The organism is Planococcus massiliensis, assembly GCF_000821325.1.
Taxonomy (GTDB): Bacteria; Bacillota; Bacilli; order Bacillales_A; family Planococcaceae; genus Planococcus; species Planococcus ruber.
The window spans coordinates 1,281,481-1,338,253 of sequence record NZ_CCXS01000001.1 but is presented as its reverse complement, the minus strand read 5'-3'; the positions used below and the strand labels follow the sequence as shown (position 1 = coordinate 1,338,253).

Below are 56,773 nucleotides of genomic sequence, written 5' to 3'. Positions count from 1 at the left end.
TCTTCATGCACCTCTTTTATTGTTGATCATCGTAGTAATAATCCGAAATGGCACCGTCGACTTCAACCGTGTCCGGCACACATAGGAAGATGTCAGTCCCTATACGCTGGATGTCGCCGCCTAGCGCGTAAACCGTTCCGCTAAGGAAATCGATGATGCGAAGGCCTTGGTCTTTTTCAATGCGCTGCAGATTGACCACAACGGCTCTTTTGTTTTTCAAATTCTCGGCTATGTCCTGAGCTTCGGCATAGACTCTTGGTTCTGCCAAAATCACTTTTGAGGATTTCACAGCACTTTGCAAACTGACTAGGTTAGGCGTTGCGGTTGCATTTTCCACTGCTTTTTGTCTCCGTTCTTTAGAAGGTTTTCGGACTTCCTGCTGGGCTGCAGCCGGTTTTTCATAGCGTGGAGCCGGCTGTGGCTTCGGCTCTTGCTGAATCGGCTCATCATCTTCATATTCTTCCAGATAAAAGAAGTTCTTGAATTTGTTTTTAATGCTCATCCCGTTGCCTCACTTTCAGATCCTACTAATGCGGTTCCAATACGGACAAAAGTTGCTCCTTCTTCAGCAGCGATCAAATAATCATTGGACATGCCCATTGAACATTCTGTACAGGGTGCATGCGCCCATCCTTTTGATGCAACTTCAAGCTGAAGAGATTTTAAGCCTTTGAACACATTGCGGATCACGGATTCATCTTCTGTGTTCGGTGCCATGGTCATTAGCCCCACGACTTCAATTTTCTCAAAAGACTGCAAGGATTCAATGAATGCCAAAGTTTCTTCAGGAAGCAGGCCGCTTTTCGTTTCTTCTTGCGAAACGTTCACTTGGACAAAGCATTTGACCCGTTTGCTTGCACGTTTTTCAATTTCTTTTGCAAGGCTCATTCGGTCTAATGAATGCAAGTAATCGATGCGATCGATCACATCGCGAACTTTTCGCGTCTGCAAATTTCCGATAAAATGCCAAACTGCATCTGAAGCGATTGAGTCCTGCTTAGTTTTCAAACCTTCCGGCCGGTTTTCTCCTAAATGCCGGATGCCCGCTTCAATCGCTTCAAGCGTACGCTGCACACTCACTTGCTTCGTTACTGCAACGATTTCAACGCCGGGCCGGATGCCTTCTAATTCACTTTTTATCTCTTCGAATACTGGTTTTATGGATTTCATCATTTCACAACTTTTCTATAGATGTTCAATTTATTGTACCAAGGACAGAGATATTTATCAATTAAGCCCTATTTGAAAAAAACAGCCGCCCACTAGGTAGGCGGCTGTTTAGAATTCAATGATTAACGTCTCTTTTGGCGATTGCGCAAGAACGTCGGAATATCAAGCGCATCGTCGTGCTGCTTTTCCTGGCGCTGCGGCTGAGGATCTTGCTGGTATGCCGGAGCTTGCTCCTCCCGGCGCTGCTCTTCACGGCGCTGTTCACGAAGCGATGGCGGCGGAGTCTGCTGTTGGATCGATTGGACTCTGCTAGAATTCAATCCCGATCCTCTTGGCGTTCTCGGCTGCAATTGTTCTTCGTTGAATCCTGTCGCGATAACCGTAACAACAATTTCATCTTTCAGATTATCATTGATAACAGATCCGAAAATCATATTTACATCTTCATCGGATGCAGAAGCAACGATATCTGCAGCTTCCTGCACTTCATAAAGGCTCAGATTAGAGCCGCCTGTAATATTCATTAAAACGCCTTTAGCGCCATCAACTGAAACTTCAAGCAATGGGCTGGAAACCGCTTTTTTCGCTGCTTCAGAAGCACGGTTCTCGCCTGATGAAACACCGATACCCATTAAAGCGGAGCCTTTGTTTGACATGATCGTTTTAACATCCGCAAAGTCGAGGTTGATCAGACCAGGGACTGCGATCAAATCTGAAATCCCTTGCACACCTTGGCGTAGGACATTATCCGCTTCGCGGAAAGCTTCAAGCATCGGTGTGCTCTTATCTACGATTTCAAGCAAACGGTCGTTTGGAATAACGATTAGCGTATCTACTGATTCTTTCATCGTACTGATTCCGCTGATTGCCTGAGTAGAACGTTTACGGCCTTCAAACGTAAATGGACGCGTTACGACCCCTACAGTCAAAGCGCCAAGTTCTTTAGCGATTCCGGCAATGACCGGAGCTGCTCCAGTTCCTGTACCGCCGCCCATTCCCGCTGTGACGAAAACCATATCCGCTCCGCGCAGTGCTTCTTCGATCTGTTCCTTGCTTTCTTCAGCCGCTTTTTTCCCGACTTCAGGATTAGCTCCGGCCCCTAGCCCACGAGTTAACTTTCCGCCAATTTGAAGGCGAACTTCCGCCTGGGAAAGATTCAATGCCTGCGCATCCGTATTTACGGCGATGAAATCCACGCCTTGAACACCGTGTTCGATCATGCGGTTAACGGCGTTGTTTCCGCCGCCGCCGACGCCGATTACTTTAATAACTGCCAATGCATCAACTGATGTATCAAATTCCAACATTCTTTTTCCTCCTAAAATTGCTCTGCCTCACCATCAGAAGCATGGAACAATATTCATTTTATTCAAAAAATCGATCGAATATCTTTTTGGCTTTTGTGACTACGCCTTCACTTTCCGGTTTAGCCGGTTTTTGCTTTTTAGGCTGATGCTGCTGCTCTTGCTCGATTTTAACTGACTCGGACAACGCGGCTCCGCTGCCAACACGCCCATAGAACATATCTTCCATATATGCGTATTGGATCAATCCGACAGCCGTCGTATACTGCGGCTCGCGCACACCGATGAATTCTGGTACGAACAGACGCACACGCGTTTGAAGAATGTGGCGCGCGAGTTCAGACAACCCTTCTAACTTCGCCATTCCGCCGGTTAGGACGATGCCTCCTGGAAGGTCCTGGACCCCAAGCCGGTAAAGCTCATCTAAAATCAGTTCGAAAAGTTCTTCCAGGCGAACTCCGATTATTTCAGATATGTATTTTTGGCTGTATTGCTCTTTCGTATCCGATCCGATCACAGGAACCTCAAAAAGTTCGTCTTCCGATGCATCATCATAGAACGCATGGCCGTATTCCAATTTGATTTTTTCTGCTTGCTCAGTCGGCGTTTTCAACACGATTGAAAGGTCTTTTGTAACATGGTCGCCTCCGACCGGGATGACAGATGAAGCTGTCAAATGGCCGTCTTGGAAGATCGCGATTGAAGTGGAGCCTCCGCCGATATCAATGCAAGCGGTGCCGTGGTTTTTTTCATCCTCAGTCAAAGCATAGTATCCGGCCACTAAAGGCTGGACATAGATGTCTCTGATTTGCAGGCCTGCACGTTCAACGCATCTCAATACATTGTGTAAAATCGTCTTGGAAGTTGTTACCATTGTACCATCCATTTCAAGACGGATCCCGATCATGCCTCTTGGATCTTTAATTTCATCCAAATGGTCAACGATGTATTGTTTTGGAATGATGTTGACAAGCTCGCGCTCAGGCGGAATTGAAATCACTTGTGCAGCATCCAACACCCGGTCCAGATCATCGTCTGAAATTTCGCGGTTCTCGCTGTTGACTGCTACCACGCCTTTTACGGGCTGAAGCATTGCCTTATTGGCAGGAATCCCCAACACCACTTCATGGATGGATTTGCCGATCATGCGCTCCGCTTGGTCTACTGCTTTTTTTATCGATTGGACTGTAGCATCTATATCAACAATCGCACCTTTTTTTATTCCACTGGATTTTACATTTCCTACGCCGATGACATGCAACGACTTATTGGCCATTTCTCCGATTAAAACTTTCACGGATGACGAACCGATATCTAAGCTTACATATAATTCTGATTGACTCAATTCGTGGCACCTCCTTAATAAACTGCTGTTACATACATTCTATTGTAAATTGTACGCCTTGTCTAAGTAAAATAGAGCAACTTTGTAAATTTTCCTTCAATTTAACTGGGTGTTTCGCTCACATGCTTTTTTTCAGCCCATTTTGCCAAAATGATTCGGCGAATGACCGCGATATTTTGGAATAATCGAACCCCAAAAGCGAAGATGGCTGCCAAATACAGATCGACGCCTAAGTGGACGCCCAGGAAAGCCAGTCCGGCCGCAAGAATGATATTGAAGAAAAAGCCGGAAACAAATACTTTATCATCGTAGACTTGCTGCAAATGCGCCCGGATTCCTCCGAACAAAGTGTCCAATGACGCCAAGACGGCTATCGACAAATAGTTCGCATACTCCGGAGGAATTTGGATATCCGTCAGCAAGCCAAGCGAAATGCCCAAGATCAACCCTAAAATTGATAACCACATTGCTATTCCTCCTCCGCTATTTTCAAATGCCGATAATTGAGTTCCTTCTCATAAGGCTCAATGGTTACTTGCTCTTTTGGCGCTGAAATTTCAACCGATAAATTATCGATGTAGAAATCGTCCAAGATCCTCGATGACAATAAATGATTATACAACTTTTCGGTGTCTTCCATCGAGTTGGAAGCGATCTTAATTTTAAAAGGGGGCGTTTGTATCGGAATTGCATTGACTGTCGTTAGGCCATTAATATCACGGATGGCAGTAGTATTGACTATCCGGTTTCCATCGACTGAGACATACAATCCATTATTGCGGTTTATCTCATTTACCAAACGGATCAGCAGATCGGGAGCAATATAATCGATTTCTTCTCCAAAGGCTACCGCTTCGGCAGAAGGTTCAATCGTCATTTCAATTCCCGTTGCGGTCATTTCGGTAAGCCCCGCCAGTCCCCTGAGCTCTTCAACTGTATCTTTCAGCGCCTGCTCCGGACTTTCAGAAGAGATTTCGTCGTATTTCGATAAGGTGGAATCAAGTAAGCCGACTTCTGATAATAATTCAGAGTGGAGTTGCTTTTCCCTTGAAAGCTCTTGCCTGATTTCCCAAACATCGCGTGTATCCCTGGAATCAGGTTCATTGATCGTATTATATTGAATAGCTGTCATCAATCCGATGACAAACAATATGATTGAAAACCGGGAAAAGATTTTCCTTTTCATGCAACTCCCCCCTCAATTATGATTCTGTTAACAATGCTGGCATCGTGATTTTTTGTCCCGCATCCATCGTTACGATGATATTGTCATTGACTAATTGGTCCATGACCCCGCCCGCCAATTTCATCGACGATTCCAAAGCATCCGGTTCACCGATGGCTTCAATCGTAAATGGCGCCGGATATTGAACGCCGTCGACAGTGATCACCGGGCCTGTGCAGACGATATAGGAGTTCGCATGGATGCGCTGTCCGTTAATCGCAATCGCTTCAGCACCGGATATATAAAGTTCGTTGATGACTTGGAATACATGGCTTTCATGGACAATATAATCATTGGGATTAGCCGAATCTAAATTGTATTCGCCGTCTTGAAGCGTCACTTTCAATCCGTTTCCTTCGACTGGCAATACCCCTAAATACAAGCGCAGCGCTTCCGCTTCTTTCGCATAGTCGGCAAAATGCTCTTCCCCATCTGCGAAGGACTGCTCGAATTGCTGGACGCTTTTCTGCTTTTCTTCAATTTCTGCACGAAGCTCTTTATTGCGCTCCTGCTGCTCAATCAATTCTTCCCTAACCCGCTCTTCTTCTTGGGAAAATGCGCTTCCCGTAAATTCCGAAGCCTCTTGTTTTGCCTGCGACAAACTGTAGGAGTAGGCCATAATAAACCCGAGCACAAGAAAGACGAGTGAGAAAACAATCGATTTGCTGAAACGATAGCGCTTATTCTCCGGCTTCTTCTGATTGTTCTGCTTCTTCAATATCGTCACCTTCCTTCGGCGGGCCATAGACATCATCATAGGACCGGAAAAAGATTCCGACTTCCATATCGATGACCCCTTTTTGCCCGTCTTCCAGCTGTGCAATGACCGAGGGGTAATAATTCAACTTCTCGGTAAGGCTCTGCAAAATCCCTCTTACTTCATTGCCATCAGACATGTACAAGGTAACAAAGGCTGCCTCTTTATCACTTGGGTCTAAAATCACCTGGGAGATCAAGTTAAAGACTTCCGAATCGACTTCGGCCAATTGAGAAACCAGTTCCTCTTTCGTTTCCTGCGTTTCGAAATTTGAAAAGATGGGGCCGTCGACTACAGAAATCGCCTTATCCAAGGCATAGCCATTGGAAAGCAGCATTTGATAACTATTGCCCTGATCTAGATAGCCGATTTTCTCGAATTCCTTAATTTGGATAGTAACACCGGTCAGCCATTTTTTCTGAACTTCAGCCTGCTCTATCCATTCAAGGCTATTCAATTTTTCTTCAGCTTCGCCTTCCGTAAACGACCACATCGAATCGCCTATCGAAAGTTCACTGATTTCCTGGTATTCTTCTTCACCGTAAAGTTCCGCGCCTTCGACCGAGATTGTTTGGATCTCACTATATTTCGTTTGGCTGTAAATGAGAATGGCAAGCAATAGAAGAAAAAGTAACAGCAAGGCAACGAACTTGCGATTGGTTCTTTTTTTCCGCCGCTCTCGAAGCGTCGGGATGCGTTCTTCGATATCAATCACTTTGTCCATAATTGCTGCTCCTTTCCCTTTAGTCGTTTGCTTCCGTTACTTTACGGACCGCGTCTATGAACGCATCCCCGCGAATTTCAAAACTTTCATATTGATCCCAGCTCGCACAAGCAGGAGACAGCAGGATCGTATCTCCATCTGCTGAATATTCGACCGCTTGTCCAACTGCTTCGTCCATATTCGCCACTTTTTCGATTACCGGCACTCCGCACTCTCCTGCAAACTCTGCAAAGCGGTCAGCTGTTTCGCCGAACGTGATCAATGCTTTTACCCGATCCATATAAGGCCGCAATTCTTCAAGAGAATGTTTGCGTTCCAGTCCGCCGGCCAGCAAAATCACATTGCTTGGAAACGCTTCTAAAGCACTTTTGGTCGCCAAAGCATTTGTGGCCTTGGAATCATTGTAGAATTTGCGGCCTTTCCACGAAACGATGAATTGGGAACGGTGCTTGACCCCTGTAAAGGACGATAGGACACGGACGATGGTTTCCTTCGTACCGCCCCAAAGCAAAGTAGCCGCTGTTGCCGCCAATATATTTTCAAGATTATGCTGTCCGCCCAACATGATTTTTGAGCGTTCCATTATTTTTTCGCCTTGCCAATAAATGAATTCGTCATCGGCACTGATGCTTTTTTCCGTTTTGCCTTTTAAAGTGAACGGCACGAGCTGTGCTTTGCTTTTTGCAGCATACGCAGAAAGCACGGGCTGATCGGCATTGTAAATGAAATAATCTTCCGCCGTCTGATTTTGCGTGATTTTCATTTTGGAAGCATTATAGTCTTCGATGGAGCCGTGATAATCCAAATGCGATTCGTAAAGATTGGTGATAATGGCGATGCGCGGGCGGAAGTCTACCGTCCCTTTTAGCTGGAAGGAAGAAAGTTCTGTTACGATGACGTTCTTCTCTACCGCTTTTTCAGCTACACCGCTTGCCACTGTTCCGATATTCCCAGCGATTAACGGCTTCTTCTCATCCTGGTTCAGCATGTGGAAGAGCAGCGTCGTTGTCGTCGTTTTGCCATTAGATCCTGTAATGCCGATAAATGGCGCTTCGCTGATCAAATAAGCCAGTTCAATCTCTGTCCAAACGGGGATGCCTTTTTCCAGCGCTGAACGGATCAGCACATTGGTATAAGGGATGCCCGGGTTTTTAACGACCAGCTCAAACCCTTCATCAAGCAAATCTTCCGGATGGCGGCCGCAGATGACCGTGACGCCTAAATTCAGCAAATCTTGGGCTTCAGGGTTTTCTTCGAATCGTTTGGAATCATTGACGGTTACAAAAGCGCCCAAGCCATGCAAAATCCGGGCTGCTGTAAATCCGCTTTTCGCAAGTCCAAGCACTAATACTTTTTTATGATAAAGTTCCGGAATCTGTTTCATTTACATTACCTCCAAAGCAATTGCAATAACTGCTGCGATAAGCCCTACTAGCCAAAAGACCGTTACTACTTTCCATTCTGACCATCCGCTCAATTCGAAATGATGATGAATCGGGCTCATTTTGAAAATGCGTTTCTTTCTTAATTTAAAGCTGCCGACCTGCAAAATAACAGACAGGGTTTCAATTACAAATACCAGGCCGATCAGCAATAACAGCAATTCCTGTTTCAATAAAATCGAAACCATCGCCAAAGCCCCGCCCAGTGCCAGGGATCCGGTATCGCCCATAAATACTTTTGCAGGATACTTATTAAAGACAAGGAATCCCAGTAACGCACCCGTTACGGAAAAAGTGAAAATGGCAATTCCCGTTTCGTCTTGCATAATGGCAAGGACACCATAAGCGGCAAATGCGATTGATGCTGTTCCGGCGACCAAGCCATCCAGTCCGTCTGTCAAGTTGACCGCGTTCGAGAAGCCAACCAGCCAGAAAATCATGAACAATACATATACCATCGACAGCTCAAGTGAAACGGATGTGAATGGAATCGATACAGCCGTATCAAATCCAACGCCGTTCAGCAAGAAAAAGGAGATGGCCGCAATGACGATTTGGCCAATCAATTTTTGGAGGGAGGTCAATCCCAAGTTTCTTTTCAAAACCACTTTGATGAAATCGTCCAGGAATCCGATCAAGCCGAACCCGAACAATACCAACAATAAGACAAATACTTTAGCGGTCAAAACATCGGCAATCATTCCCACAATAAGTACAGTCGCAATAATAGCAATCAAATATACGAGGCCACCCATGGTAGGTGTCCCCGTTTTCTTCATATGGGATTCAGGTCCTTCTTCGCGGATGCTTTGCCCAAACTTCATACGTTTTAATAGCGGGATAAAGATCGGCATTAACACAACAGTTAAGAGCAACGCTAATCCAAGGCCCAGCAACATGTAAATATCCATTATAGTGCTCCTTTAAATAGTAAATTATTCCCCGGTTTCTTCGGTGATTGTTTCTTCCAAGCTTTCTTCTACAATACTGCCTTCTTCGATGACCGGTTCTTCAGCCGATTCCTCGAAGCCGGCATTTTCATCTAGTTCTTCGCCCTGGCCATCTTGCCCCGTGCTTTCTTCGGAAGAACTCTCTATGTCTGCATCCGGTATTCCCTCAGGTCCATCTGCCATAAGCTGGTTAAATGATTCTTCCGGCGTCTGCAATTGAATGACAATCGGTTCTCTCGGAGCAACTTCTGCTCCCTGCGACAAGCTTTGGCTGACTGCAAACCCTTGGCCGGCGATTTCAAGAGACAATCCGCTTAATGATTGGAACGCAAGCAAATCGCGTTTTGACCAGCCGGTGAAATCAGGCAGCGGCGGCACGCCTTCGGTTTTCAGGATCACTTTTGCGCCTTCGGCCACAGTCTCGCCTTTGGCTGGATACTGGGCAATCACTTTGTCCCCTTTTCCGGCAGGCACTGCTTCAATGCCCTGTTCAGCCAACTGAGTAGTGATGTCTTTCACGGATTTCCCCGTATAATCTTCTACTTTAAACGTTTTGGCTGTTTCGGCATTTTCCGGTTCAATGTTCATGTACTTCAAACCATTCTCCATCACAGAAGTGAAAATCTTCGAAACCGGAATGGAGCCATATTCATCCAAAGGCAGCTGCGGCTGTTGAACGCCGATATAAATCAGCAACTCCGGATTTTCCGCTGGCGCCATGCCCAGGAAGGAATACAGGTAATTATTTCTTCCGACCATATAGCGTCCATCTTCACCAGGAATTTGCGCAGTTCCGGTTTTGCCGGCTACTGTATAGTCCTGCAATGCGAATGGCCGTCCCGAACCATGTTCCGAAGTGACCGTTGAAGCAAGAATTTCCCGAACTTTTTTGGCCGTTTCTGCAGAGATCGGATTCCCGGCTTTTTCCGGTTCACTTTTCACGGAAACTTCCCCCGTATCCGGGTTTTTAATTTGATCAATTACGTAAGGCTTCATCATCGTCCCATCGTTCGCAATGGCCGAAGCTGCCTGGATCATTTGGATCGGCGTGACGGTAGATCCTTGTCCAAAAGCAGTCGTCAGACGCTCTACAGGGAAATTATTCAGTATAGTGCCAGACGATTCATTCGGAAGGTCGATCCCGGTTTTTTTGCCAAAACCGAATGCATCAACGTATTTCATGAAGTTTTCCGGTCCGATGCGTTCAAGCAAATAAGCCATGGATACGTTAGAGGAGCGTTGAAAACCTTCCAAGAACGTTATGCTCCCCCACCCTCTCCTACCGTTATGGTCACCGATGGTCGTCCCAAACAGCGTATAAGATCCTGAATTGTAATATGCATTGGGATCCCATTTTCCTTCCTGGATCGCTGATGCCAAAGTAAACATCTTCATTGGCGAGCCCGGTTCAATCGTCAATTCGATGCTCTCGTTCAGCCAATTGTCTGAAAGGCCCTCACGCGTATTCGGATTGAAAGTTGGACGCTGCGTCATAGCTAAAATTTCACCGGTTTTAGGATCCGCAATAACCGCAATCATCCTTGTAGGCGAATATTCTTCCTGTACATTATTCATTGCATCTTCCAAAAAGTTCTGCAATGTTTTATCCAAAGTTAACTGCAAATTTGAACCATCTATGGCCGGGGTTACGATCGAATCGCTATTTGGCAGCAAGTACCCCCATTTATCCGTATCAAACTCCATTTTGCCGTTCTTTCCAGTTAACACCTCATCATGAATGGCTTCAAGCCCCATTTTTCCTTTTGTTACGATTTGCCCATCTTCCAATTCTTCTTTCAGCGCAAAACCGATCAAGTGAGAGGCGAAACTGCCATTGGGATAGAGCCGCTTCAAATCTCGCACAAATAAGATGCCTGGAAGGTCTTCTTCTTTTATTTCCATCATTTTCGTATGGCTGATTTCCCGTCCGGCAGAACCGAATTCAACCTGGTACCGGTCTTTTTCAATTCCGGCCTCTAAAATCTTTACTATTTCACTTTCTTCCATGTCCAAGTATTTGGAGAGAACCTGTGCAGTCATTTCAGGGTCAACGACGTGATTTGGGTCTTCCGGATTTTGCGTAGCGGACTCTTCGATCACAGCCACAAGTTTATAGGACAGTGTATCTTCCGCAATCACTTCTCCGTTGCGGTCGAGTATTTTTCCGCGTTCGGCGGAAAGTACTTCTTCCTGGCTGTACTTGGCTGCTGCTTTGGCAGCCAGCTCCTGGCCTTCAACAGATCCTGTTGCCTGAATAGTGACAATTCTCAGCGCCAAAATGAAAAAGAGCCCTGCAAAAATCAAAAATAGCAGAAAGGCTCCCCATTGAAATCGAAACTTTTTTTTCATTGCCCAGGCACTACCTTTACATTTTGCTCATTTAATTTAAGGCCAGATTCTTTTGCTTTTGACCAAATGCGCTCATATGTAGAAAGTTCACTGACTTGCACAGACAAATCTGTATTTTGTTTCACTTTTTCATCGATTGATTGTTCAATTGTTTGAATTTCTTGAGTAGATGCCTGAATTTCCGATTGATTCTGTAAAATCATCAATGCACAAAAGACAAAGGCCGCCAAGAAAGACAAATAAAGGACTTTCTCGCCTTTTGTGATTAAACTTTGTTTTTTGACCGGCTGCCGACTCGGGTTTTGAGGAACGGCCGGCTGTTGTATGTATGCTTCTTTTCTAGCACTCAACGCCATTTGAACACGCCCTTATTCTCTGATTTTTTCTGCTATCCGCAATTTCGCTGATCGCGAACGGTTATTTTGCTCTAATTCTTCCTCTGTTGGCAAGATCGGTTTTCGGGTAATGAGCTTCAGCATCGGTTCCATGCCATCCGGGATAACCGGTAAATTCGGCGGCAGTTCCGGAAGTGATGAAGCTTCCTTGAATATCGTCTTGCATAAACGGTCTTCTAACGAATGGAATGTGATGACACTGATCCGGCCGCCTACTGCAAGCAACTCTAACGCATGCTGTAAGGATACTTCGGCTGCTCCGAGTTCATCGTTTACGGCAATGCGGATTGCTTGGAATACGCGTTTTGCCGGATGGCCGCCTTTCCGCCTTGCAAAAGCCGGAATTCCGTCTTTGATGCACTCCACTAGTTGCCCTGTCGTTTCAATCGGTTCGGTTTCCCTGGCCGCTTCGATTTTTCGGGCAATTTGCTTGGAAAACTTCTCTTCGCCGTAGCGGTAGAAAATGCGGACTAAGTCTTCATACGGCCATTCATTGACCACATGGTAAGCACTTAAGTGGGCTGATTGGTCCATCCGCATATCGAGCGGTGCATCGTTATGGTAACTGAATCCCCTTTCAGGAGTATCCAATTGGGGAGAAGAAACCCCTAAGTCATAAAGAATGCCATCGACTTTTTCGATTCCGCGCATTTCCAATTCTTCTTTTATCGATTTAAAATTCGCATGGATGAAAGTGATCCGGTGCAGATAATCTGCCAGTTTTTCTTTTGCATGCTCAATCGCTGTCGCGTCTTGGTCAAAACAAAACAAATGCCCTTCATCTGATAATTGCTTTACTAAATACTCACTGTGCCCTGCTCCGCCTAGCGTGCAGTCCACATAAATGCCATCAGGACGAATGTTCAGTCCATCGACAGTCTCTTGGAGTAAAACCGTGGTGTGGTTGAACAATCCATTCCCCCCGTTCAATTTTTAAAAATCAAAGTCTGCTAAATTCTCTGCAATATCATTAAATGAATCTTCTGATGCTGTAAAGTATTCTTCCCATGCATCTTTCGCCCAAATTTCAAAGCGGTTCGACACTCCGAGTATTATGCATTCTTTGTCCAATTTTGCGTATGTTAGCAATGTTGAAGGGATATTGACGCGCCCTTGTTTATCGAGTTCAACTTCAGATGCACCCGAGAAAAAGAATCGTGTAAAAGCACGTGCGTCTTTTTTAGTGACCGGCAGCTCTTTCAGCTTTTCTTCGATCTTTTGCCATTCATCCATTGTGTAACCAAATAAGCATTGATCCAGGCCACGGGTAATTACAAAACTTTCGCCTAGCTGCTCGCGAAACTTTGCAGGCACGATTAAACGTCCCTTTGCATCAACGCTATGTTGATATTCTCCCATGAACATGCCCGTCACCCCACTTATTGATTTTAATGTACCACAATCCCCCACTTCTCACCACTTGTTTTTGAAATATTTCACGTTTGTTACAAAAATAAATCTCAATTCTACTTCTTGAGACAAAAAAAGCCTGCCGTGGCAGACTTTTTCAGCTTACATATAGATGATTTTGTGATTTTTGTCATATTTCAAATCCAGCTTTAGCATGTCCTGGACGAGCGTCTTTCCGTATTCATTCATATATGGGAAGGGACTATATACTCGTTCTTGCAAACTATTATTTGGAATTAACTCATTCTCCAGCGTTTCAAAATGGGTGAATTGCGTGCTGTTTTGAAGCATCACTTCATCTTCCAATTTGTTTTTCAAAAAATCCAATTGCTTTAAATGGATTTTCAAGTTCTTTTCCACAATAGGCGTTAACCCTTTACTTATGGATGAAAACTTTTCTTGAATAGCTTCATAGTCTGCCTGAAGCTTCGTTTTCAATTCTTCCACCATTTCTTCAGCATCTTTATCGCGAATCGAGTCCATCAACTGGATTTTCAGTTGGCTGACTTTCCGATCATTGACGATTCCCTCGAAGTCCAGTCCGTATTTCTCCATTAAACTTTGCACTTGGCGATTTACAAGCGTCATGCCAAGACGAGGCAAGATAATCGGCAATTCCATGCCCATCAGCTTGAATGCCTCTTTTAAAGCTGCCCAATAGGAAATTTCGCCGGGGCCTCCAACAAAGGCCAGTACCGGGAAGACCATTTCTTGCATCAGGGGTCTAGTCACCACATTATTGCTTAACCGTTCCGGATTGTTTGCCGCAATTTCTTTCAGCTCTTCAGCTGTAAAAGAAACCGCTCCGTTATTGCCGGTAAAGCTGCCTTCGCTTCTTTGCAAGAGAATGCGTTCACCTTGCACAGTAATAAAGAGATTGGCTGCATCCGCTTCCGCTTCAATGGCAGCCGAGTAGCCTTGTGCAACCAGCGATTGCTCCGTCCGGTGAACCGCCGCTGCAATGGCTTCCGACTTTTCGACCATTTCGAGGAAATAAGAAGATTCATAGTGGCGCAATTCCGGAAACGCAGCGTCAATGAACAGCAAACCTTCTTCCTCGAAAAAGTAATGGATAAAAGCAGAAAAGAAATCCGTAAATGAATCCGATGCCTCCAAAAAGCGGAAAGCCATTTGATGCAATTCTTTCGAGTGCGCCGTTTCGGGCATGCTGCGGAAATATTCTTCCAAAAACTCCGTGATTTTCTTTTTGTTTAATTTTGCAGCAGAAGCGGAGCTTTTTCCGTATTCCACGTGCGGAAAGTTCAATTTATCTACCCGTCCATTGACTTCGCGGTACAAATGGCTGATTTCTGCTAAATCATGGTCTTCTCCGGCAATCCAGAATACAGGGACCACCTTTTGATTGAGCCGGCCGCTTGCTTCTTTCGCCAGGACAATAACCGAAATCGCTTTATGCACGGTATAGAGCGGCCCCGTCAAAAGGCCGGCTTGCTGCCCGGTCACAACGACAGGCGCCCCATTTTCAAACGCCTGCAAATGCTCGGCTGCTTTTCCAGAAATGCCGTGGCGGCCCATATAATTCCTTAAAATCGAACTGAGCCGCAGCCTGTCTACCGGATGTTCCTTAAGGGCTTCCATGCGTTCAGCGAACTTTTCCAAGGCCGGTTCATAGGAAAAATAGTCGTAAATTCCGTTCTCGCCATTTATGTAATCATTCATTAATTTATTTGCCGGTGCGGCATATTGTTCTTCAAGCCTCATGAAAAAAAGTCCCCTTTTCCCTATACATTCAAACTTACTATATCAAAAGGCAGTAAGAAATAAAAAAAATCAGCTTCATATCCTAAAAAAATGCAAAAGCGAAAGAACAATCCCAACGGCCCAGATCGAACTATAGGCAAGAGCAAGAAGCACGAAATACATGCGCCACGTTTGCCGAATGTATCTTAAGATTTCAATTTCCTTTGTCTGCCGCCATTCGATGACAAGCAAAACGATCGCGATCAGGATCGCAATCAAATAGACGAGTGCCGTGATGTCGATCTCCCAAATCGCTTTGATCGACACAGGCACTGAAAAGAACAGCAAAAAAGTAGTTAAATCAGCAGCAAGGCCGATTGATTGGTATTTCATTTTTTTGCGGGCAATCAGCACCACCAGAAGAAAGGCAATAAATGGAGCAAAGATCAAGACTGCCCCTATCGTGTATAGAATATCCATCGCTTATACCTCAGTCGCTTTTAATAGATTATATAAGGTTTTCAATAAGGGCAGTTCAAGTTTTGAACGCCGCATTGTATACAGCAAGATCGTATCGAGTTCCATTTTCCTTTTATCCAACTTATCAGCCAGCATGGAGGACGTATTCGTCGATGTCGAAGCGCATAAAGCCGTCACTTCCTCAAAGGGAAGCAATTTTTCGATTTCAGGAAATGCAAGATACAATTCCGTGTATAGATTTTTCAGCAATTCATAGGCATGATAATTCGTCAGCAATTCGCCATTTTTAATTTCCATCAAAGCGGTCAAGGGATTGATCAAACAATTCAGCAGCACTTTACGGAATAAGAGCTGGTCGGCATTTTCCACCCATCCGCTTTGAAAACCCTGGATGCCGGCTAAAGGCTTGAATGTGGTGGCTGCTCCTCGCGCCAGCGCAAATTTCACCGTTCCGAGCCCTGTATGCTTTATTTCTGTCGGCCCCACTTTTAGCGCACCATGTTCGACGCTGCCTAAAGCGATTTGCTGATGCGGCATCTCTTCGATCAACTCCAGGTGCAGCATGCCGTTTTGAAGGAAAATAAGCGGGTTGTCCGGACATTCACGGCTGATCACCGGCACCAGTTCTAAAAGCGCATCATACTTCACGGCCAATAAAATATAAGTGTCCGGTGAAATCAGCTGAAATTCTGTTATGGCGGGTATCCGATACAGCTTATGGTCTTTCAAAATGCCTACTGTTTCAATTTCTTTTGCTTGCTTTTCAGTTTTTGGCATTAACAGAACTTCTTCTCCCGCGTCTTTTAACAGACAAGCCATGAGCATGCCGATTGCTCCAGCGCCTACCACTGCAAATTTCATCCGATTCCCTCCCCTATCCAAACCGATTATGACTCTCTCAAAAAAGAAGCCTGCCTTATAAAGGCAGACTCCAGGATATTTTCATTATACAGGATTAATCGCGTGTTTTCGATATGGCAGCGGCAAATCTTTTGTTTCATAGAAAGATAGGCGCTGTGAAAGCACATTGCGCAATTGGCTTGGCGCGATAATTTCATCGATAATCATTTCTGAAGCCAGCTTATAGATATCGATTTCTTCTTTATATTCCTGATGCTTCTCTTGAACAAACTTCAAACGTTCTTTCGGATCTTCAATTGCCTCGATTTTATTCGAGTAGACGGCATTGACGGCTGCTTCGGGTCCCATGACAGCAATTTGGGCCGTCGGAAGCGCGATGCAGACATCCGGTTCAAAAGCCGGGCCGGCCATCGCATAAAGTCCTGCGCCGTAAGCTTTCCGGACAATGACGGAAATTTTCGGCACAGTGGCAGAACTCATCGCCGCAATGAATTTGGCGCCATGGCGGATAATGCCTGCCCGCTCCACTTTCGTGCCGATCATAAATCCAGGAACGTCTGCAAGGAACAATAAGGGAATGGAAAAAGCATCGCACAGATTGATGAATTTCGCACCTTTGTCTGCTGAATCGCCGAACAAGACGCCACCTTTGACTTTCGGCTGGTTCGCTAAAATTCCGACGGCTTGCCCGTCAATGCGGGCAAGCCCTGTAATCAATTCACCGGCGAACAGCTTTTTGATATCGAAGAAACTGCCTTCATCGACTAATTGATCGATTAATTCATACATATCAAAAGGCGCATTCTGGTTTTCCGGAATGATCGCTTCTAGTGAACGGCCAGCCTTTTGGGCTTTTGATTCGATTCTTTCCGGCTTCACAGCGAAATTCGCAGGGAAGAATTGCAGGTAGCGGCGGGCTTCTGAAATCGCTTCTTCTTCCGTCGAAACCAATACATCGCCCACTCCGCTGACGGTGCAGTGCATGCGGGCACCGCCCATTTCCTCCAGCGTCACTTTTTCGCCGATTACTTTTTCCGCCATACGCGGCGACCCCAAATACATGGAAGCATTGCCTTCCACCATGATGACAATGTCACAAAATGCCGGTATGTACGCGCCGCCTGCTGCTGATGGGCCGAATAGGAGGCAAACTTGCGGCACCATGCCAGACATTCTGACCTGGTTATGGAAGATCCGCCCAGCGCCTCTGCGGTTCGGGAACATCGCGAGTTGGTCGGTAATGCGGGCGCCTGCCGAATCGACTAAATACAGCATCGGCACTTGCATCTTCTCTGCTGTCTCTTGGATGCGGATGATTTTCTCAACCGTTCTGAAACCCCATGAACCGGCTTTTACCGTCGAATCATTGGCCATGACACAAACTGTTTCGCCGTTCACTTTGCCGATTGCTGTTACAACGCCATCGGCTGGAAGGTCTCCCGCTTCCACATTGGCAAAGCGTCCGTCTTCAACATAATTTCCATCGTCAAATAGGAGTCGAAGGCGGTCGCGCACAAATAATTTATTGCTTTCCTTCATTTTTTCATGGTATTTTTGCTGCCCCCCAGCAAAAATCGTCGCCAGTTTCTGTTCTAAACGTTCGTTATACCCCGTCGTTTCGGTGGTTTTTGTCATTTCTGCATCCCCTTTGCATGGAAATCCGTTGTTATTCGCCGAATGTGATTAACGTATCTTCTTCATTGACAAAGCCGCCGACTTCAACGTGGATTTTTTCCACTTTGCCGCCCGTTTCCGCTTCGACTGGAATTTCCATTTTCATGGATTCCAACGTTAAAATTGCTTGCCCTGCCGATACGGCATCCCCTTCTGCTACCAAAATGTTTAATACAGTCCCTGCCATCGATGCTTTTACTTCTTTCATAATCCCGATTCCTCCTTTGATTTTTCCATCCAATTTGATAATGTCGATGTTGCATAGTCTCCCGAAACGAATTCCGGAGATTCAATAAATTCGTGGAACAACGGTATGTTCGTCTTCACTCCCGCTATTGTAGCATGATTGAAAAAATTCTGTGATTTGCGGAGCGCATCAATCCGGTCTTCTCCCGTTACAATGATTTTGGAAATCATCGGATCGTAGAACGGCGTTACTGCATTGCCTTGTTCGTAGCCCGATTCAATGCGGGCATCCTGCCCCCAAATGATTTTTTCAAGCGTTCCGGGCGACGGGAAGAACGTCTTCGGATCTTCTGCATAAATCCGGTATTCAATCGCATGGCCAGCCGATTCAATTTCAGTTTGTGCAGGCAGATCTTCTCCGTTAGAGACTTTCAACTGCCATTCCACCAGGTCAAGCCCGGTTACTTGTTCCGTTACCGGATGCTCGACTTGAAGCCTTGTGTTCATTTCCAGGAAATAGAACTCATTATTTTCATCCACAATAAATTCTACCGTGCCTGCATTTGTGTAAGCGACTGCTTTGGCTGCCTGTACGGCTGCTTCGCAAAGCTTTTCCCTAACATCCTGCGGCAAATTCGGCGAAGGCGACTCTTCAATCACTTTCTGGTTGCGGCGCTGAACAGAGCAATTCCGTTCAAAAAGATGGATGATATTGCCATGCTGGTCTCCAAAAATTTGAACTTCGATATGGCGGGCATTCGGCAAGAACTTCTCCAAGAAAACGATGTCATCGCCAAAATAGGCTTTCGCACGATTTTTCACCGATACAAACTGTTGACTGAGCGCTTGCTCACTATCACAGCGCACCATGCCAATGCCTCCGCCTCCGGCACTAGCCTTCAGCATAACAGGATAGCCGATGGCTTCCGCTTCTTTGATTGCCTCTTCTAAAGTGGCTACGCCGTTTTCTGTCCCAGGCACTACTGGAACATTGGCCTCAATCATCGTTCTGCGCGATTCGATTTTATCGCCCATTTTTTCGATTATATCAGCTGCCGGACCGATGAAAATCAATCCCGCTTCTTCGACTTTGCGCGCAAACTCCGCATTTTCGGACAATAGGCCGTATCCGGGATGGATAGCCGATGCGCCGTGCGCTTTTGCTGCTTCAATAATTTTGTCCCCTTGCAAATAGGATTGGACAACCGGATTCGGCCCAATCAATACATGTTCCGTTGCTTCACTCACGTAAGGCAGATCCCCATCAGCCTCGGAGTGGATGGCAACCGTTTGGATCCCCAGCTTATTGCACGTGCGAATAATTCGGCGTGCAATTTCGCCGCGGTTGGCAATCAGGATTTTATTCATATAAGAAATACCCCCTGTGTTTTTCTCCCTTCTCTAGCATATACGAAATTTGTAAGCGATTTCAACTATTCTTATAAAAATTATCATTTCGGAGTTTCACGGAAACTTTGCTAAGAATTGAAAACAACGTTAAAGCCATACTGAGATTCCAGTATGGCTTTAATGTTGTTTTATTTATTTCTTTTTATTTAAGAATCTTTCGACCGCATCGTGGTGGGCATCTGCTTCCCACAATTCTGCACACAAGCGGATTTCTTCGTTTACACGATCTTTTAAATGAGAACTTTGCCATTTGCGGATGGCAATTTCTTTATAGGCCCGGTGAACTTCCGGACGTATCTTTTTCATCGATTGGAAAAAGGCTTCTACACCGGCCTCGGATTCCACCACTTTAGTGGCCCAGCCGTTTTCAAGCAATTCCTGAGCTGTATAGACTCTCGCTTCACTCAGCATTTTCAGCGCTTCGGCATGGGGAATGGTTTCCATTGCATACGTGCCGCCGCCCCAGCCGCTTGTAATGGCGAGCGTCCCTTGGATAAAGCCGCATTTTGCATGGCTTCGGACTAGGCGGTAATCGCAGGCAGTAGCGATTTCACAGCCACCGCCGACGGCCATGCCGTTGACCAGCGCGACCACCGGGACCGGCAAGGTCTTTATTCGATAGAGAACGTCGCCCATTTTTTTCAGCATAGGATAGGCTTCATTCCGCGTACGCAAATGCTGATAAACGGACAGGTCGCCGCCGGAACAAAAAGCTTGTTCCCCTGAAGCGGTGATAATGACAAACTGCGGGTCATGGTTATGTACTTGCGCGACTAATTCTTCAAGGCCTTGGATCACTTCATCATTGATAGCGTTTCGGATATGGGGACGATCGATGGTAAAAGTCAATATGCCACCTGACAAATCTATTTTATAAGACATCAAACCACTCCTTTTAAATCCAGATAGAGAAAAAGGCTATCGAGAGCCATGGCCTCTCAATAGCCTTTTAGCAGCAAATACTGGTTTATTTGCTTGCTACAACTTCTTTCCCTTTGTATGATCCACATGCTTTGCAGACGTGGTGAGCCAATTTCGATTCGCCACAGCTAGGGCAAGTTACCATGCCCGGCACTGACAATTTGAAATGAGTACGGCGTTTTCTTTTAACGGTTTTGGACGTTCTTCTGAACGGTACAGCCATTGGTGACACCTCCTTACAATGATTCTATTCATCTGACTGATCAAAATACTTTGCTAAATCAGCAAGTCTTGGATCCGGTTTTGGTGGTGCTTCTGCTTTCTCGGCTTCCACTTGCTCATCCGTTGAATACGACCAGTCATTGCCGCCAGTTATAACGGCTTCGTCGGCGTCTTCCTTAAAGACTTGCATCGGTATCTCAAGCAAAATAAGCTCTTCCAGGATCGGCTGAAGATCGAGTGTTTCAGCGTCTACAAAGTGAACATTATCTTCCCTGCTTTCCCGGTCTTTTTCAGACCAAGAAAAAATTTCAACCGATTCTACGTCAATCGGGAATTCAACGTCTTCCCAAGTTCGTGCACAAGGCAAGATCAACTTGCCTTCGAGATGGAGCTGGCACGTTATTTGTTGCGAACCAACTGTACAATGACCGGTGACATGCATAGGAGAAACATCACGAATATCACTATTGCGATCTTTCACTGCATCTAATCGGATCGTTTCGTCGATTGGCATTCCGTCTTTGCGAAACTTTTGAAGCTGTTGAATCGCCATTTTCATAAGTATCACCTCTAAGACAACAAAGTTGATTATATAATGTACAGAAAAAGATGTCAAGATAAAATCTTGTCAGGGGTTTCTAAACATCGGTATACTGTAGATTAAGTTTACCAAAGGGGAGAGCCAAATGAAAGCTACAGGTATTATTGTTGAATACAATCCATTTCATAACGGACATCTTTACCATGCAGAACAAGCCAGAAAAAAATCCGGCGCTGATGTCGTCATCGCTGTCATGAGCGGACAATTTCTCCAGCGCGGCGAGCCGGCTTTTGCCGATAAATGGACACGTTGCGAAATGGCGCTCCAAAACGGCGTCGACGTGGTTATTGAACTTCCTTACGTCTACGCTACAGGGCAGGCTTCCGATTTTGCAAAAGGCGCCATCCATCTTTTAGAAGCCATCGGCAGCGAATCTTTCTGTTTCGGCAGCGAACAAGGCGCTATCGAACCTTTCTTAAATTCCTATGCCTTATTAACCGCTCACCGCGCTGAATATGAACGTCTGATCCATGAAGCTATCCAAACGGGCATCAGCTATCCAAAAGCTCTAAACAACGCTTATAAAGCTCTTACAGGCTCGGATGCGGGATTCGCTGATTTATCTCAGCCCAATAACATTCTTGGCTACCATTACATAGAAGCGGCGAAAAACAACCGGTTCGCGATTCGTCCGTTGACCATCCAGCGGATTGCCGCCAACTACCATGATCCGGTCAATAAAGATTTGACGATTGCCAGCGCAACAGGCATCCGAAAAGCATTTTTTGAAGAGGGGTCGCTCGAAGAGCTTTCCCGTTTTATGCCAGCTGCTTCCATCCACTCCCTTGTTTCATTTCATGAACTTCACGGCAGGTTTGGCAGCTGGGAATTATTTTATCCCAAGCTTCGCACGATTATTCTCCGGGAACGGCCGGAAAGTCTGAAACGGTTTGCTGAAGTGACGGAAGGCATAGAAAATCTCATTTTCGAAGCTGCAAAGAAAGAAGCTTATTTCGAACCTTTCATTGCGCGCATCAAGTCCAAACGCTTTACAAGAACACGCGTCCAGCGGATGCTTACCCATATTTATACGGGTTTTACTTGGGAACAACTGCGATCTTTTGAAAAACCGGCGTATCTTCGTTTGCTGGGCATGACAGAAACCGGGCGGCACTATCTCCATGCACAAAAAAAGAATATCGAACTTCCCCTTGTCAGCCGCGCCGCTGACCTCAACGACGCGATGGGAGGACTCGATATCCATGCAAGCTACATGTACTTGTCAGGCATGGGAATTTCCGATCTTCAAAAGGAATACTCTACTCCGCCTTTCTACTTGGCGTCTAAACCCGCTAAATAATCAAGCGCATCGTTAACGTTTTGAACCGGAACAATTTCCATGTCCGACTTGATTTTTTCAGCCGTTTCTACTGCTACATCGTAATTCGTTTCATCTATGCCTTCGGCTTCATCATCCGGAGCGAAGAAAATTTCGATTCCTTCATTGTCGGCAGCGATGATTTTCTGGTCGATGCCGCCAATTCTTCCTACACTTCCGTCACTGGACATCGTGCCAGTGCCTGCTACGTTATAGCCTTTCGTAATATCCTCATCCAACAATTGATTGATGATTTCCAACGTGAACATCAGACCGGCAGAAGGGCCGCCGATGGAATCGGAATCAATTTCCACTTTCGGGGTTGTCATAATATCTTTATTTTCTACAAAAGAGATGCCAAGGCCAACACGTTCGGGTTCACTCGGCAGCGGAGCCAGTTCGATTTCATTGGTGATCTTCCGGTCGTCGCGTTCATAGACAACTTCTACAGTTTCACCTTCTTTTTTGCTCGAAATGTAATCGACAAAATCCTGCTGGGCAGAAAATTCATTGCCGTCTATAGACAGCACCTGATCTCCGGCCTGCAAAGTCCCATCTGCTGCTCCGCCTTCCAGCACATTCAAAACGAATACGCCGTTATTGGTCACCTCGTAAGGCAGTTCCGCTTGTTCAAAAGCTACTTGCAAAGCGTTGATTTGGGAATCCGACATCAGCTTGAGTTGGCGGACGTTATATTCCTCGTCGCTTTCATGCGGGCTTCTGACTTCTTCCGGCTTTAAAATCTTGTAGCCGTCTTTCACTTTGGCATATAAATAGAGGGAAGGCGTCGCATTCAACATGGAAACCGTCATCAGGCTCAATGTCCCTTCGTCATCTTCATCTCCCCCTTCAACTTTCACAAGAGGGCTCAATTCGTAAGCACCGCCTGGCCGAGTGATATACAAGTCTAAGCGGTACGTTGAAACGAAAATAGCCAGTGCGGCTACAATTACTACCATAATCAATTTTTTATTTTTCATACGCTGCTCCTTCCTTTTTAGCAGCCCAATTACAAAAAGCCACGCAAAACGTGACTTAAATGAATTTCTGCTTTAATGCTTCTTCTACCGCTGCCGGCACTAATCCGCTGATATTGCCGCCGTATTTCGCTACTTCTTTGACAATGCTCGAACTTAGGAACGAGTATTGGTTATTGGAAATCATAAATAAGGTTTCGATGTTTTCATTCAAGAACCGGTTCATGGAAGTGATTTGCATTTCGTATTCGAAATCCGATACGGCTCGCAGCCCCCGGACGATGGCGTTTGCTTTCACTTCAATGGAATAATCGATCAACAGCCCCGCAAATGACTCGACTTGCACATTCGGAATCGATTGGGTAACTTCCGAAATCAACCCGATTCGTTCCTCGACATTGAAAAGCGGGTTTTTCGACGAATTGTTCATGACCACCACTTTAACTTCATCGAAAATAGTGGAAGCCCTCTTAATAATGTCTAAATGCCCCATTGTAATCGGGTCGAAACTTCCTGGCACAACTGCAATTTTACTCAATCTCTTCTCCCTCTTCCCCTTTGAAACGGTAAATTGAAATGATGGTGCTGCCATAAGGCTCATGCTTGAACCGTTCAAAATACTTAGTCTCTGCACCGAGCGCCACTTCTTTGGCGTGTTCGCAGACTACAATGGAATCTTCCGTCATAATCCCGATCTCTGCAGCTTTGTCCATTAATTCATAGGAAGCTTCCATATGATAAGGCGGATCCAAAAACAGCAATCTAGCTTGGATGCCGTTTTTCTTCATCGCCTTAATGGCTCGTTCCGCTTCCACTTTATAGACTTCTGCCCGCTCTTGCAACTTTGTCTTCGCAAGATTTGCGCGGATGGTCTCAATCGCTTTCCGGTCTTTATCGGTAAAAATAACCCGGTCAATGCCGCGGCTTAGCGCTTCAATGCCGAGGCCTCCGCTTCCGGCAAACAGATCCACTGCAATTCCGCCGTCAAAAAACGGGCCGATCATATTGAAGACGGATTCTTTCACTTTATCTGTAGTGGGCCTTGTCGAAGTCCCAGGCACCGCTTTCAATGGCAGCCCTTTTGCTGTTCCTGCTACAACACGCATACTATCGCCTCTTATTTGCTAAATTTCTTCTGGATAAGTTGTTTGGTAATGGTAAAATGGATTTTGGAAAGGACGTGATCTCATGATTCAACGTTTTATCGAACTTGGAGAAGGTTACGGAGATATATACGAGCTCCGGGAACTGATCGCCACAAATTCACACCGTTTTCTTCATGGATTCGTATTTGCCTCCAAAGACAAGGAAGGCAAAACGGTTCTCTCGATTGCGGCTGCTTTTAAACCTGCAGAAGAAGGCAATTTCATGCCTATCTACCTTTGCCGCGAAGGAATTCCAGAGGACTCCAAACGCCTGGCTATTTTTCAGGAGGCTGTAGAAAAACAAGGCCATACACCCATAAAAATGGAAGTTAAACATTCTTCCGTTTATGTGGACAAAACCATGTACTTCGGCCACTTGATTGCCATTTTGCGGTTAAACCATTATATTCCGCCGATGCAATAATCAAAGTCCGATCTTATAGTCGTATTCTTTCGCTTTATCGGGCTTGGCATTTTCATACTCAGTTTTAATGAATGGCCGATATGATTCAAGCACTTGCTTGACATAAGGAAGCTTCGATAATTTAGCTTTTGTCGCTTCAATCGCTTCCTGGTCCATATAAAGTACGACATACTTCAGCTTTCTCGAAATAAAGTGAACATGTCCGAATTTGCGCAATGATTTAGCTTGTTTCAGATGATGCACGTAGACAATGAGGCCTTGACGATCTCGCATAAATTCCCCTCTTTTCTACCGATTTAACGGCATATCAATCCCGCACCCCGAAAAGTTCGGAGGCCAATGGAACATAATTCTGGCCATTTCAGCACACGCTAAAGCAAAACATGAATATGCTCGTGTGCAGGCTCTTTGCATTTAGTTTAGGATACCATAGGAAAGAAAAATGCCGCAACCAAACAAATCCAGCAATGCCGCTTCAAATCCATCAAAAAACTGTATGCAGACCCCAACTTTTTTGAGCAGTGAGAATGAAATGGATTTTTTAGGGTATAGTGAACAAAACGCTATCGGATTAAACTAACAATAAAGTAGTTAATTCGCTATAATGTCTATAGTTATATTTTGAGGGGGTATTACATAAGATGGGGAAGAAAACGAAAATTGGCCTTGCTGCCGTAGCGGTTGGAGCAGCAGCCTGGGCAGGGACAAAAGCAATGGCTAATCCGCAAAAGCGTCCGCAAACTGAAGCTTTGGATTATGGCCAGCCTATCGTATTGGCTCACCGCGGCGGCTGTGGTATCGCCCCTGAGAGTTCGATGGCCGCATTCCAGCAATCTGCGGAATTAGGCGTACAAGGATTTGAAATTGATATCCGATTGACGAAAGATGAAGAAATTCTAGTTTTCCATGACGAATATGTGGACCGTACAACCGACGGAGCAGGCCGCGTAGCGGATATGACGTTGGAAGAACTGCGCGGGTTTGACCTGGGCTATCACTTTATCGATGCCGACGGCCGCCATTCTTATCGCGGGAAAGGCGAGAAAGTCGTATTGCTGAAGGAATTATTCGAGAAATTTCCGCATATGCTCATCAATATTGATATTAAAGATTCGCCAGAAACGTATGAAGGCAGCTTGATCCCTTCGAAGTTATGGCGTTTGATCGAGTCGATGGACGTCCAAAATCGCGTAGTCGTGACCAGTTTCTTCGACGAGCAAATTGACCGGTTTAATTTATACGCACAAAACCGCGTCGCAATTGGAGCTGGCGAAAACGAAGTCCGCAAAGCGTTCACGGCTTTCAATAGCCAGTTCGGCCATCTTTATCAGCCAAGAGCCGATGTCTTCCAAATTCCGGTTCGATCATCCATGTTCAGACTCGACTCCCAGCGATTTATCTCATTCTTGGAAAACCTGAACGTTTCCGTACATTATTGGACAATCGATGATGCGGAAGAGATGAAAGCCTTGATAGCGGCTGGAGCGAAAGGCATTATTACCCGCCGTCCTGATATTGCAGTCCCGGTTATTGAAGAACTTCAAAACAAATCATAAAAAAACTGTGCAACGAAATCGTTGCACAGTTTTTTTGAGGGCTTAACCGTCTCTTTTGCCGCAAATTAAGCGGAGCAAGAACAGCCGCCGCCAGTGCCGCAGCTTCCTCCACAAGAAGAGCCGGATGAGAAAAAGGGATTGCTTGAAGGGATTTTAACCGCTTCGGATACCGATCTTCCAATGATGAAGCTCACTTGATCCATCAAATCCTGAAGATCGTTTTCCGCAAGCCGCAATTCCGCTATCTGTTCATTCAAATCAAGCCGCCGCTTATCTACGCGGATCTGCTTCATCACCCGTTGATAATCAGGATGATATTTGCCAAAACGCTGGACTTCTTCATACTGCTCTTTCAATCTTGCAAACGCGTGGATTTCTGCTGCAAGATCTTTATCGCTATAAACGGAATTATAAGCATTTCGGTAAATCTCTGCTTGTTCCGACTGCAAAATCATTTCACTCAACTCTTCGGCAGAGTCAGTTATTTCAACCCATTCATAGGTCATAAACATATTGATTTCCTCCTCTACGCTATCATCATAGCAGAAATCCTGTCATTTTCCTATATTCAGAAACGCTTCGGCGGGAAGCAGCAATCTCTTTGCATCAATTTTTATTGTTTTTCCGCACTGGCCGGTTCCTGGTAAATAAAGTTTTGGGTATAGTATTTCCCAAATACCCCTACGCCGATCTGATTGAATTTATCGGAAAGCAAGGTTTCCCGGTGGTCAGATGAATTGATCCAGCCATGGACAGCTTCAGCTGCATCAAAGTATTGCGTCGCCGTGTTCTCTCCTGCTTCATCAAACAGAATATTCGCTGCAGTTAACCGGTCATTTAAATTTTCCAGCTCGATTTCTTGGGAAGAAAAATCTTTTTTGGCGGTATTCTCACTATGTGCTCTTGCCAATAAATTAATGGAAGGATTTTCATACAATGGTTTTCGCTGATGATGCAGCCGGTACACATTCGTCAAATCAACGATTTGTTTGGCGTTCGCATCATCAATGGATTGCTGCAAGCTGGAGGAAGGCGTAATCGACGGCAGCAAATCTCCTACAAACATCATGTCATATGGCTGATGCCTAATGAGCGTTTCCGCATCCATAAAACGCACTGCTTCCAGCTTGTCATCTTCCACATCAATATAAAGCTGTGCATAGACTTCATCAAAACTCACTAACAATCGCCTGTTGATGTCTTCTGCACCTAAATTGAAGGTGTAGATATTCGTTCCATATTTTACGGTTATTTCATTTTCAACAATCGTAAAGCGGTATAGCTCATCCAATGTTTGCCCGATTTCATACGGAGCTGCATTTGTAGCGGTTCCTGCCGTATATACTTGGACAGTCTTACTATTCTTTACACCTACCATCATATAGTTGGAGAAAGAGCTATTATAAATCCACCACTCGTAGCCGAAAGCGGAAGGTTCGATCCGGTCTGGCATGCCGTAGTCGTTCAGCCATTCATCTGTATCCTGCCCGATGTAAGTCGAGATGCCTTCTGCAGGGCGCTCTACATCCAAATCTTTTTCTACAATATCTTTTGCTGGCAATGGGTCCATTGTCGGCGGTGCTTCCAGCACTTCGTTTTCTTCTGTCGGCGAATCAAAATAAAAAAACACGATTAAAATAATCGAGAGAAAAATCATGATTTTCAATAAGTCCTTCAATCGACCAGCTCCTTAAATCCACTCGTTTCATAATTATAACAGTCGTCTGTATTCTGACACAATCTTGCCATTGCAACAAGTTCGAATATGATCTATTATTAAAGAAGCATTGAGTCAGTTTTGATTTAGAGGAGGAGATCCTATGTATTTTGAGAATACAGGACTTGAAGGCATTCGAGTAGATTTCACATTGCTTGATGACATTATGAGAAAACATGGTTTAACTAAAGAAGGTCAATGGGACTATGAACGCGTAACTTTTGACCGGAAATTCAAAGTTCATGAAGGCACATTCTACCTGCGCGTATTCGCATACGCCATTGATGGTGATATTGATGCTGGAGACGCAGTAGTACACGTGTTAAAGCCCGTTCTAGGCAAACACTACTACCCGCACGGCGTTGAATACGGTGAAGATGAACACTTCCCGGAACACTTGATCAAATCATGCACAGAAGTGTTGAAATCGATTCAAACGGATATTGAATCATTCAAAATCAAAGCGTAATAAATGGCCGCAGTTCATTGAACTGCGGTTTTTTTATTTTTCTTCGTTCGTTTTACGTGGTTATTGGTATACTAATATTAATCAATTATTAGGAGGTTCATTGTGCGGAAATGGCTAAATAAAAAAGTGCTGACCACAGCGCTTGTACTCTTAGCGTTAATTTTGATATCCATATACATATTGCCGATTTCAATCCCTTTGATCATCGGCCTATTGACTGCTATTTTTTTGGAACCGTTTGTCGGATTTGTCCAAAAACGGTTGAAATGGCGAAGAAAAAATGCAGTGTTGACGGTGTTCATCTTATTCCTGCTCATCGTCTCCGCCATTCTTTACTGGACCGTGACCCAGTTGATCGGCCGGATCATCCAATTTTCAAAAATGGTCCCAGACTACATCAATTCCATCTCAGATATGTGGAATGAAGTCCAATCGTTCTTTTTCCATTCCACAGAAGAATTGCCTGTAGAAGTAATTTCCTCTTTTGAAACCGAACTTGCCCAATTTCTTGAAGGCATTCGGGAATGGGTGCTCACCATTGTCAATTATGATACGGTTACCAACTTGCTGACAGGCATCCCTTCGTTTTTGGTCAGCTTCATCGTCTTTTTAATTGCATTGTTCTTATTTATGCTTGAATTGCTGAATTTAAGAGAAATGCTTTTCAAACGCTTGAAGGATTCCACCGCGGAAAAAGTTCGGTTTATGGCTTCCCGCTTAAACAATGTCATCTTCGGCTTTCTCAAAGCGCAGTTTTTAGTGTCGGTCATTATTTTCATCGTCTCATTGATCGCTCTACTATTTATAGCGCCAGAGTATGCAATCATTATGTCCTTGGTCATCTGGCTCATCGATTTTATTCCGATTCTTGGATCCATCATTGTGCTGACGCCTTGGTTTGTCTACCAATTCATCATCGGGGATGTTTACCAAGGTACGCAGCTTGCAATATTGGCATTGGTTCTCCTGATCATTCGCAGAACGGTTGAACCGAAAGTGATGGGGACCCATATCGGCCTGTCCCCTCTTGCAACGCTGATCGCCATGTATATCGGCCTCCAGCTTTTCGGGGTGCTCGGCTTCTTCATCGGGCCGCTTATCGTCATTCTCTTCACTTCAGCACGAGAAGCCGGAATGATTAAAATTGATTTTAAAATATAAAAATGCCGTCCCAAATTCTTGGGACGGCATTTTTTTATCCACCGAGTATCGCTTTAAAGACGGAAGTTGTATGGCCGCCTTCGTAGATGACGTATAACAACAAGTAAACGACTACCCCTGTGATGGCTGTAGCGAACCAGATAACGCTTGTAATCGGCCCCAATTTCCGGTGCTTATCCAAACGGTTTTTCCAGCCCAGCCAAATAGTGATGAGTCCCATAATTCCACCGGTTGTGGCTAAGGTGATGTGGAAAATCAAAAAGATCGTATAGATCAGTTTGTATTCATCCGGTCCGCCAAAGGCAGTATTGCCGATGAAAATCGTGCGGGACATATAAATAATAAAGAATGTCAATGCGGATACTCCAGCTGCCCACATGACTTTTTTATGCGCTTCAATTTTGCGGTTGATCACTAGGTACCAGCCAATCGCTACCAAAATTGCGCTTAATACGATAAAAAATGTACTGATGGTCGGTAATACCGGCAAATTCATCTAGATTTATCCCCTTTTGAACTCATTAAGCATTATGCCTGTGATAAGCCATTTTTTTTCTGTCTTGAATAGATTTCGCTGTAATTTCATCAGCATTATCATTCTCATTTCTTAACCATTCATAGAATACCAGCCATAGGAAAACGGTGAACACCAGCTCCTGCAAGACCTTCATGACAATGCCGCCAGTTCGCTGGTCTTCCACAGTTGACATATTGGTAAATAATTCCGGACCGGATAGGTTTAGCTGTGACAATGTTCCAGTAGGTACACATAATGCCATTGCCTGAAGCCACGCTTCTGCATCTGAATACGTAGCGTAAAACGGGCTGCTGCTGAAAATGATCAGCGCACAAGCAGGCGTCATCAAGACGCTCAAGCCAAACAAATAACCAAGCTTTTTCAAACCATGGAATTTATAAGAGCCTTCCAAATTATTCACAACCGGCCACCAATAGAAGATTGCTGAGATAAACAAGATGCCATTTACTACTGCATGGAGGGAGGTACTCGTTTTAACAAAATCAAAAACAAGTGGAATATGGTAAAAAGAAAATACCAGGCCAAACAAAATCAGGGCCAACATCGGCTTAGTGAAGAAATGGAAGAGCGGTTTAACTACCGGCAAGTTGATAAACTTTCTCCATATCCACGAAGGAACCCCCATAATAAGGAGCGGCGGAACCAGAAGCAATAGAAATGCCATCTGCACCATATGCATCGAGAAGATGATATGGCCGAGAAGATCGGTTGGAGAACCTTTAATGATATAAAGCAACACCATACCTGAAACAAAAAGAATCGCTTCTTTCGTTTTTAGAGGCTCGCTGTCTTTAAATTTGTCTTTCCATTTTATCGTAAGCATAAAATACAAAATTGTAATAAGAACGAGAACTGCTAAGTAGTACGGACTCCATAGTGCCTGAAATCCGAAAATACTGATCGGCATGCTTGCATACCTCCTTTATCATAAGTACCCTCATTATATAGTGTGGTGTGAACTATATCAATGAACGAACTATGACAATTCATTTAAGGAAACCTGCTAGAAATTCTTTTCCTCATTTAAGGGTTCATGTGCTATTCATGCTTTTAAGACACCCGTCACGTGTGCCGCTCTTTTAGAAGATACTTAAACTTTATCCTATTAAACAAAGCTAAAAAAAGCCCCCTGTCAGTCGACAGAGGGCTTTCTCATTCTTACCACCAAACAATTGTAACTAGCGCAAGAATCGTGATGAATGCTACGAACATTCCGCTGAACATAAAGAATGCAACCATGCCATGCCCTTTATTGCTCATATGCATGAAACCATAAAGTTGAAGCACGACTTGAACTGCAGCCAATAACAGAATGATTGGCGTAATCAAGTATGGAGAAAAGTCAGCAGCTACTGCTGTAAAAGCAATCAATGTCAAGAAAATCATGATTGCGAAAGAGGTTAGCTGACCGCGCATTTCTTTTGATCTTTGACGGCGGATATATTCATATTCAGTTTGTGATCTTACATGAGTATGGGTTTCGTGTGCCATATTAACCGATCACTCCCATCAAATATACTACTGTAAAGATAAATACCCAAACTACGTCGATAAAATGCCAGTATAGTGAAACCAAATAGAACTTCGGCGCATTATACATATTCAATCCACGTTTTGAGTTGCGGACCATCAAAGCGATAAACCAGCTTAAACCGAATAATACGTGGGCTCCGTGAGTACCGACTAGTGTATAGAAAGCGGCACTGAACGCACTATGCGTATAACCGAATCCTAAATGGACGTAGTGGTTGAACTCATAGATTTCCAATCCAAGGAAAGCTGCACCAAGCAATACGGTAATTCCAAGCCATGCCTGCATTGCTTTGAAATTATGGTTCTTCATGTGATACATCGCGTAAACACTTGTCAGCGATGAAGTTAAAAGAATCATTGTCATTGCAAATACAAGTGGAAGTTCAAATAAATTAGAAGCAGCAAATTCCATGCCGCTTGGACCTTTGTCTTTCAATGCAAGATAAGTTGCAAACAAAGAAGCAAATGTCACCGTTTCTGCTGCTAGAAGCAGCCAGAAACCGACGAATTTATTTTTACCTTCCATAGTCGCCGTTTCAGGATGATCCGGCCACGATTGAGGGGTATATTTTTTATTTAAGTCCATCTGATTTACCCCCTTTAACATCTCTCAACAATTCTTCTTTTGAGATATGGAATCCTAGGTCGTCTTTTAATGAACGGAATAACATTGAACCGAATGTGATCACGAGTCCGATAATGATGACTGGAATCGTCCATCCTTTGTCTCCGTCCATATTGTAAAGAGCACCAAATGAAGCGACAAATAAACCAAATGACATTACGACAGGAACAAATGAACCGTTAGGCATGTGAATTTCTTCTAATGGTTCAGCGTAAACCATTCCTTCTTTGTTGCCTTCCATTTTTTCAATCCAGAACGTATCTAGACCACGAACTAATGGAGTTTGAGCAAAGTTATAGAATGGCGGCGGTGAAGCAATTGCCCACTCAAGTGTACGGCCGTCGCCCCATGGGTCATTGCTGACACGTTCGTTTTTGATGCTTGTCATTACGATGTTCACCAATAGAATGATGACTCCAAGCGCCATGAACAAAGCACCTACAGAACTGATCGCGTTAAACAAATCCCAGCCTTGGTCTGCGCCAAACGTATAAACGCGGCGCGGCATTCCCATAAGGCCAAGGAAATGCTGGATGAAGAATGTTAAATGGAAACCGATAAAGAATAACCAGAAAGTCACTTTACCTAATTTTTCGCTAAGCATAGTACCGAACATTTTCGGCCAGTATAAATGAGTAGCCGCTAAAATCGCTAACACTACCCCACCAACGATAACATAGTGGAAATGGGCAACGATAAAGTAAGAATCGTGAAGCTGGTAATCGAGTGGTGCGATGGCTTGCATAACGCCTGTTACCCCACCTGCAACGAATGAAGGAATAAATCCAATCGCATACATCATAGGAGTCGTGAACGAAATGCTTCCTCCCCAAATGGTCAATAGCCAGTTGAAGATTTTAACACCCGTTGGAACAGCGATGATCATTGTCGCTAATGCGAATACCGCGTTAGCAGTTGGCCCTAAACCTACAGTAAACATGTGGTGAGCCCAAACCATGAATCCGTAGAAACCGATCAAGATTGTTGCGAACACTAAAGCTGTGTATCCGAATAAACGCTTGCGAGAGAAAATCGCAAAGATTTCAGAGAAGATACCGAATGCAGGCAAGATCAAGATGTAAACTTCCGGGTGGCCGAAGATCCAGAACAGGTGCTCCCAGATGATCGTATTTCCTCCCATAGTTACGTCGAAGAAATTAGCGCCGAACATACGGTCAAATACCATAAAGAATACTCCAACTGTAAGTGGAGGGAACGCTAGTAAAATTAAAGCAGAAGCTACGAAAGTCGTCCAAGTGAACAACGGCATTCTCATGTACGTCATCCCTGGAGCTCTCATATTAATAATGGTAACTAAGAAGTTGATCCCCGAGATCAACGTACCGAAACCGGAAATCGTTAACCCAAGTGCATAGAAATCAATTCCGTGCCCTTCAGATGCGATAGCGAGCGATGCATAGTTCGTCCACCCGGCATCCGGTGCGCCGCCTAAAAACCATGAAAGGTTTAGGAAAACTCCACCAAAGAAAAACAGCCAAAATCCTAATGAGTTCAGGAATGGAAATGCTACGTCGCGTGCGCCGATCTGCAAAGGCATGATGGCGTTCATAAACGCTAGCAATATTGGCATGGCAGCCAAGAAAATCATGGTCGTTCCGTGCATTGTCAATACTTCGTTATACGTTCCAGCACTAAGGAAATCGTTTCCGGCTTTCATTAACTGGATTCGGATTAACATCGCTTCTATACCGCCGATTAGGAAGAAAATCCCTCCGGAAGCAAGATATAGATGTGCGATTTTCTTATGGTCTACTGTTGTCAAGTAGTCCCACATGGCAGCACCGAAGCCCTTTTTCTGAGCAATAGAACTCACAATGTAAACCTCCCTTTTTTAAGCTCCGATTCTTTTACTCTTCAACGGATAAAGACATCAAGTAAGCAGCAAGTGCATCAAGCTCTTGCTCTGTAAATGGCTTCCCATCGTTCAAAGACTCTGGATCCGGCATCAAGTTGCCTGGTTTGTATTCTTGTGGATCAGAAATCCATTTTTTAATGTTTTCTTCATTATGTTCTAGGTAGCCCGCTACACGGTTGCGGTCTCCAAATGTTGCTACGTTCGGTCCAACGCCGCCAGCAGCTCCAGACCCTGAAACAGCGTGACAAGCGATACAGCCAGCTCCGTCAGCTCCAAAAATCTGTTCTCCTTCTTGTGCAAGTGCACCTTCAGCAGGAGTAGCTTCTTCTTGCATTGCCGCTACCCATTGGTCGAAGCTTTCACGGTCCATTGATTTCACTTTGAAATCCATCAGTGCGTGTGAAGGCCCACAAAGTTCAGCACATTTTCCGTAGAAAACGCCGTCTTCCAATTCAGCAGACTCTTGATCGAACGTTAAGTAGAAAGTGTTTACGTTTTCAGGGTTAGCATCCAATTTCCCACCAATTGATGGAATCCAGAATGAGTGCTTAACATCAGCAGAAATTAAATTGAAGTAAACTCGTTCATTGGTTGGGACAACCAATTCTTGAGCAGTTACAATACCTTGTTCAGGATATTCAAATTCCCACCAGTACAATTTCGCCGTAACGTTTACTGTCAAGTGGGTCATTGCATCACTATCTTCAGCTTGAACGTCCATTGTAGAAACGTCAGCCAAGTCGAAAGTGGAATAAACTGTTGGTACTGCAAGGATCAAAATCAGGACAATCGGAATCGCTGTCCATAAGAACTCAAGTTTCGCGCTTCCTTCCACTTGTTCCGGGATGACATCTTCCCCGATTTTTGAACGGCGGAATTTTACGATTGCCAAAACATAAATAATCGTTACGACAATGATTACGAATGCCATAACTATAGTAGACAAAATCAATAAGTTAAATTGATCTTGCGCAACTTCACCTGCCGGCAATAATGTGGAGATTTCTTCTCGTCCACATCCCGCAAGAAAGACCAGCAATGCAGTCATCAATGCGAAAAGGCGCCATTTCTTAAGCCCTTTAATCATAGCTCTTCATACCCCTCTCTCTCATTTGGTTAAAATTTTACTGAAATGCTGGAACTAGGCGAAGACGGCAAAAATGATCATCGAAACAAATAGGATGGTCATATAATTCAACGAATAGATGAACATTGTCTTCGCCCATTTCAAATCATCCGCCACTTTGAAGCCTTTAATGGCTAAAGCCAGCCACCCTACGTTCAAAAGTGTGGCTAAGATGAGGAAGCCTATTCCGAGATCCATTAACAGGAATGGCAGAGGGAACAGCAGCAAGACCCAAGCGAGCATCGACTTTTTCGTACGGTGGAAGCCTTTCACCACAGGCAGCATTGGAATTCCGGCAGCACGGTATTCTTCCGTGCGCTTCATGGCCAATGCATAAAAGTGTGGAGGCTGCCAGACGAACATGATCAAGAACAATGCCCAGGCACCCATTCCAAGTGCCGGTTCTACTGCAGCCCAACCGATTAGCGGCGGAATCGCTCCAGATATGCTTCCTACTATTGTATTGCTGACATGCCTTCTTTTAGACCACATCGAATAGAGGACGACATACGCTAGTATACCCGCAATTCCGAAAATACCAGCAGAAACTGAAGCAGAAAATAAAAATATTTCGCCTATAACGATGAAAGACAAAGCAAGTGCCAGTACAGCGGACGGCTTAAATCTTCCTGTTACAGTTGGACGCGACTTTTTGCTGGCCATTAACGGATCGATATCTGTATCGATATAGTTATTCATTGCTGCAGAACCTGCTATGATCAATGCTGATCCGACCAAGGTGTAGACGAGGATGTCCAACTCTTGCAGGAAGTGCCTGTCGGAAAATTGGAAAGCCAACCACAAACCTGTAAACACAGTGATTAAATTCGAGTTCACTATTCCGATTTTAATCAGCGCCAGAAAATCCTGGGTGAAGGTGGTCGTTTCCGGCGCCTGATGCGTTTCCGCAGACAAAGACCGGCCGTTTGACATATTACCCCCTCCTTTCAAAGTTGTAAGCATATTCCGCTAACCATAACTATATCTAAATTCCAGTTCTTTTTCTACATCTAACTGAAATTTCCTGATAAAAGCATGGTTTTCATGTAATTCGACTCAGAAATACGCTCTTCCTATCATACATGAGTCTCTTAATTATTTTAAGATAGAATAATAATTGTTTTTGAACAGTTTGTGAAGCATGCGCTAATATGTCCAAATCTTGAAAGTTTGTGCTCACTCCCATTTTCCATTGTGTTTTTCTGGAACTTTCGCTATTATCGAGTATGTATGTAACGGACGTATAAAAGTTTTATCCAAAAAAAGTAGGTGGCATAATTGCAACAAGGCAAATATATAAAATGGTTTGCAGTAGCAGCCACCATCGGGATGCTCTTGATCCTTCTCGGTGGTGCACTCGTCACGAAAACGGACAGTGGAATGGGCTGCGGCCGCAATTGGCCGGATTGCAACGGAAAATTGATTCCAGATGAGATCACTGCTGAAGTGCTGATCGAATTTTCTCATCGCCTCGTCACCGGTACAGTCGGCATTTTGATTGTCGTCCTTGCTGTTTGGGCTTGGAGAAAATACGGACATATCCGCGAAACTAAATTCCTGGCTGTCATGGCTGTCTTCTTCTTAGTTCTTCAAGCATTGATCGGAGCTGCCCAAGTTTTATGGGGCCAAGGCGATTTTATCTTAGCGCTTCATTTCGGAATCTCGCTTCTTTCATTCGCATCGGTCCTCTTGCTGGCCTTGCTGATTTTTGAAGTTGACCGGAAATTCGATGCCGACCGGTTAGTCATCGGCAAAAAATTGAAGCTCCATACGATTGGCGTGACTCTATATTCGTATATCGTAGTCTATACCGGAGCGCTTGTGCGCCATACCGAGTCGAGCCTAATTTGTGCAGATTGGCCAATGTGCCGGAACGGCGATTTCTCAATGCCGAACAATATGTACGAATGGGTTCAAATGGGCCATCGCTTCGCGGCTGGCTTGATTATCATTTGGCTTGGCTATATCGCTTGGCATGCGTATAAAAATTACAAGCAGCAGCGGGTGATCTATTGGGGTTGGATCATCGCATTCATCATCGTGCTCCTGCAAGCGACAACCGGCATGCTCGTTGTCTTGACTAAATTGAATTTAGCTGTAGCTTTGCTTCATTCCCTATTGATTTCAATGTTGTTCGGATTGCTTTGCTATATGATTTTGCTGGTATCCAGAAGCAGGCTTAAAAAATAAAAAAGTAGCCCGCGCAAAATGCGCGGGCTACTTTTTTATTTTCTTTCCATTTCAATTAGCAAATCACCTGTCGAGATGCCGTCTCCTGCCGCTACATGGATGGCTTTGATCGTACCATCGTAAGGCGCTTGGACCGTTGTCTCCATTTTCATTGCTTCCGTAACCAGCAAATGATCTCCGCGGTTTACTTTCGCTCCAGTTTCCGCAACAACTTTCAATACCGTTCCCGGCATTGTTGCCGCCAAATGAGATTCATTGGTCATATCCGCTTTTGGTTTGGCCTTGCTGTCGGTTTCCACGGAAATATCCTGGATGTTCACTTCCCGTGGCTGGCCGTTCAGCTCAAAGTAGATGGTCCGGTGGCCGTCTTTTTGAGGCTCGCCGATCGACACCAATTTGATCATCAAGGTCTTCCCTTTTTCGATCTCCACTTCGATTTCTTCGCCTAGCCGCATGCCGTAAAGGAAAGTAAGCGTATCGAGAACCGAAACATTGCCGAATTGCTTGTTCGTCGCCAAATATTCTTCGATCACTTTCGGATATAGCGCATAAGCCAACACTTCCTGCTTGCTTACTGGACGCTCCAGTTTCTCGAAAAGAATTTTCTTGATTTCATCAAAATCAGCAGGCTCCAGCAATTCCCCAGGGCGGACTGTGATCGGTTTGCGTTCTTTCAAAACGACTTTCTGCAATTCTTTCGGGAATCCTCCATGAGGCTGGCCGATATACCCTTCAAAGAATTCAATAACGGACTCTGGGAAATCGATGGTCTCTCCCCGCGATAAGACCGTTTTTTCATCGAGATCATTTTGGACCATGAACAATGCCATATCTCCAACAACTTTCGAAGAAGGCGTTACTTTCACAACGTCGCCAAACAGCATATTGACTCTGGAATACATGGACTTCACTTCTTCCCAGCGCATGCCGAGCCCGACAGCTTTTGCTTGCTGCTGCAGATTGCTGTACTGGCCGCCAGGCATTTCGTGGACATAGATCTCGGAATGCGGACTATTCATGCCGCTTTCAAAATCGCTGTAGTATTTGCGGACATCCTCCCAGTAATGGGACAGTTTTTCAATGGATTCAATATCCGTTTTCACTTCGCGTCCCGTGCCTTTCATGGCATAGTACAGGGAGTTCGCACTCGGCTGGGAAGTCAAACCGGCCATAGTGCCTAGAGCCGTATCAACGATATCCACTCCTGCTTCAATCGCTTTTGCGTACATATAGATGCCGTTGCCGCTTGTATCATGTGTGTGGAGATGGATCGGCAACGAAATGGTGTCTTTCAGTTCTGAAATCAAACGGTAAGCGGCTTCCGGCTTCAATAGGCCGGCCATATCTTTAATAGCCAGGATATGGGCACCAGCGGCTTCCAGTTCTTTTGCCATTTTCTTGTAGTAATCAACCGTATATTTGTCTCTGCTCGGATCCAATATATCGCCTGTATAGCAAATAGCCGCTTCTGCCACTTTGCCGGATAAACGGACTTCATCAATTGCCACTTCCATGCCTTTAATCCAGTTTAGGCTGTCAAAAATCCGGAAGACGTCAATGCCGGCTTCTGCCGAACTGCGGGCAAATTCCCGGATGACATTATCCGGATAATTTTTATAGCCGACGGCATTGGCGCCGCGGAAGAGCATTTGGAACAGGACATTCGGCACTTGTTTCCGCAGCTTTTCAAGGCGCACCCACGGGTTTTCTTTCAAGAAACGGTAAGAAACATCAAACGTGGCGCCTCCCCACATTTCCATAGAGAATAAATCATGCTGCAAACGTGCTGTTTCGTTGGCGATATTGAACATATCGTGAGAGCGCACGCGCGTCGCCAATAACGATTGGTGTGCATCGCGGAAAGTCGTATCGGTCAAGAGCACATCCTTTTGTTCATGAATCCACTTCGTCAGCCCTTCAGCTCCTTGCTCGTCCAAAATCTGCTTGGTGCCTGATGGCGGTGCATCCGCTAGAATGATCTGCGGCTTTCTTGGAGCTGTATGGATCGGCTTCGCCTTTTTCTCGATTCCCGGGAATCCGTTGATCGTCACATTGCCGATATAGCTTAACAATTTCGTTCCGCGGTCTAAGCGAACCGGGAATAGGAACAGTTCAGGCGTGGAATCGATGAAACTTGTATCAAACTCCCCTTTAATGAAGTTTTCGTGTTTTACCACATTTTCAAGAAACGGGATGTTTGTTTTGATCCCGCGGATCCGAAATTCCTGGAGATTTCGGTCCATTTTCGCCGCTGCTTCTTTGAATGTCACTGCCCAAGTGGACAATTTAACCAATAAAGAATCATAGAAAGGCGAAATGACAGCTCCCTGGAATCCATTTCCGGCATCCAGACGAACGCCAAAACCGCCGCCGGAACGATAAACCATCAGCTTGCCGGCATCGGGCATGAAATCGTTCAGCGGATCTTCTGTCGTCACTCGGGACTGGATGGCATAGCCGAAAAGCGGAATTTCTTTCTGCTCGGGAATGCCAATCACTTCACTGTGCAGCTCATGGCCGCGGGCGATATTGATTTGGGCATGGACGATATCGATTCCGGTAACCATTTCCGTAATCGTATGTTCCACTTGAATTCTTGGGTTTACTTCAATGAAATAGAATTCATCGTTCGCTACCAAGAATTCAACGGTTCCCGCATTTATGTAATCGATATTTTTCATCAGTTTAACAGCAGCGTCGCAAATGCGGTTGCGCAGTTCGTCGCTTAATGAATTGGAAGGAGCAATTTCCACGACTTTTTGATGTCGCCGTTGAATCGAGCAATCCCGTTCATACAAATGGACAATATTGCCGGCCGTATCCCCTAGAATTTGAACTTCAATATGTTTCGGTTTATCGACAAATTTTTCTACATACATTTCGTCGGAGCCAAACGCCGCTTTCGCTTCTGATTTCGCCCGTTCGTATGCAGATGCCAATTCTTCCTCCGTTTTGACGATGCGCATGCCACGTCCACCGCCGCCAAGAGAAGCTTTGATCATTAATGGGAATCCGGCCTTTTTGCTGAATTCAACCACTTCATCCAGCGATTCTACGGGTCCGTCTGTCCCTGGAATTACTGGAATGCCGGCTTGTATTGCCTGTTCGCGGGCTTTAACTTTATCCCCGAACATATCGAGGTGCCTAGAAGTCGGTCCGATAAAGGCAATCCCTTCCTCTTCGCAGCGCCGCGCAAAGTTCACATTTTCAGATAGGAAGCCATAGCCCGGGTGGACCGCGTCAGCTCCTGAATCTTTGGCAATACGAATGATGTCTTCAATGTCCAGATAAGCGTCAATCGGTTTTTTCCCTTTGCCGACCAAATAGGATTCGTCAGCTTTATAGCGGTGATAAGAACCACTATCTTCTTGCGAATAAATCGCAACTGTTGGAATTTTCAGTTCAGTACACGCGCGGAAAACCCGAATTGCGATTTCTCCGCGGTTTGCTACTAAGATTTTGTTGATTTCTCTCACACCGCAGCAACCCCTTTTATTTTTTCGATTTTTCAACTTTATGGAACATGGAAACATTCATCAATACTCCCATAGCTAAAGATAACAAAATTACGGACGTTCCGCCATAACTTATAAACGGAAGCGTCACCCCTGTCAGCGGAATCAGCCCAGTCAAGCCGCCTAAGTTAACAAAGGACTGGATGCCGATCATGCTGGCGATGCCTGCGGCCAGCATGCGCGCCAATGGATCTTTCGTTGTCATGGCGATGGAAAGTCCGCGCAAGATGATAAAAGCCAAACCGCCTAAAACGAATAATACTCCGAACACACCGAGCTCCTCGGCAATGATCGACATGATGAAATCCGTATGCGGCTCCGGTACATAGCCAAGTTTTTGGATCGATTGGCCAAGCCCAAGCCCTTTCAACCCGCCTGATCCGATGGCCAAGTAGCCGTTGACGATCTGCAGCCCAAAGCCCAATTCATCTGTAAACGGATTGAAGAAAGCATCCAGCCGGCCCAGCCGCTTTTCGGTGAAAATGGCGTCTGAAGCAAACACCATAATCGGAACGATAAAAATGGCTGCTGCACCAATTACGATAGAAGCAAGCTTTGCAAAAGATTTAAAGCGGATGCCGCTTGCTGCCATTACCGACAACCCGACAGCACCAATAATCATCATAGAACCCAAATCGGGCTCGAAAAACACTAAAATCAATACAAATGTCAAAATACTGACAGGCGGGATGATGGAATTGCCCAGTTCATTGATGGTGCCATTTCGGTATTTATTCGAGAATACGCCTGCCAAATAGAAGATGATGCCGACTTTTGCCACTTCTGACGGCTGGACATTCCCAAAGCCCAAGTTGATCCAACTGACGGCTCCACCGGCTGCCGAACCGATAAAGTGGACGAGAATCAAGCCGAGAAAAACAACTCCAAGCACGGTCATCATCATCCATTTTTTGTTGAAATGCTTATAAGGAAAAAACGCCGCTACGACAAAAACCGGGAAAGCGAACGCCAAGTTCTGGATCTGCTGTATGTAAAAACGGTCGGGCTCGCTGCCATACCGATTCACCGACCAGGCCATGCTCGAACTGTAGATCATGACCAGTCCGAAAAGGGTTAGCGCTATGTAGACAAAAAATAAAGGGTAGTCAAAGTTCTTTGCATATCTCTTGATGTATTGTTTCATGATTTCTATACCTCGATTTATTGGATTAGTAAAAAAACTCAAACAGGGTTCGTTTGAGTTTTAAGTCATTTATTTGTGTACGCATCATGAAGGATGGAAAGTTTCTTCTCCAGCGTATCCATTAGAATTTTGCCGGTTTCACGTTCAATAAGACCCAGCTTTACTGCAAAGTCGATTTCGCGCGAGAGGCCGAACATCTGAGTATCGAGCACTTCTTCGTATAAGGGGCATGAAGGCAAAGTCAAATGGTCCATTTGGACTTTGATCAGTTGCTCGATTTTTTCCGCATCTGCTTTGAGGAGTTCCAAAGCCTTCGCCTGATATGTTTGTTCTTCTGTATGTTCCATGAGGACTCCCCCATTAATTGATATTTATACCTAATAACCTGTTTAAAGTGTATCTTTTAATAGATGAAAATGCAAGCGTCTATCGGGCATAGAATTAATCCCTTTAGGATTTTGGCAGGAAAAGGTATACTTAATGGAGATCGATTATTTGATGGAGGGTTTTAGCATGGAAACTATCGTACCGTTTAAAGGTAAAGTGAAATTTAAGATTACATTGGATCCGACTGTTTGGATTTTTGATGACCGCAAACTTGATCTTACTACGTATTTCAGTGAAGAACGCATCATAAAAGACGAACTGGAAGAATATAAGCGCGGAATGGGTGAACATTGGTCGCGTGAAATTATGGAAGGCGCCACTGTACCGCCCACGCTGAATTCCGAAAAAAAATACAAAAGACAGGAAAAGCAGGAGATGATGACCGGAACTTTCGGCATGGTCTTAAAACCGTTCATTGAAACCGCAGAACCGGGAAAAGACGCGTCAAAAGCCGTCTTCGAAACCGCTTCCGGGGAATACAGCTTTCCTCTTGAAAGCGCCAAAGAACTGATTTTCAAGTTCAGCGAAAACGGAAAGCCGTTAAAAGAAAACGGCCCTGTCCACATTTTGCTGCCGGATGGATCGAACCAAGACGAGCCAATAACGGATGTGTTCGCCATCCGGGTTGAGTAGGAGGATGGAATATGCGAGTCCAATGTGTAATCTGCGATAAAATGGAAGAATTGGTCGATGATACGCTGGAGGCAAAACGCCTGCGCAACCGGCCCATCCATACCCATATGTGCAAGGAATGCCATGACCGGATATCCGAGAGAACGAAAGAACGGCTCGCAACGGGGGCGTTCCATTTTTACCGGAGTTCCCGCCAAATTGAGGATGACTTCTGATGAAGGCACTAAAAGGCATATGGATCGGCTTTTGGAGCGGGCTGCTTCTCGGGCTGCTCTTGAAGTGGATTCAGAAGGTCACAGGCGAACAAGTATACACGTTATTATTAAATGTTGATTTCATCCCGGTCATTGGAAAGGTCAACTGGTCGGAGCCGGTGGAATTCACTTTTCATCTGGCCATCTCCCTGTTAATCGCCATTGTCTATGTATATTTGGCGAAACGCCGTCCTTATACCTTTGGCCAATTGACCTTGCTGAGCCTGTTTTTGTGTATTCCGACTTTTATCCTCTTTTTCCCTTTGTCTTCTTTGGCCGTTCGAACCGATGTGCCGGCCCTTACCGATATGGGCGCCTACCTTTACTGGATATTGGCGCATTTGACTTATGCCCTTGCGCTTCCCATTCTTTATAAAACATTTGAACGCAAAAACGCTGCATCTCAATGAGATGCAGCGTTTTCGCGTTTTTCACGCCATAGGCGGATTTTGTAGAGAATCAAAATCAACGCAGCAATGACTAATCCTTCTACTACCGGAAGGAAGAAGGCCAAGAACGTTAAGCCTAATCCCCCGACAAAAAGGAAGATGCCGATTACCACATTTTTTCCGATAGGTAGTTTTTTTGCAAATCCTAGCTTATAAACGAAAGCCGACAGCAAGAAGATGACTGCAAAAAGTGCATATCCCGCAACTGTAAAATTCGGCAGATTTTCATATAAAACTCGGGCTACGGGATACATTCTGTCATAGACAAAAGCTTGCTCGTCCACAGATTATACATCCTTCCTATAAATCAATTATTCTTCGATCGCAACTTTCTTTTTCTTAGCCATGCGCTCGCGTTCGTTTTTATCTAGAATTTTTTTGCGCAAACGGATGTTTTGCGGCGTGATTTCGCAGTACTCGTCATCCGCCAAATATTCAAGCGCTTCTTCAAGACTCATTAAGCGAGCTTTTTTCAAAGTAGTTGTCTGGTCTTTGTTTGCTGAACGGATGTTTGTCGCAGCTTTAATTTTGACGATGTTCACTGTCAAATCGCTGTCGCGGTTATGTTCGCCGACAATCATGCCTTCATAAATTTCCGCGCCGACTTCAACAAAAGCCGTACCGCGGTCTTCAATGCCAGTTAGGCCATAAGTTGAAACTTTTCCGCGTTCCATAGAAACCAATACCCCTTGACGGCGTCCGCCGACACGTCCTGAAACCACTGGCTGGTAGCTGTCGAACGTATGGTTGATGATTCCGTATCCACGCGTTTGAGTCAAGAACTCAGTCGTGTAGCCGATCAAGCCGCGCGCTGGTACGTTGAATACCAAACGGACTTGGCCGTTTCCGTTGTTGACCATATCAAGCATTTCGCCTTTGCGTTCACCAAGCGATTCGATGATTGATCCTGTATACTCTTCCGGTACGTCGACTTGAACTCGCTCAACCGGCTCACAGCGAACGCCGTCCACCATTTTAACGATAACTTCAGGTTTTGATACTTGAAGCTCGAAGCCTTCACGGCGCATGTTTTCGATTAAGATGGATAAATGCAATTCCCCGCGTCCTGATACGATCCAAGCGTCTGGCGAATCTGTCGGGTCAACGCGCAACGATACGTCCGTTTGCAATTGAGCATCTAAACGTTCCTGGATTTTTCTTGATGTAATCCATTTACCTTCTTTACCGGCAAACGGGCTGTTGTTTACTAGGAAAGTCATTTGCAATGTCGGCTCATCAATGCGAAGGACCGGCAATGCTTCCTGATGGTCTGCCGGGCAGACTGTTTCTCCAACGTTGATATCTTCCATACCAGAGATGGCAATTAGATCGCCAGCTTCTGCTTTTTCAATTTCAACGCGTTTAAGGCCCATAAACCCGTGCATTTTCGTTACACGGAAGTTTTTGACGCTGCCGTCCAGTTTCATCAAGGCAACAGATTGGCCGACTTCGATCGTTCCGCGGAAAACGCGGCCGATTCCGATACGTCCAACATAGTCACTGTAATCAAGAAGTGCTACTTGGAATTGAAGTGGCTCATCTCTGTTATCGATTGGCGCTGGCACATGTTCCATGATTGCATCATAAATAACCTGCATATTTTCTTCTTGATCTGCAGGATCTGATGAAAGACTTGCAGTACCGTTCATACCTGAGGCGAAAACTACTGGGAATTCCAATTGTTCGTCATTAGCTTCAAGTTCGATGAACAATTCGATGACTTCGTCAACCACTTCTTCCGGACGAGCGAAATCACGGTCAATTTTGTTGACAACGACGATCGGCTTCAAATTCTGCTCAAGAGCTTTTTTCAAAACGAAGCGTGTTTGCGGCATACAGCCTTCATATGCGTCAACTACCAACAAAACACCATCAACCATTTTCATGATCCGTTCAACTTCGCCGCCGAAGTCAGCGTGTCCCGGTGTATCCAAGATGTTGATTTTAGCATCTTTATATTGAATCGCAGTGTTCTTCGCAAGAATAGTAATCCCGCGTTCTCTCTCGATATCGTTAGAGTCCATAGCACGTTCTTCAACGTGTTCGTTTGAACGGAAGATTCCGGATTGTTGTAGCAGCTGATCCACTAGAGTTGTTTTACCATGGTCAACGTGGGCAATAATAGCAATGTTTCTTAAATCGTTACGTAAGTTCGTCATACTTTCACTCCAATATTCTTTTTTCATGTCCATAACTGTGTTAGTATAGCACATGTAGGGGAAAAACCCTAAGATTTTATTTCGACTATAGGCGGCAGGAGGAAAAAAGATTGAAAAATATAAAATGGATTTTCGTATTCTATTCGTTTGCAGCTCTTGTATGCATGGCCGCAATCGGTGTTGCCGTGGGCTTCCGCAGCATTCCAGGAATTCTTTTTGCAATCATATTGCTTTGTGCAGTCATGGGAATGGGCTTTAAAAAGAAAAAAGAGATGCGGGAAGCTGGATTGCTGTAAATCCCCTCCCCTTAAATCTTCGCGCAATAAAGGAGTTGGCTCTGGAGAAAATCCAAAGCAACTCCTTTTTTTATTTCCTTTGGCCAGTGTCGGGTCTCACCGGAAGCCATTCCGCTTTACTTGAGGCGGATGTATTCCGACAATATACGATGATGGATCGATGGATTGGCTACAATAAACGTATCTTGCTTCATCAGATTGGCGGGCTCTCCCTTGAAATTGGAAGTGACAGCTCCGACTTCTTCGGCAATCACTTTTCCGCCTGCTATATCCCAAGGCGATAAGCGCATCGAAATGTAGGCGTCCATTCGGCCGCTCGCGACATAGGCAAGCTCAAGCGCAGCAGATCCGTAAGATCTTGTGCCTCTGACATGCTGGACTAAACGGATGGTGGCTTCATGGTCAATATAGCGGTTTGGCGTAATCCACGTGGCATTGATGCCGACAATCGATTCTTCGATGGAAGTATCGAACAAAGGCCGCAGCCGTTCATCATTGTAATAAGCACCGCCTCCTTGGATTCCATGGTACAAGTCATCATTTACCACATCGTATATGTATCCCAATTTGCCGATTCCATTCTCATAAATCCCTAACGAAATGGCGAAATTTCTTTTTTGATGCACAAAATTCATCGTGCCATCAATTGGGTCGAGCATCCAAACAACGCCGTCCAGATCTTCGAACGTATCTCCAAACCCTTCTTCCCCCAATATGCGGTGACCGGGAAAATCACGCCGAATGCGGCTAATGAAAAATTGTTCGATTTCTTTATCGATATTCGTTACCAGGTCATTTGCATCTGATTTCGTTTCAATGGTGATATCCACTAAAAATGAATTTCTGATGCGGTGGCCCGCTTCTTTAATTAGCGATTTAATATAAGTGTCCATGCTGTGCAAATCCAAGTTATTGCCTCCCTTTTTCCCTTCATTATAACGAAAAAGGCACTTACTGTCTTATCTCAGTAAATGCCCTTATATAATCAGTTTATTAAAGCGCATGAAGTGCCTCCAACTCTACATGTATTTCTTGAAGACGCTTTTTGCTTTTATCTTTTTGGTGTTCATCTTTTTGCTTCATAGCATCGAACAAAGAAGCAAGTTCGTAATCAAGTTCCAATTTCAAAACATGGATGTATTCTTTTTCTACTTCGGCTTTGCGAATGATTTGAATCATCTGTTTCATACTAAGCACCCCTTTCTCTCCACTTTTCGATAATTCAGTTTAATAATATGATTATTAGACCAATACCCCTTTAGCAGCTCAGGAAAACTTATTTATATTCTTTCTTCCCAAAGTTCGTTAAAATGAAACCTATGATTGCTATTTAAGGAGGAAAATAAGTGGAAACTTTTTGGACCCAACAAGACTTCGAAGTATTTGAAACGCCAGGCTTGGAACAGCGGATGGAACTGCTGGTTTCGAGGGTGCGCCCGAAATTTGAACAGCTGGGCACTGTATACTCAGCATTCTTTTCCGGAAAATCCGGCGAAGAGTTTTTCCCTCACGTCGCAAAGCATATGCGCCGTACGGTCAATCCGCCAAATGACAGCTGGGTAGCATTCGCTCCACACAAAAGAGGATACAAGGCTGTGCCCCATTTCCAAATCGGCTTATGGGAAAGCCATGTTTTTATTATCTTAGCCGTTATTTACGAAGCCCCTAACAAAAAAGCGATGGCGGAAGAATTGCTGGCATCTGACGTGCTTTCTTCACTTCCGAAAGATTTTATGCTTTCCGGCGACCACATGAAACCGGAAGCCCAGCCGCTTGCAGATTTGGAAGAGGCAGGCGTTGAAAAACTCGTGACAAGGCTTCGCGATGTGAAAAAAGGCGAACTGGTTATCGGACGCCATATTTCAAGAGACGACGCTGCGGCTATGTCGCCTGAAGATTTTCATGCTTTTGCCGAAAGAACATTTACCGAATTATTGCCGGTCTATGACACGATGCTACAAAAAATAAAAATTCCGCAGTGCTAAGCTGCGGAATTTTTTATTTCTTCATTTTAATGATGTCTTCGTCGCTTCGCACTTTCATTTCTTTGATGACCGGAAAACTGGCATAGCCGCTTTCTTCTTCGAACTCGCGGAAATACGTTTTCTCTTCCGCTATCGACGGCACGATTTCTTTGAACCGGCGGTATTTTGCCATTAGGCTTTTCCGTTTGACTCCTTTCTCGTAGGCAAGTTCGATTGCTTCGAAAAAGGCAACGACATCCACAATTTCTTCCGTAGTCCAATCAATTGAAAAAGGGTATGAATAATCCATTTTACTTCCTCACTTTCGTGTCATGATGGCCATGACCATTTTTTCCGAATTTCTGTAGCTTGCGCTACCATTCGGTCGATTAATTCCTGTACAGAAGGCACGTCCTTGATCAGTCCGGTAACTTGTCCGGCCCAGCCAAATCCTTCTTCCTGCTTTCCTTCATATATATATTTCTTGTTGGCTTCTCCACTAACATAGTCTTTGATTGCTTCATAGCTCGGCTGTTCCGCTTCAATCTCCAAAATCCTGTCGGTCCAGCCATTTCTTAGCGTCCGGGCTGGGCTGCTGATGCTTCTTTTAATGATGACCGTGTCTTGCTCAGAACTTGCGATTAATGCGTTCTTATAGACAACCGAGGCGTGGACGCATTCTTTCGTCGCGATAAAGCGCGTTCCCATTTCGATCCCTTCTGCCCCAAGCGCATGGGCGGCCATCCAGCCGCGGCCGTCTCCAATGCCTCCGGATGCAATGACGGGAATGGAGACAGCATCCACCACTTGCGGGATGAGCACCATCGTCCCGATATCGTCTCTCCCTAAATGCCCGCCGCCTTCATGTCCGACCACCATCACGGCATCGGCTCCAAGCTCTTCCGCTTTTTCCGCCTGTCTTCTGGCTGCTACCAGCACGAGCTTTTTAATCGGCGTTCCTTCCAGCTGCTTGAAGATTGGCGTCGGATTTCCGCCAGTCATCGAAACGACCGGAACGTTTTCATCAATCGCCACTTGAAGCATATGGGAAAATTCACGGCCGTGGTCACCGATTGCAAAGTTGACGCCGAAAGGCTGGTCTGTCAATTCGCGGACTTTGCAGATTTCCTCTCTTAATTGTTCTGGCGTTGCAAGGCTCATCGCCGTGATTTGCCCAAGTCCTCCTGCATTTGATACGGCTGCAGCGAGGTCTGCATAGGCAAGATAAGCAAGGCCGCCTTGAACGATCGGCAGACGGATCCCGAGTAGTTCTGTTATTCTTGTTTGAAACTGCATGAAATCATTCCCTCCTCTGTCTTTATGTTATTCGGCAGGCAAAAACAATTTCCTTTTATTTTTATAGTATAGCGTTAATCAACATGCTATAATTCTTTTTGTTTTCATTTTTATAAAGCGAGGTGGCCCTTTGTGTCTCAATTAGAAACTCCGTTATTCGATGCGCTTCTTAAGCATCGCAACCGGCACCCCATTCAATTCCATATTCCTGGCCATAAAAAAGGCCAAGGCGTCGACCCGGCTTTTCGGGAATTTGTCGGCGATAATGTTTTATCGATAGACTTGATCAATATCGCCCCTTTGGATGATTTGCATTCGCCAAAAGGTGCGATTAAAGAAGCGCAGGAATTAGCTGCTAAAGCATTCGGCGCAGACCATACATTTTTCTCTGTCCAAGGCACGAGCGGGGCGATCATGACGATGATTTTAAGTATTGTTGGACCAAACGATAAAATCCTAGTGCCGCGCAACGTCCACAAATCGATTATGTCGGCAATTGTTTTCGCCGGCGCGATTCCGATTTTCATCCACCCCGAAGTGGATCCGGAACTTGGAATTTCACATGGCATTTCGGCAGAAGCGGTTGAAAAAGCATTGAATGAATATCCGGACGCAAAAGCGGTCCTTGTCATCAACCCAACCTATTTCGGCGTCGCAGCTGATTTAAAGCGGATTGTGGATATCGCCCATGAGCGCGAGATACCGGTTTTGGTAGACGAAGCACACGGTGTCCATATCCATTTCCATAAATCGTTGCCGATTTCCGCGATGGAAGCAGGTGCTGATATGGCAGCGACTTCGGTCCATAAACTCGGCGGTTCCATGACGCAAAGTTCGGTGCTGAATGTCCGCGAAGGCCTGGTTTCTGCCAAGCGCGTTCAGTCGACGCTTTCCATGCTGACCACGACTTCGACGTCCTACCCGATTCTGGCGTCCCTGGATACTGCCCGCAGACAGCTGGCAATCCACGGTTTTGATTTGATCGACCACGCCATTCGCTTAGCGCAGGATGCACGAAAGCGAATCAATAAAATTCCACATCTCCATTGCGTAGGAAAAGAGATTTTAAACAGCTCCGCCACCTACGATATGGATCCGACGAAATTATTGATCAGCGTGAAAAATCTTGGCATCACCGGCCACCAGGCAGAAGAATGGCTGCGTGAAAATGCCAATATCGAAATCGAATTGTCGGATCTTTATAACATTCTATGCTTGGTGACTCTTGGAGACAGCCGAAAAGAATTGAACCTCCTGATCAATGCCTTGCAAAGAATGAGCGAGGCTTTCGAAAGCGACGCCGCAATCATCGAACCGGTCGTTCTCTTGCCGGACATCCCGCGCCTTGCTATGACGCCGAGAGATGCTTTTTACGCGACCACAGAAGTTATCTCGATTGAAGAAGCCGTAGGCAGAATTTCAGCTGAGTTCATCATGGTTTATCCTCCCGGCATCCCGATTTTTATTCCCGGTGAGATCATTACGCAGGAAAACATCGAGTATATCGATATGAACATCAAAGCCGGCTTGCCGGTACAAGGGCCCGAAGACGATACGCTGAAAATGCTGCGGGTCATAAAAGAACAGCAGGCGATCCGGTAATAGGAAAAGCGGAAGCAGCCGTTTAGATCCGAAAGGCATAAGACGGGCTGGCGCAGCGGCGGTTTTCAGCCGCTTAGCTAGAACGGCTTATGACCCGAGGATCTGGCTGTTGGAGTCTGGACAAAGAAAAGCGGAAGCGCCCGGTAAGCCCCGACAAGCGCTGGAGGGCTTTCAGGCTATGGCGTTCTTTGCCATTGCCTGAAAGACCGAAGCGTCTCGAGGGGCTGGGCGCTGGAGTCTGGACAGAGAAAAGCGGAAGCGCCCGGTAAGCCCCGACAAGCGCTGGAGGGCTTTCAGGCTATGGCGTTCTTTGCCATTGCCTGAAAGACCGAAGCGTCTCGAGGGGCTGGGCGCTGGAGTCTGGACAGAGAAAAGCGGAAACAGCCGTTTAGGTCTGACAGGCAAAAGAATAGAAAAAAGTCCGGAAGCTAAAAGCTCCGGACTTTTTTTACTTAAGGCTGAAGTTCGATTTCATGCGGATCGACAAACGTGTAGCCTTTAGCTTTTAGACCTTCTACAATCCCCGGAAGGGCTGCGGCCGTCCATTCCCGGTCATGCATCAGCAAGTTTGAACCATTGCGTAGAAACTCTGTATTGATCATGATATCCGTTAGAGCCGCTGGGTCCATATACTGTTTTTCCCAATCGTAGCCATAGGACCAATTCATCAACATCATACCTTCTTGTTGCACCAGGGCACGGCTGAAGTCCGTATTGGCTCCATGTGGTGCACGGAAGAATTTCGGCTTTTCGCCGATTACTTGTTCAACTGTTTCATTAACAGCTAAAATCTCTTCTTTTTGCTGTTCATCGGAAATCGTCGTTAAATTCGGATGGGTCTGGGTATGGTTGCCGATCGCAAAGCCCATGTCATGAATTTTTTTCAAATTCTCTTTTTCTTCGTCACTATCCAAAAAATGGCCGTTGACAAAGAAAATAGCCGGTACTCCTAACTCTTTCAATGTAGTCGCCATTTCCACCGCATGCTTGTCGGGTGCATCATCAATGGTCAGCAATACCGCTTCTGCCGGAGCATCTGCAATCGGCTCCACTCCCCAAGTAGCAGGATTTAAGCGATATTGAGGTTCTGGTTCTGCCTCTACTTCTTCTTTTTCAATTTCTTCTTGCTCCGCTTCTTCTGCTTGTCCACTTTCTTCTTCATTTGCATTTTCAGTTTCCGCAGGCGTTTCTTCTGCCTGTTCTTCTACTGGCGCTGTTTCTTTTTCATCGACCGTTTCAGCCTGTTCATCGCTGCACGCTGCAAGCAGCGAAATACCAACTGTCAGTATTAACCATTTCATATGTACCATATCACTATCACCCTTTCGGTGCCATTCTATCATGAATAAAGGCATAAAAAAAGAAACCCGCATGAAAATGCGGATTTCTTCTTTCATTATTTAATGATATGGATTGGAGTTCCAAGTGCCACTTCTGCAGCTTCCATTGTAATTTCAGCCAATGTTGGGTGAGCGTGAATCGTCATTGCGATGTCTTCGACTGTCATACCCGCTTCAATAGCAAGGCCTAATTCAGCGATCATATCAGACGCACCAGCACCAACGATGTGAGCACCAAGCAATAAACCATCTGATTTGCGTGAAACGAGTTTCACGAAACCTTCAGATGCATTAAGTGCAAGTGCACGGCCATTAGCTCCGAATGGGAATTTAGCAGCAGCCGCTTCAAATCCTTGTTCTTTTGCCTGCTCTTCAGTTAAGCCGACGCTTGCAAGTTCAGGATCTGTAAAGCAGACCGCAGGAATTGCCAAGTAATCCACTTCTGATTTTTCTCCAGCAATCGCTTCTGCAGCGACTTTGCCTTCATAAGATGCTTTATGAGCAAGTTGAAGGCCAGGTACAACGTCTCCGATTGCATAGAAGTTAGGGATGTTTGTACGGCATTGTTTGTCGACTTCGATCAGACCGCGTTCAGACATTTTCACGCCGACTTCTTCAAGTCCCATTTCATCTGTGTTCGGACGGCGGCCAACTGTTACCAATACGTAATCCGCTTCAACGGTTTTTTCTTCCCCGCCAGCTTCGTATTTTACAGTAACGCCGTTTTCAGTTTCTTCTACACCTTTAGCAGATGCTTTTGTGATAACTTCAACGCCTTTTTTCTTCAAGCCTTTTTTAACGATAGCCGTCATTTGCTTTTCGAATCCAGCTAAGATATCAGGGGCACCTTCAAGGATAGTTACTTCAGATCCAAGGTTTGCATAAGCAGTTCCAAGTTCAGTTCCGATATATCCCCCGCCGATAACGACAAGTTTTTTAGGAACTTCTTGAAGTGCTAGAGCACCTGTTGAGTTGATGACGCGTTTAGAGAATTTGAAAGTTGGAATTTCCACTGGGCGAGATCCTGTCGCAATGATTACATTTTTAAAAGTGTAAGTTTGCGAAGACTTTTCGTCCATCACACGTACTGAATTTTCATCTACGAAATAAGCTTCACCGCGAACGATTTCAACTTTATTTCCTTTTAGAAGCGATTCAACACCGCCAGTCAATTTTTTCACAACGCCGTTTTTGAAAGCCTGCGCTTTTTCAAAGTTAATGGATACTTCTTTTGCGACAATACCCATATCATCTGAATGCTGAGCTTCTTCAAAACGGTGACCCACTGAGATTAGAGCTTTCGAAGGGATACAGCCGACGTTCAAGCAAACGCCTCCGATATATTCTTTCTCAACGATTGTTACTTTTTGGCCAGTTTGCGCTGCGCGGATAGCTGCTACATATCCCCCAGGGCCTGAGCCGATGACGAGCGTATCTGTTTCGATTGGAAAATCTCCTACTACCATAATTTTTACGCCTCCATTAATAATAATTCAGGTTCGCTTAATAAGCGTTTGATGTGATTCAATGCGTGTTGCGCTGTTGCTCCATCAATCATGCGATGATCGAAGCTCAATGATAATGCTAACACAGGTGCAGCAACAATTTCACCATTTTTAATTACAGGCTTCTCAGCGATGCGGCCGATTCCAAGAATTGCCACTTCAGGGTGGTTAATGACTGGAGTGAACCATTGGCCGCCGGCAGAACCGATATTCGTGATTGAGCACGATGCGCCTTTCATCTCAGCAGCAGTCAGTTTGCCTTCACGCGCTTTTGTTGCAAGTCCATTGATTTCATCAGAAATGGAGAATACGGATTTACGGTCTGCATTTTTAATGACAGGAACCATTAAGCCTTTCTCAGTATCTGCTGCGATTCCGATGTTGAAATAGTGTTTTTGGATGATTTCGCTTGTTTCATCATCGAAAGATGTATTCAATGCCGGGAATTCACGCAATGTGCTCACTAAAGCTTTAACGACATAAGGCAAGTAAGTCAGCTTGATTTCTTTTTCAGCTGCAATATCTTTGAACTTTTTGCGGTGTGCTACTAGTTCGGTAACGTCCACTTCGTCCATTAATGTAACGTGAGGAGCCGTATGTTTTGAATGCACCATCGCTTTTGCAATCGCTTTGCGGATGCCTGACATCTTCTCGCGCGTTTCCGGGAAGTCGCCTTCGGGAACAGCCGGCGCTTTTGGAGCTGCTGTTTCTTTAGCTGATTCTTTTTCAACCGCTTCTGCTTCAGGAGCAGTTTCAGCTGCCGCTTGCTCTTGCCCGCCGCTCAAGAACGATTCGATATCTTCTTTCAAGATGCGGCCATTATTGCCTGATCCTGAAACTTGTGTGATATCGACGTCTTTTTCTCTTGCAAATTTACGGACTGAAGGCATCGCGATCACGCGTGCATTCGGATCAGCTGGCGTTTTTGCCTGAGGCTGTTCGCCGGCTCCCGTTTCCGCATTTTTAGGCGCTTCTTCTTTTACGGGTTCTTTATCAACATTCTGGGCAGATTCAGCTGTTCCAGCCTGAACTTGCTCTTCTGTTTCTTCTTTGCTTTCAGAAGGGGCTGCATCTCCGCTTCCTTCGTTATCTGAAGCATCGTCGCTTTCGATCCGGACCAGCACGTCACCAACAACTGCTACTGTTCCCTCTTCAACGATGATCTCTTTGATTGTTCCTGATACAGGTGAAGGCATTTCGACAACTGCTTTGTCGTTTTGCACTTCAAACATGATGTCATCTTCTTCGATTCGATCTCCTGCTTTTACGAACCATTTTACGATTTCACCTTCATGGATACCTTCTCCGATATCCGGTAAACGAAATTCAAAAGCCATTAGTTTCACCCTTTCTTTTCTAAACGAATTAGAACGTTAACACTTTCTTAGCTGTTTCTATTATATCCTTCGAGTTTGGAAGCCAAACTTGTTCAGCTTGTGAGAATGGGAAAATGGAATCTGGAGCTGCTACGCGAAGTACAGGAGCTTCTAAGCTCAAAATCGCACGATCCATGATTTCAGCTACAACGTTTGCAGCAATACCTGCTTGTTTTTGGGCTTCTTGGACAACCATTGCGCGTCCAGTCTTTTCTACTGAAGCGACAATCGTTTCAATATCCAAAGGCTGGATCGTACGAAGGTCGATTACTTCTGCAGAATAGCCTTCTTTTTCAAGTTCTTCAGCTGCTTTCAAACTTTCTTGCACCATTGCACCGTATGCAATAATCGTCAAATCTTTGCCTTCGCGTTTGATATCCGCTTTCCCTAAAGGAATTGTGTAAGCTTCTTCCGGAACTTCCTGGCGGCCTGAGCGATATAATTTCAAATGCTCAAGGAAAATAACCGGGTCGTTGTCGCGGATTGCAGAAATTAACAAACCTTTTGCATCATACGGAGTTGACGGCACAACCACTTTTAAACCTGGCTGTGAAGTCATCAGCAATTCTAGAGAGTCTGCGTGCATTTCAGGTGTGTGAACACCACCGCCGAAAGGTGAACGCAGCGTAATTGGTGCATTTAAGCTACCGCCGCTGCGGAAGCGCATACGAGCCATTTGGCCGCTGATTGAATCCATTACTTCATAAACAAACCCGAAAAATTGGATTTCCGGAACCGGACGGAAACCTTGCAGCGCAAGACCGATAGCTAGGCCGCCGATCCCTGACTCAGCTAGAGGCGTATCGAATACACGGTCTTCACCGAATTCTTTTTGCAATCCTTCTGTTGCACGGAAAACACCGCCGTTATTTCCTACGTCTTCCCCGAAAACAAGCACATTTTCATCGTTTTGCATCTCTGTTTTCAGAGCGTCGGTAATTGCTTGAACCATCGTCATTTGTGCCATCGCTTACTTCGACTCCTTTGCTTTGTAGATATCAAGTTGCTCTTGGACGTTGAATGGAACCTCTTCATACATGATTTCCAATAGGTTAGTAACCGTCTGTTTTG

General features: G+C 45.2%; 62 protein-coding genes (1 of these 62 cut by a window edge). 12 read left to right on the top strand and 50 right to left on the bottom strand.

The annotated features are described in order from the left end of the window. Positions 1 to 16 precede the first annotated feature (16 nt). The 23 genes from BN1080_RS06435 to BN1080_RS06330 form a co-directional block, all read right to left on the bottom strand. Positions 17 to 502, bottom strand: a complete 486-nt coding sequence (locus tag BN1080_RS06435; RefSeq protein ID WP_052651116.1) for a cell division protein SepF — start codon at positions 500 to 502, stop codon at positions 17 to 19. Beyond that, positions 499 to 1,170 carry a YggS family pyridoxal phosphate-dependent enzyme gene (locus BN1080_RS06430; protein ID WP_052654445.1) on the bottom strand — a complete coding sequence of 224 codons (672 nt, stop codon included), beginning with the start codon at positions 1,168 to 1,170 and terminating at the stop codon, positions 499 to 501. Before BN1080_RS06430 ends, BN1080_RS06435 begins: the two co-directional genes overlap by 4 nt. A gap of 122 nt (positions 1,171 to 1,292) precedes the next feature. Then, positions 1,293 to 2,477 (bottom strand): cell division protein FtsZ, encoded by a 1,185-nt coding sequence (gene ftsZ / locus BN1080_RS06425; protein ID WP_052651113.1) that lies wholly within the window; start codon positions 2,475 to 2,477, stop codon positions 1,293 to 1,295. 58 nt (positions 2,478 to 2,535) lie between these two features. Continuing rightward, positions 2,536 to 3,819: a cell division protein FtsA gene (gene ftsA / locus BN1080_RS06420; protein WP_052651111.1), complete on the bottom strand. Its 1,284-nt coding sequence runs from the start codon at positions 3,817 to 3,819 to the stop codon at positions 2,536 to 2,538. A gap of 101 nt (positions 3,820 to 3,920) precedes the next feature. Then, the gene (locus tag BN1080_RS06415) at positions 3,921 to 4,286 is read right to left on the bottom strand and encodes a small basic family protein (RefSeq protein WP_052651107.1); all 366 of its coding nucleotides are present in this window, start codon (positions 4,284 to 4,286) and stop codon (positions 3,921 to 3,923) included. A gap of 2 nt (positions 4,287 to 4,288) precedes the next feature. Beyond that, a complete protein-coding gene (locus BN1080_RS06410) occupies positions 4,289 to 5,005 on the bottom strand; it encodes a DUF881 domain-containing protein (protein ID WP_052651104.1) in 717 nt (238 codons plus the stop codon). Positions 5,006 to 5,021: 16 nt separating this feature from the next. Next, a complete protein-coding gene (locus BN1080_RS06405; protein WP_234398941.1) occupies positions 5,022 to 5,762 on the bottom strand; it encodes a DUF881 domain-containing protein in 741 nt (246 codons plus the stop codon). After that, a complete protein-coding gene (locus BN1080_RS06400; RefSeq protein WP_052651100.1) occupies positions 5,725 to 6,525 on the bottom strand; it encodes a cell division protein FtsQ/DivIB in 801 nt (266 codons plus the stop codon). The genes BN1080_RS06405 and BN1080_RS06400 overlap by 38 nt, the downstream gene beginning before the upstream one ends. A gap of 19 nt (positions 6,526 to 6,544) precedes the next feature. Continuing rightward, positions 6,545 to 7,909 carry a UDP-N-acetylmuramoyl-L-alanine--D-glutamate ligase gene (gene murD, locus BN1080_RS06395; protein ID WP_052651098.1) on the bottom strand — a complete coding sequence of 455 codons (1,365 nt, stop codon included), beginning with the start codon at positions 7,907 to 7,909 and terminating at the stop codon, positions 6,545 to 6,547. Further along, positions 7,910 to 8,878, bottom strand: coding sequence for a phospho-N-acetylmuramoyl-pentapeptide-transferase (gene mraY, locus BN1080_RS06390; RefSeq protein ID WP_110925592.1), 969 nt, complete (start codon positions 8,876 to 8,878; stop codon positions 7,910 to 7,912). It abuts the gene before it with no gap. 24 nt (positions 8,879 to 8,902) lie between these two features. Continuing rightward, entirely contained in the window at positions 8,903 to 11,266 is a 2,364-nt protein-coding gene (locus BN1080_RS06385) for a penicillin-binding protein (protein ID WP_052651096.1), read from the bottom strand. Beyond that, entirely contained in the window at positions 11,263 to 11,622 is a 360-nt protein-coding gene (gene ftsL / locus BN1080_RS06380; protein WP_052651093.1) for a cell division protein FtsL, read from the bottom strand. Before ftsL ends, BN1080_RS06385 begins: the two co-directional genes overlap by 4 nt. 12 nt (positions 11,623 to 11,634) lie before the next feature. Next, positions 11,635 to 12,573, bottom strand: a complete 939-nt coding sequence (gene rsmH / locus BN1080_RS06375) for a 16S rRNA (cytosine(1402)-N(4))-methyltransferase RsmH (protein WP_052651092.1) — start codon at positions 12,571 to 12,573, stop codon at positions 11,635 to 11,637. A 21-nt stretch (positions 12,574 to 12,594) separates the two neighbouring features. Further along, positions 12,595 to 13,026, bottom strand: coding sequence for a division/cell wall cluster transcriptional repressor MraZ (gene mraZ / locus BN1080_RS06370; RefSeq protein WP_052651091.1), 432 nt, complete (start codon positions 13,024 to 13,026; stop codon positions 12,595 to 12,597). A gap of 147 nt (positions 13,027 to 13,173) precedes the next feature. Next, positions 13,174 to 14,793 (bottom strand): bacillithiol biosynthesis cysteine-adding enzyme BshC, encoded by a 1,620-nt coding sequence (gene bshC / locus BN1080_RS06365; RefSeq protein ID WP_052651090.1) that lies wholly within the window; start codon positions 14,791 to 14,793, stop codon positions 13,174 to 13,176. A 75-nt stretch (positions 14,794 to 14,868) separates the two neighbouring features. Continuing rightward, positions 14,869 to 15,252, bottom strand: coding sequence for a DUF3397 family protein (locus tag BN1080_RS06360; RefSeq protein WP_110925591.1), 384 nt, complete (start codon positions 15,250 to 15,252; stop codon positions 14,869 to 14,871). Between the two features lie 3 nt (positions 15,253 to 15,255). Then, a complete protein-coding gene (locus BN1080_RS06355; protein WP_052651089.1) occupies positions 15,256 to 16,113 on the bottom strand; it encodes a ketopantoate reductase family protein in 858 nt (285 codons plus the stop codon). 84 nt (positions 16,114 to 16,197) lie between these two features. Continuing rightward, positions 16,198 to 17,748, bottom strand: coding sequence for an acyl-CoA carboxylase subunit beta (locus BN1080_RS06350; RefSeq protein WP_052651088.1), 1,551 nt, complete (start codon positions 17,746 to 17,748; stop codon positions 16,198 to 16,200). 31 nt (positions 17,749 to 17,779) lie between these two features. After that, the gene (locus BN1080_RS06345) at positions 17,780 to 17,995 is read right to left on the bottom strand and encodes an acyl-CoA carboxylase biotin carboxyl carrier protein subunit (RefSeq protein ID WP_052651087.1); all 216 of its coding nucleotides are present in this window, start codon (positions 17,993 to 17,995) and stop codon (positions 17,780 to 17,782) included. Further along, positions 17,992 to 19,341 (bottom strand): acetyl-CoA carboxylase biotin carboxylase subunit, encoded by a 1,350-nt coding sequence (locus BN1080_RS06340; RefSeq protein ID WP_052651086.1) that lies wholly within the window; start codon positions 19,339 to 19,341, stop codon positions 17,992 to 17,994. Before BN1080_RS06340 ends, BN1080_RS06345 begins: the two co-directional genes overlap by 4 nt. 174 nt (positions 19,342 to 19,515) lie before the next feature. Beyond that, positions 19,516 to 20,265 (bottom strand): enoyl-CoA hydratase/isomerase family protein, encoded by a 750-nt coding sequence (locus BN1080_RS06335; protein ID WP_052651085.1) that lies wholly within the window; start codon positions 20,263 to 20,265, stop codon positions 19,516 to 19,518. Positions 20,266 to 20,350: 85 nt separating this feature from the next. Next, the gene (rpmF, locus tag BN1080_RS16970; RefSeq protein WP_033541041.1) at positions 20,351 to 20,527 is read right to left on the bottom strand and encodes a 50S ribosomal protein L32; all 177 of its coding nucleotides are present in this window, start codon (positions 20,525 to 20,527) and stop codon (positions 20,351 to 20,353) included. Positions 20,528 to 20,551: 24 nt separating this feature from the next. Then, the gene (locus BN1080_RS06330; protein ID WP_052651084.1) at positions 20,552 to 21,085 is read right to left on the bottom strand and encodes a YceD family protein; all 534 of its coding nucleotides are present in this window, start codon (positions 21,083 to 21,085) and stop codon (positions 20,552 to 20,554) included. 127 nt (positions 21,086 to 21,212) lie between these two features. Between BN1080_RS06330 and BN1080_RS06325 the strand changes: the two genes are divergently transcribed. Next, positions 21,213 to 22,427, top strand: coding sequence for a nucleotidyltransferase (locus tag BN1080_RS06325; protein ID WP_052651083.1), 1,215 nt, complete (start codon positions 21,213 to 21,215; stop codon positions 22,425 to 22,427). On the opposite strand, the gene BN1080_RS06320 is transcribed toward BN1080_RS06325, so the two are convergent. From BN1080_RS06320 to rsmD, 3 genes are read right to left on the bottom strand one after another with little or no spacing between them, the layout of a single operon-like run. Then, on the bottom strand, positions 22,400 to 23,425 hold the full coding sequence (locus BN1080_RS06320; RefSeq protein ID WP_052651082.1) for a SepM family pheromone-processing serine protease: 1,026 nt from the start codon (positions 23,423 to 23,425) through the stop codon (positions 22,400 to 22,402). The two genes, BN1080_RS06325 and BN1080_RS06320, sit on opposite strands and share 28 nt — an antisense overlap. A gap of 55 nt (positions 23,426 to 23,480) precedes the next feature. Further along, positions 23,481 to 23,960 carry a pantetheine-phosphate adenylyltransferase gene (gene coaD, locus BN1080_RS06315; RefSeq protein WP_052651081.1) on the bottom strand — a complete coding sequence of 160 codons (480 nt, stop codon included), beginning with the start codon at positions 23,958 to 23,960 and terminating at the stop codon, positions 23,481 to 23,483. Next, positions 23,953 to 24,528: a 16S rRNA (guanine(966)-N(2))-methyltransferase RsmD gene (rsmD, locus tag BN1080_RS06310; protein ID WP_052651080.1), complete on the bottom strand. Its 576-nt coding sequence runs from the start codon at positions 24,526 to 24,528 to the stop codon at positions 23,953 to 23,955. Before rsmD ends, coaD begins: the two co-directional genes overlap by 8 nt. 82 nt (positions 24,529 to 24,610) lie before the next feature. Here rsmD and BN1080_RS06305 point away from each other — a divergent pair, with 82 nt between their 5' ends. Continuing rightward, entirely contained in the window at positions 24,611 to 24,991 is a 381-nt protein-coding gene (locus BN1080_RS06305; protein WP_052651079.1) for a DUF7147 family protein, read from the top strand. Here BN1080_RS06305 and BN1080_RS06300 read toward each other — a convergent pair whose 3' ends face one another. Next, positions 24,992 to 25,264, bottom strand: a complete 273-nt coding sequence (locus BN1080_RS06300) for a YlbG family protein (RefSeq protein WP_052651078.1) — start codon at positions 25,262 to 25,264, stop codon at positions 24,992 to 24,994. A 368-nt stretch (positions 25,265 to 25,632) separates the two neighbouring features. Between BN1080_RS06300 and BN1080_RS06295 the strand changes: the two genes are divergently transcribed. Further along, entirely contained in the window at positions 25,633 to 26,547 is a 915-nt protein-coding gene (locus BN1080_RS06295) for a glycerophosphodiester phosphodiesterase family protein (protein ID WP_052651077.1), read from the top strand. 65 nt (positions 26,548 to 26,612) lie between these two features. On the opposite strand, the gene BN1080_RS06290 is transcribed toward BN1080_RS06295, so the two are convergent. Then, entirely contained in the window at positions 26,613 to 27,059 is a 447-nt protein-coding gene (locus tag BN1080_RS06290; protein ID WP_052651076.1) for a YlbF/YmcA family competence regulator, read from the bottom strand. 101 nt (positions 27,060 to 27,160) lie between these two features. Next, the gene (locus BN1080_RS06285; RefSeq protein WP_052651075.1) at positions 27,161 to 28,225 is read right to left on the bottom strand and encodes a CAP domain-containing protein; all 1,065 of its coding nucleotides are present in this window, start codon (positions 28,223 to 28,225) and stop codon (positions 27,161 to 27,163) included. Between the two features lie 142 nt (positions 28,226 to 28,367). Between BN1080_RS06285 and BN1080_RS06280 the strand changes: the two genes are divergently transcribed. Together BN1080_RS06280 and ytvI are read left to right on the top strand one after the other, a co-directional pair. Next, positions 28,368 to 28,733: a YugN family protein gene (locus BN1080_RS06280; protein ID WP_052651074.1), complete on the top strand. Its 366-nt coding sequence runs from the start codon at positions 28,368 to 28,370 to the stop codon at positions 28,731 to 28,733. 102 nt (positions 28,734 to 28,835) lie between these two features. Beyond that, on the top strand, positions 28,836 to 29,894 hold the full coding sequence (ytvI, locus tag BN1080_RS06275; RefSeq protein WP_052651073.1) for a sporulation integral membrane protein YtvI: 1,059 nt from the start codon (positions 28,836 to 28,838) through the stop codon (positions 29,892 to 29,894). Between the two features lie 34 nt (positions 29,895 to 29,928). On the opposite strand, the gene BN1080_RS06270 is transcribed toward ytvI, so the two are convergent. From BN1080_RS06270 to cyoE, 7 genes are all read right to left on the bottom strand, one after another. Then, a complete protein-coding gene (locus tag BN1080_RS06270; protein WP_052651072.1) occupies positions 29,929 to 30,390 on the bottom strand; it encodes a DUF420 domain-containing protein in 462 nt (153 codons plus the stop codon). A 25-nt stretch (positions 30,391 to 30,415) separates the two neighbouring features. After that, on the bottom strand, positions 30,416 to 31,339 hold the full coding sequence (ctaG, locus tag BN1080_RS06265; protein WP_052651071.1) for a cytochrome c oxidase assembly factor CtaG: 924 nt from the start codon (positions 31,337 to 31,339) through the stop codon (positions 30,416 to 30,418). Positions 31,340 to 31,590: 251 nt separating this feature from the next. Continuing rightward, positions 31,591 to 31,923, bottom strand: a complete 333-nt coding sequence (ctaF, locus tag BN1080_RS06260; RefSeq protein WP_052651070.1) for a cytochrome c oxidase subunit IVB — start codon at positions 31,921 to 31,923, stop codon at positions 31,591 to 31,593. Between the two features lies 1 nt (position 31,924). After that, positions 31,925 to 32,551 carry a cytochrome (ubi)quinol oxidase subunit III gene (locus tag BN1080_RS06255; protein WP_052651069.1) on the bottom strand — a complete coding sequence of 209 codons (627 nt, stop codon included), beginning with the start codon at positions 32,549 to 32,551 and terminating at the stop codon, positions 31,925 to 31,927. Then, entirely contained in the window at positions 32,538 to 34,424 is a 1,887-nt protein-coding gene (locus BN1080_RS06250) for a cytochrome c oxidase subunit I (RefSeq protein ID WP_052651068.1), read from the bottom strand. Before BN1080_RS06250 ends, BN1080_RS06255 begins: the two co-directional genes overlap by 14 nt. A 34-nt stretch (positions 34,425 to 34,458) precedes the next feature. Continuing rightward, positions 34,459 to 35,553 carry a cytochrome c oxidase subunit II gene (gene coxB / locus BN1080_RS06245; RefSeq protein WP_052651067.1) on the bottom strand — a complete coding sequence of 365 codons (1,095 nt, stop codon included), beginning with the start codon at positions 35,551 to 35,553 and terminating at the stop codon, positions 34,459 to 34,461. 54 nt (positions 35,554 to 35,607) lie between these two features. Next, on the bottom strand, positions 35,608 to 36,525 hold the full coding sequence (gene cyoE, locus BN1080_RS06240) for a heme o synthase (RefSeq protein ID WP_052651066.1): 918 nt from the start codon (positions 36,523 to 36,525) through the stop codon (positions 35,608 to 35,610). Between the two features lie 396 nt (positions 36,526 to 36,921). Between cyoE and BN1080_RS06235 the strand changes: the two genes are divergently transcribed. Then, positions 36,922 to 37,782 (top strand): COX15/CtaA family protein, encoded by an 861-nt coding sequence (locus tag BN1080_RS06235; protein ID WP_199876648.1) that lies wholly within the window; start codon positions 36,922 to 36,924, stop codon positions 37,780 to 37,782. A 35-nt stretch (positions 37,783 to 37,817) separates the two neighbouring features. On the opposite strand, the gene pyc is transcribed toward BN1080_RS06235, so the two are convergent. From pyc to BN1080_RS06220, 3 genes are all read right to left on the bottom strand, one after another. After that, entirely contained in the window at positions 37,818 to 41,258 is a 3,441-nt protein-coding gene (pyc, locus tag BN1080_RS06230) for a pyruvate carboxylase (protein ID WP_052651064.1), read from the bottom strand. Positions 41,259 to 41,274: 16 nt separating this feature from the next. Beyond that, positions 41,275 to 42,441 (bottom strand): FtsW/RodA/SpoVE family cell cycle protein, encoded by a 1,167-nt coding sequence (locus BN1080_RS06225; protein ID WP_052651063.1) that lies wholly within the window; start codon positions 42,439 to 42,441, stop codon positions 41,275 to 41,277. Between the two features lie 65 nt (positions 42,442 to 42,506). Beyond that, positions 42,507 to 42,788 carry an Fpa/YlaN family protein gene (locus tag BN1080_RS06220; protein WP_052651062.1) on the bottom strand — a complete coding sequence of 94 codons (282 nt, stop codon included), beginning with the start codon at positions 42,786 to 42,788 and terminating at the stop codon, positions 42,507 to 42,509. Positions 42,789 to 42,954: 166 nt separating this feature from the next. On the opposite strand from BN1080_RS06220, the gene BN1080_RS06215 reads away from it, so the two are divergent. Genes BN1080_RS06215 through BN1080_RS06205 form a run of 3 tightly spaced genes read left to right on the top strand, consistent with a single transcriptional unit; the run spans position 42,955 to position 44,125 of the window. Further along, complete coding sequence (locus BN1080_RS06215; protein ID WP_052651061.1) at positions 42,955 to 43,461, top strand: hypothetical protein; 507 nt, start codon at positions 42,955 to 42,957, stop codon at positions 43,459 to 43,461. An 11-nt stretch (positions 43,462 to 43,472) separates the two neighbouring features. Beyond that, positions 43,473 to 43,676: a YlaI family protein gene (locus tag BN1080_RS06210; RefSeq protein ID WP_052651060.1), complete on the top strand. Its 204-nt coding sequence runs from the start codon at positions 43,473 to 43,475 to the stop codon at positions 43,674 to 43,676. After that, complete coding sequence (locus BN1080_RS06205; protein ID WP_052651059.1) at positions 43,676 to 44,125, top strand: hypothetical protein; 450 nt, start codon at positions 43,676 to 43,678, stop codon at positions 44,123 to 44,125. Before BN1080_RS06210 ends, BN1080_RS06205 begins: the two co-directional genes overlap by 1 nt. On the opposite strand, the gene BN1080_RS06200 is transcribed toward BN1080_RS06205, so the two are convergent. After that, positions 44,119 to 44,448, bottom strand: a complete 330-nt coding sequence (locus BN1080_RS06200; protein ID WP_052651058.1) for a YlaH-like family protein — start codon at positions 44,446 to 44,448, stop codon at positions 44,119 to 44,121. The two genes, BN1080_RS06205 and BN1080_RS06200, sit on opposite strands and share 7 nt — an antisense overlap. Positions 44,449 to 44,475: 27 nt before the next feature. Further along, positions 44,476 to 46,323 (bottom strand): translational GTPase TypA, encoded by a 1,848-nt coding sequence (gene typA / locus BN1080_RS06195; protein ID WP_052651057.1) that lies wholly within the window; start codon positions 46,321 to 46,323, stop codon positions 44,476 to 44,478. A 110-nt stretch (positions 46,324 to 46,433) separates the two neighbouring features. Here typA and BN1080_RS06190 point away from each other — a divergent pair, with 110 nt between their 5' ends. After that, on the top strand, positions 46,434 to 46,619 hold the full coding sequence (locus BN1080_RS06190) for a YlaF family protein (RefSeq protein ID WP_052651056.1): 186 nt from the start codon (positions 46,434 to 46,436) through the stop codon (positions 46,617 to 46,619). Positions 46,620 to 46,735: 116 nt separating this feature from the next. On the opposite strand, the gene BN1080_RS06185 is transcribed toward BN1080_RS06190, so the two are convergent. Both BN1080_RS06185 and BN1080_RS06180 read right to left on the bottom strand, forming a co-directional pair. Continuing rightward, positions 46,736 to 47,527 carry an inositol monophosphatase family protein gene (locus BN1080_RS06185; RefSeq protein ID WP_052651055.1) on the bottom strand — a complete coding sequence of 264 codons (792 nt, stop codon included), beginning with the start codon at positions 47,525 to 47,527 and terminating at the stop codon, positions 46,736 to 46,738. 85 nt (positions 47,528 to 47,612) lie between these two features. After that, a complete protein-coding gene (locus BN1080_RS06180; RefSeq protein ID WP_052651054.1) occupies positions 47,613 to 47,807 on the bottom strand; it encodes a hypothetical protein in 195 nt (64 codons plus the stop codon). Positions 47,808 to 47,965: 158 nt separating this feature from the next. Here BN1080_RS06180 and BN1080_RS06175 point away from each other — a divergent pair, with 158 nt between their 5' ends. Further along, positions 47,966 to 48,604, top strand: a complete 639-nt coding sequence (locus BN1080_RS06175) for a YktB family protein (protein WP_052651053.1) — start codon at positions 47,966 to 47,968, stop codon at positions 48,602 to 48,604. A gap of 13 nt (positions 48,605 to 48,617) precedes the next feature. Here the strand turns inward: BN1080_RS06175 and BN1080_RS06170 are convergent, their stop codons facing one another. Beyond that, positions 48,618 to 48,893 (bottom strand): UPF0223 family protein, encoded by a 276-nt coding sequence (locus BN1080_RS06170; RefSeq protein WP_052651052.1) that lies wholly within the window; start codon positions 48,891 to 48,893, stop codon positions 48,618 to 48,620. Between the two features lie 20 nt (positions 48,894 to 48,913). Continuing rightward, the gene (locus BN1080_RS06165; protein ID WP_052651051.1) at positions 48,914 to 49,879 is read right to left on the bottom strand and encodes an NAD(P)H-dependent flavin oxidoreductase; all 966 of its coding nucleotides are present in this window, start codon (positions 49,877 to 49,879) and stop codon (positions 48,914 to 48,916) included. Between the two features lie 132 nt (positions 49,880 to 50,011). Between BN1080_RS06165 and BN1080_RS06160 the strand changes: the two genes are divergently transcribed. Continuing rightward, positions 50,012 to 51,481, top strand: coding sequence for an aminotransferase class I/II-fold pyridoxal phosphate-dependent enzyme (locus BN1080_RS06160; protein WP_052651050.1), 1,470 nt, complete (start codon positions 50,012 to 50,014; stop codon positions 51,479 to 51,481). A 452-nt stretch (positions 51,482 to 51,933) separates the two neighbouring features. Here the strand turns inward: BN1080_RS06160 and BN1080_RS06155 are convergent, their stop codons facing one another. The 5 genes from BN1080_RS06155 to pdhA form a co-directional block, all read right to left on the bottom strand. Further along, positions 51,934 to 52,791, bottom strand: coding sequence for a polysaccharide deacetylase family protein (locus BN1080_RS06155; RefSeq protein ID WP_052654437.1), 858 nt, complete (start codon positions 52,789 to 52,791; stop codon positions 51,934 to 51,936). An 86-nt stretch (positions 52,792 to 52,877) separates the two neighbouring features. Next, entirely contained in the window at positions 52,878 to 54,287 is a 1,410-nt protein-coding gene (gene lpdA, locus BN1080_RS06150) for a dihydrolipoyl dehydrogenase (protein ID WP_052651049.1), read from the bottom strand. 5 nt (positions 54,288 to 54,292) lie between these two features. Further along, complete coding sequence (locus BN1080_RS06145; RefSeq protein ID WP_052651048.1) at positions 54,293 to 55,663, bottom strand: dihydrolipoamide acetyltransferase family protein; 1,371 nt, start codon at positions 55,661 to 55,663, stop codon at positions 54,293 to 54,295. 28 nt (positions 55,664 to 55,691) lie between these two features. Next, positions 55,692 to 56,669 (bottom strand): alpha-ketoacid dehydrogenase subunit beta, encoded by a 978-nt coding sequence (locus BN1080_RS06140; RefSeq protein WP_052651047.1) that lies wholly within the window; start codon positions 56,667 to 56,669, stop codon positions 55,692 to 55,694. A 3-nt stretch (positions 56,670 to 56,672) separates the two neighbouring features. Then, positions 56,673 to 56,773, bottom strand: partial view of a pyruvate dehydrogenase (acetyl-transferring) E1 component subunit alpha gene (pdhA, locus tag BN1080_RS06135; protein WP_052651046.1) — the final stretch only. The gene runs 1,012 nt beyond the window's last position; 101 of the gene's 1,113 nt are visible here — the last part of the coding sequence; its start codon lies off the right edge, out of view; it ends in the stop codon at positions 56,673 to 56,675.

Coding starts and splice junctions, on each gene's coding strand:
- BN1080_RS06435 (WP_052651116.1), bottom strand. CDS start 502: ATGAGCATTAAAAACAAATTCAAGAACTTCTTTTATCTGGAAGAATAT.
- BN1080_RS06430 (WP_052654445.1), bottom strand. CDS start 1,170: ATGAAATCCATAAAACCAGTATTCGAAGAGATAAAAAGTGAATTAGAA.
- ftsZ (WP_052651113.1), bottom strand. CDS start 2,477: ATGTTGGAATTTGATACATCAGTTGATGCATTGGCAGTTATTAAAGTA.
- BN1080_RS06415 (WP_052651107.1), bottom strand. CDS start 4,286: ATGTGGTTATCAATTTTAGGGTTGATCTTGGGCATTTCGCTTGGCTTG.
- BN1080_RS06410 (WP_052651104.1), bottom strand. CDS start 5,005: ATGAAAAGGAAAATCTTTTCCCGGTTTTCAATCATATTGTTTGTCATC.
- BN1080_RS06400 (WP_052651100.1), bottom strand. CDS start 6,525: ATGGACAAAGTGATTGATATCGAAGAACGCATCCCGACGCTTCGAGAG.
- murD (WP_052651098.1), bottom strand. CDS start 7,909: ATGAAACAGATTCCGGAACTTTATCATAAAAAAGTATTAGTGCTTGGA.
- mraY (WP_110925592.1), bottom strand. CDS start 8,878: ATGGATATTTACATGTTGCTGGGCCTTGGATTAGCGTTGCTCTTAACT.
- BN1080_RS06385 (WP_052651096.1), bottom strand. CDS start 11,266: ATGAAAAAAAAGTTTCGATTTCAATGGGGAGCCTTTCTGCTATTTTTG.
- ftsL (WP_052651093.1), bottom strand. CDS start 11,622: ATGGCGTTGAGTGCTAGAAAAGAAGCATACATACAACAGCCGGCCGTT.
- mraZ (WP_052651091.1), bottom strand. CDS start 13,026: ATGTTCATGGGAGAATATCAACATAGCGTTGATGCAAAGGGACGTTTA.
- bshC (WP_052651090.1), bottom strand. CDS start 14,793: ATGAGGCTTGAAGAACAATATGCCGCACCGGCAAATAAATTAATGAAT.
- BN1080_RS06360 (WP_110925591.1), bottom strand. CDS start 15,252: ATGGATATTCTATACACGATAGGGGCAGTCTTGATCTTTGCTCCATTT.
- BN1080_RS06355 (WP_052651089.1), bottom strand. CDS start 16,113: ATGAAATTTGCAGTGGTAGGCGCTGGAGCAATCGGCATGCTCATGGCT.
- BN1080_RS06350 (WP_052651088.1), bottom strand. CDS start 17,748: ATGACAAAAACCACCGAAACGACGGGGTATAACGAACGTTTAGAACAG.
- BN1080_RS06345 (WP_052651087.1), bottom strand. CDS start 17,995: ATGAAAGAAGTAAAAGCATCGATGGCAGGGACTGTATTAAACATTTTG.
- BN1080_RS06340 (WP_052651086.1), bottom strand. CDS start 19,341: ATGAATAAAATCCTGATTGCCAACCGCGGCGAAATTGCACGCCGAATT.
- BN1080_RS06335 (WP_052651085.1), bottom strand. CDS start 20,265: ATGTCTTATAAAATAGATTTGTCAGGTGGCATATTGACTTTTACCATC.
- rpmF (WP_033541041.1), bottom strand. CDS start 20,527: ATGGCTGTACCGTTCAGAAGAACGTCCAAAACCGTTAAAAGAAAACGC.
- BN1080_RS06330 (WP_052651084.1), bottom strand. CDS start 21,085: ATGAAAATGGCGATTCAACAGCTTCAAAAGTTTCGCAAAGACGGAATG.
- BN1080_RS06325 (WP_052651083.1), top strand. CDS start 21,213: ATGAAAGCTACAGGTATTATTGTTGAATACAATCCATTTCATAACGGA.
- BN1080_RS06320 (WP_052651082.1), bottom strand. CDS start 23,425: ATGAAAAATAAAAAATTGATTATGGTAGTAATTGTAGCCGCACTGGCT.
- rsmD (WP_052651080.1), bottom strand. CDS start 24,528: ATGCGTGTTGTAGCAGGAACAGCAAAAGGGCTGCCATTGAAAGCGGTG.
- BN1080_RS06305 (WP_052651079.1), top strand. CDS start 24,611: ATGATTCAACGTTTTATCGAACTTGGAGAAGGTTACGGAGATATATAC.
- BN1080_RS06300 (WP_052651078.1), bottom strand. CDS start 25,264: ATGCGAGATCGTCAAGGCCTCATTGTCTACGTGCATCATCTGAAACAA.
- BN1080_RS06295 (WP_052651077.1), top strand. CDS start 25,633: ATGGGGAAGAAAACGAAAATTGGCCTTGCTGCCGTAGCGGTTGGAGCA.
- BN1080_RS06290 (WP_052651076.1), bottom strand. CDS start 27,059: ATGTTTATGACCTATGAATGGGTTGAAATAACTGACTCTGCCGAAGAG.
- BN1080_RS06280 (WP_052651074.1), top strand. CDS start 28,368: ATGTATTTTGAGAATACAGGACTTGAAGGCATTCGAGTAGATTTCACA.
- BN1080_RS06270 (WP_052651072.1), bottom strand. CDS start 30,390: ATGAATTTGCCGGTATTACCGACCATCAGTACATTTTTTATCGTATTA.
- ctaG (WP_052651071.1), bottom strand. CDS start 31,339: ATGCCGATCAGTATTTTCGGATTTCAGGCACTATGGAGTCCGTACTAC.
- ctaF (WP_052651070.1), bottom strand. CDS start 31,923: ATGGCACACGAAACCCATACTCATGTAAGATCACAAACTGAATATGAA.
- BN1080_RS06255 (WP_052651069.1), bottom strand. CDS start 32,551: ATGGACTTAAATAAAAAATATACCCCTCAATCGTGGCCGGATCATCCT.
- coxB (WP_052651067.1), bottom strand. CDS start 35,553: ATGATTAAAGGGCTTAAGAAATGGCGCCTTTTCGCATTGATGACTGCA.
- cyoE (WP_052651066.1), bottom strand. CDS start 36,525: ATGTCAAACGGCCGGTCTTTGTCTGCGGAAACGCATCAGGCGCCGGAA.
- BN1080_RS06235 (WP_199876648.1), top strand. CDS start 36,922: ATGCTCTTGATCCTTCTCGGTGGTGCACTCGTCACGAAAACGGACAGT.
- BN1080_RS06225 (WP_052651063.1), bottom strand. CDS start 42,441: ATGAAACAATACATCAAGAGATATGCAAAGAACTTTGACTACCCTTTA.
- BN1080_RS06220 (WP_052651062.1), bottom strand. CDS start 42,788: ATGGAACATACAGAAGAACAAACATATCAGGCGAAGGCTTTGGAACTC.
- BN1080_RS06215 (WP_052651061.1), top strand. CDS start 42,955: ATGGAAACTATCGTACCGTTTAAAGGTAAAGTGAAATTTAAGATTACA.
- BN1080_RS06210 (WP_052651060.1), top strand. CDS start 43,473: ATGCGAGTCCAATGTGTAATCTGCGATAAAATGGAAGAATTGGTCGAT.
- BN1080_RS06205 (WP_052651059.1), top strand. CDS start 43,676: ATGAAGGCACTAAAAGGCATATGGATCGGCTTTTGGAGCGGGCTGCTT.
- typA (WP_052651057.1), bottom strand. CDS start 46,323: ATGACGAACTTACGTAACGATTTAAGAAACATTGCTATTATTGCCCAC.
- BN1080_RS06180 (WP_052651054.1), bottom strand. CDS start 47,807: ATGAAACAGATGATTCAAATCATTCGCAAAGCCGAAGTAGAAAAAGAA.
- BN1080_RS06170 (WP_052651052.1), bottom strand. CDS start 48,893: ATGGATTATTCATACCCTTTTTCAATTGATTGGACTACGGAAGAAATT.
- BN1080_RS06165 (WP_052651051.1), bottom strand. CDS start 49,879: ATGCAGTTTCAAACAAGAATAACAGAACTACTCGGGATCCGTCTGCCG.
- BN1080_RS06155 (WP_052654437.1), bottom strand. CDS start 52,791: ATGGTACATATGAAATGGTTAATACTGACAGTTGGTATTTCGCTGCTT.
- lpdA (WP_052651049.1), bottom strand. CDS start 54,287: ATGGTAGTAGGAGATTTTCCAATCGAAACAGATACGCTCGTCATCGGC.
- BN1080_RS06145 (WP_052651048.1), bottom strand. CDS start 55,663: ATGGCTTTTGAATTTCGTTTACCGGATATCGGAGAAGGTATCCATGAA.
- BN1080_RS06140 (WP_052651047.1), bottom strand. CDS start 56,669: ATGGCACAAATGACGATGGTTCAAGCAATTACCGACGCTCTGAAAACA.